The sequence below is a fragment of the Fulvivirga sp. M361 genome, assembly GCF_007097395.1.
Classification (GTDB): Bacteria; Bacteroidota; Bacteroidia; order Cytophagales; family Cyclobacteriaceae; genus Fulvivirga.
The window spans coordinates 57,672-105,332 of sequence record NZ_VKDC01000026.1 but is presented as its reverse complement, the minus strand read 5'-3'; the positions used below and the strand labels follow the sequence as shown (position 1 = coordinate 105,332).

Here is a 47,661-nt window from a genome sequence, read left to right as displayed (position 1 = left end):
TCAGTGTTGGAAATGGCAGTGCCTCGAATTTTGTGGCGGTCGATGGCAATACCTACACGGCAGACATTACCCCGGACGGTACGGGTGACATCACGATTGACGTAGCCACGGCGGCAGCGCAGGACGGTGCAGGCAATGACAACACGGCCGCTACCCAGGCGGTAACGCTGTTTGATAACACTGCTCCGACAGTGGATATTCAGGGTGAACCTGCATTAGTCAACAGCACGGCGAGCTATAATGTGACCATTGAGTTCAGTGAAGATGTAACAGGCTTTTCGTTGGCCGATATCAGTGTTGGAAATGGCAGTGCCTCGAATTTTGTGGCGGTCGATGGCAATACCTACACGGCAGACATTACCCCGGACGGTACGGGTGACATCACGATTGACGTAGCCACAGCGGCAGCGCAGGACGGCGCTGGCAATGACAACATGGCCGCCACTCAGGCGGTAACGCTGTTTGATAACACCGCTCCGACAGTGGATATCCAGGGGGAGCCTGCATTAGTCAACAGCACAGCGAGCTATAATGTGACCATTGAGTTCAGCGAAGATGTAACAGGTTTTTCGTTGGCCGATATCAGTGTTGGCAACGGTTCCGCCTCCAACCTGGTGGCTATTGACGGCAATACTTACACGGCAGACATTACCCCGGACGGTACGGGTGACATCACGATTGACGTAGCCACGGCGGCAGCGCAGGACGGTGCAGGCAATGACAACACGGCCGCTACCCAGACGGTAACGCTGTTTGATAACACCGCTCCGACAGTGGATATCCAGGGGGAGCCTGCATTAGTCAACAGCACAGCGAGCTATAATGTGACCATTGAGTTCAGCGAAGATGTAACAGGTTTTTCGTTGGCCGATATCAGTGTTGGAAATGGCAGTGCCTCGAATTTTGTGACGGTCGATGGCAATACCTACACGGCAGATATCACACCCGATGGCAATGGTGATATTACCATTGACGTGGCAGATGGGGTAGCTCAAGATGACGCGGGTAATGATAATACAGCCGCAACCCAGGCAATCACTCTGTTCAACACAACAATCACTGAGCCCACTGTCAACGCCTTCGCAAGTAATGACGGGCTACCTTTCATTACAGGAACCTGGGATGAGCTCAACGCCACAGAACTCGAAGTTACAGTCAATGGAGTGATCTATGTATTGGGTACAGACCCGGAGCTGATTATCGATGGCAGCGGGAACTGGTCGCTTGACCTGACCGGTTTGACCACACCCCTGTCTGATGGTACATATGATATCGCAGTGGTGAACAGCAATGGTTCTGATAGCAGGGCCGATGTCACTACAGATGAATTGATTGTTGCTATTGACAGTGATGATGATGGAATCGCGGACGTATCAGATAACTGTCCCGATGTGCCTAATGATCAGCAAACGGACACTGATGCTGATGGGCTCGGAGATCCCTGTGATGAAGATGCCGATGGAGATGGAATACCGAACACGGGCGAAGACCGAAATAATAATGGAGATCTGACAGATGACGATACTAATGAGGATGGCACCCCCGACTATCTGGACAATGACGACGACGGAGACGGAATCCCCACTATGCAGGAGGATGCCAATGATGATGGGGACCTGACCAATGATGATTGTGACCTGGACGGAATGCCGGATTACCTGGATGCTGATGATTGTACAGAAGGCCAGGCCGTGATACCAAAGAAGGGATTCTCACCGAATGGTGATGGTGAAAACCCTTCATGGCAGATTCCTAACATTGAGAACTACCCTGGCAATGTAGTGCACGTCTTTAACAGATGGGGAAATGAAATTATAAAAATAGAAAGCTACAATAATGTGGATCGGGCATGGATTGGTCAGTCCGATGGTATCCTGACGATTGGCAGTGAAGTGCCTGATGGTACCTATTTCTATCTCATCGATCTGGGAGATGGCAGCGCCCCTCTTAATGGATTTGTAATTCTCAAAAGATAATAATAATGACAATGAAAAGATCAACAATATACATAGCGCTGTTATGGTTATGCCAGGTGGGTTATGCTCAGCAGCAGGCCATGTTCACTCAATACATGTTCAATGGCCTGGTGCTTAACCCTGCATACGCAGGTTCCCATGAAACCGTAAGCGCTACGGCGCTGGCGAGAGAACAGTGGACCGGAATTGATGGGGCGCCCAGCACGCAGACCTTCAGTCTGCATTCTCCGGTGGTCAATCAGCGGTTCGCACTTGGGCTGGTTTTGCTGCACGATGAGATTGGTGTTACCGATCAAACGGGAGCCTATTTGTCCTATGCTTATCGTATTCCAGTCAGCGAAAACATAAAATTGTCCTTTGGGTTGCAGGGAGGAGTAACTTTCTTTGATGCCAGGTTAAGTGAAGCTTTTGAAAATGATCAGGTTGGAATAGATGTTTCCGAATCACAGGGTAATTTTGGTTTTGGTACCTACATATATTCAGATCGTTTTTATGCGGGTATATCCGTTCCTCAACTCCTTGAGAATGAATTTGACCGAGACAACCCGGACTCAGATTCAAGAATTGTAAGGCACTACTTCGGCACAGTGGGTTACGTCTTTGACCTGAGCCGTTCACTAAAGTTAAAACCCAATATTCTGGTAAAAGCTGTGGATGGAGCACCTTTGGAATTTGATGTGAATGCGAATTTTCTCATTCACGATATAGTATGGTTGGGTGTATCGTGGAGATCCTTTGATTCCTTTGATGCACTGGTTCAGTTTCAAGTTACCCCAAAATTACAATTCGGCTACGCCTATGATTTTGCCACCACTTCTGAGCTAAGAAGAGTTAACGGAGGTTCACACGAATTTATGGTGAATTATCGCTTTGGCTCCAATAAATCAAGGATCATTACCCCAAGATATTTTTAATTATGAAAGCCAAAAGTAAAATCAAACTTCTCTTGTTTGCCATTCTGATATCCGGGCACGCTGATGGTCAAATAGGCAATCTGTTCAAAACAAGTGAGCAGCGAGGAGACGAACTTTTCAATGAATTTGCCTACACACAAGCCATCGATCAATACAAGATCGCCCTGGACAAAACGGATAAGCCGGGAATTGTATTAAAAATAGCGGATAGCTATAGAAAACTGAACGACCCGGCGAGCTCATCAGAGTGGTATGCCAAAGCACTAGAAAGTCAAGTGTCAGAACCTTTGGCTTATTTACACTATGCTGAAGCTCTGAGCAGCATGGAAAATTATGAGGATGCCAAAAAATGGTATAAAAAATACGACACTTTTACCAGTGAGGATAATCGACCTGACATGAAAATTGAGGCAATCGACAATCTCACCAACCAGGAAGATCGGTCGAAACAGGTTACCATTACCTTGACCGGCTTTAACTCCGGTGCATCTGACTTCAGTCCCACATTTTATGAAGGTGACCAGGTGTTATTTGTATCCGCACGTGAGCAAAATAAAGCATTGCCCAACCTATTCAATTGGGATAAATCGGAATACCTTAACATTTACCTGGCAGACCCCTCCGGAACAATAGAGGCATTCCATAAGCAGATCAATTCGAAATACCATGAAGGCCCTATGGCAATATATAGCAACGCTACTCGGATGATCTTTACCCGGAATGACTACTTTGGCTCCCTGGGCAGAAGTAGTGAAGGCATTACGAAACTGAAATTGTATACCTCTTCTAAAAATGCAGACGGCACATGGAATAAACCTTTAAAGTTTAAATACAATAGCTCTGAATATTCAGTGGGCCATCCTACAGTAACGGAAGATGGAACACTCTTGATCTTTGTCTCTGATATGCCCGGAGGGTATGGGGGTACGGATCTGTATTGGTCAAAGTGGGTAGAAGGAGAATGGTCAGAACCTGAAAATATGGGAAAAACAGTGAACACGAAAGGAAACGAGATGTTCCCCTTCGTTTCTGATGAAAATCAGCTTTTTTTCGCCAGCAATGGTCACGGCGGCTTTGGGGGCCTGGATCAGTTCGGCATTGACCTGGAGAAGCTGGATAAGTCGATACCCGTAAATTTAGGGAAACCACTCAATAGCAGTTTTGATGATTTTGGGTTGATCATCCGTGCGGGTAAAGGCTACTTTTCCAGTAACAGGGAGGGGAGTAAAAATAACGATGATATTTATTCCTTTACTTCGACCGGACCACTTCTCCGAAGCTACACGCTTAAGGGGGTGATCGCTGATAGTGATAAGAAACAGCCACTATCCAACGCAGCAGTAAGCCTTAAAGGGCCCGATGGTAAAGTTTTGGAGCAAGCCATTACCAATGCGAAAGGAGAATACTTTTTTTTGGTAGACCCGGAAACACAATACACGCTTGAAGTAACCAAAGAAGAATATCTATCGAACAATGCACAAGTGGATATCAACGATAACACTAAACTGGATTGGATCAAAAACCTCAATCTCAAACCAGATTATGGCTTTAACCTTTTGGGTACTATAAAAGAGAAAGGATCGGGACAGGCTATTGAAGGTGTAAAGGTGACCATGATTGATAACATGACTGGAAAACAAGCTCTGAACGTCACTACTGATAATAAGGGGGAATTCTTCAAAAGCATAGAAGATAAAGAGCTCAACGACCGGATAAGTTACCAGATAAAGCTGGAACGGGAAGGTTACCTCTCTAAAATGATGACCTACAATACCGAACTGAAAGAGCCTGGAACAATCAATCTTAACGAGTTTCTCAACATCCGCATGGATAAAATTGATGTAGGTACAGACATAGGTAAGCTTATTGATATTAATCCCATATACTTTGACCTGGGCAAGTACAACATTAGAACGGATGCTGCCATGGAACTCGATAAGATCGTAAAAATAATGAAGGAAAATCCTACCATCGAGATAGAACTGGGATCGCATACCGATAGTCGTGGGAGCGCCTCTTCTAATGAAAGACTCTCAGACAATAGGGCCAAAGCTTCCGCTGAATATGTCGTTTCTAAAGGCATAAGTAAAAATCGGATAACCGGTAAAGGGTATGGAGAAAGCCAATTGATCAACCGGTGTTCAGACGGGGTAAAATGCTCCAAAGATGAACATCAGAAAAACAGGCGAACGGAGTTTAAAATAATAAAGTACTAAATAAGGGAATAGCCAATTTGGTACAAATAAACTCAAGCTCCTTCTCAGCTATAACATCAGGCAACTAAGAACAGGTAACGTTGGGCTCAATTTTGAGATATGTAATGCGGAAGCCAATGAGGAATTTATCTGTTCTTAGTCAATTATAAAATGAGTGGATGTAATAATTCAGTCATAAGCAGATCAAATTCCTTCGTTTGCCAGTATTCCGAAGGGCAATTGATGGATTTAATGAGAATGAAAGGTGTGAACAAACCAGGCTTAAAACACGTGTTGAGATGTTGACCTTAAAACAGTATGTATCTGCCTATGTCTATTTCTAAAAATGGGAAGGATAAGCATTAGGTAATGAATAGGTATGGCATTTCTGCCATTTAACAGATGTTCTGCATAATTGAGTTGCAATGAGTGAAAAGAACAGCTTTTAATGGCTAAATTATATGCCTTGTTATTTTTTCCTTAAATCTGGGTATCTGTTTAAGCAACTAAATTCCAGGAAGAAGGTTTTGAGCAAGTTCGGCTTTGGTAATGGCTAGTCGATTTAGATTTCATGGATCAACAGACCTTACAAGTTGTAAAGTAGTATTGATTAAAGCTAGACCTTAGCTCCATGAACAGTACAGGTTAAGGATTGACCTGATAACCTGAAAGCTCACCTGCGTAATGGAAAATCCATCACCCATCGTCTTTAAGAGTATGAATGAAAGTATGCGGTGAACCTTGTATCTCGGTTTTCCGGTTAATGATTTTAGGTGTACAATAGGCTGTTGCTTTCAAAGGAACCAATAGTTTCACGTATCGTGCAGATATAATTTTAAAATACTATGATTAAAGCACTACTTTGTTTGTCGCTCTTGTTACTGTGTATAGTTTGTACTACACCTCAAAAAGAACAACAGAAAGCCTTTACGTTAGAAATTGCCCGGGCTTATGAGGCAAAAGCATGGAATAGCATAGACAGCCTGATGGCCAGAATAAATCCACCTCAATTCAGATCTAACCTATATGATGTGAAGCTGTCAGGAGCAAAGGGAGATTCGATTACCAATGATCTCCCGGTGTTTATGCAGGCTATAAATAAGTGTTCTGAAGAAGGCGGAGGTACTGTGCGTGTACCGGCCGGTCAATTCTTTTTAAAAGGACCCATTCACTTAAGGAGTAACGTGAATTTGCATTTGGACAAAGGGGCCAGGATATTTTTTAGCCAGGAGGCCGGAGACTATTTACCTGTAGTAAAAGTAAGATGGGAAGGAACAGTGTGTTATAACTATTCTCCCCTTATTTACGCCTATCGGCAAACTAATATAGCCATTACAGGAGAAGGGGTCATTGATGGTGCGGCAGCACATTGGTCCGAGGAGTGGAGAAAGCTCCAAAAACCAGATAAAAAAAGACTACGTCAAATGGGAAACGATACCATCCCGGACTATCATCGTGTATTTGGGAATGGCTTTATGGATGCGGATGGTGATGGCAATGATGATGGTTATGGTGATGCCAAATCGCATTACCTGCGTCCTGGGTTGATAGAGTTTTATGAATGTAACAACGTATTACTCGAAGGCTTTACGGCGAAAAACTCCCCTTTCTGGACCGTACACCCTATTTTTAGCAAAAATATAACCATAAGAAACCTGAAAGTTTTTGGGCATACGTTGAATGATGATGGCATTGATCCTGATAGCTGTGAAGATGTACTTATAGAAGGATGTACCGTACAAACACATGACGATGCCATCGCTGTGAAAGCAGGAAGAGATCAGGATGCCTGGATAAGACCTGCCAGTCGTAATATTATTATCAGGAATAATCAATTAATGAGTGGCGTAAATGCATTGTGTATAGGCTCGGAAATGAGTGGTGGTGTGTTCTATATGTTTGCTGAGAATAACACCATTTCCGATGGTAAACATGCCTTAAACTTTAAGTGTAACCTGGACCGTGGCGGGCAGGTGGAAAACATTTTTATCCGAAACACAACCATTTCCTCTTGTAGAGAGGCGATGTTCATCTTCAGAATGGACTATCACGGATATAGGGGCAATCATTTTCCTACCGCGTTTAATGACTTTTATGTTTCTGATATTACCTGTGGAAATGTGGAAATGAAACCCTTCAAAATAGTCGGTGTACCCGATCAGTTTATCAAACGAATTTATTTAAACAATATCAAGATCAGAACGGCGGGTGAAAACAGCGAATTTCAACATACAGAGGATCTCTTGTTTTCTAATGTAACCATAGCCGGACGACCTTTTACATCAGAAAATGATTAATTCTGACAATAATGCAGGTAGCCGCTACGGTAGTATTAATAAGATGAAATAATGCTCTGTTGATTTGGACACATACCGTGAGCAGACAGCGCAGTACATAAAGAGGTGTTTAATATAACATCTCAAGCCGTCTTATTAAATTGTCTTTAAGAGTTGTCATGATAGGATAGTAAATGAAACCATGAGAAGTGGTAACAATCGTTCAAAAATGGGGCTGCATAGTTCCTGTATTGCATGTATTACTAAAATCTTCTATTAATCTGAGTACTATTGTAAGGGTGTCTGTTGGTTCAAAAGTCACACAATAGGAATACATTCAAATGATACAGACTTTATTTAATCTCAATGGCAAAGTAGCCGCCATTTCTGGTGGTTCGGGTATTTTAGGAACGGCGATGGCCAGAGCGCTGGCCCGGGAAGGTGTGGCAATAGCGCTGCTGGATCGTGATCCGGAAAAATCAGATGAACTACTGGTGGAAGCGGAGCAAAACGGGTGGAAGATCAAAGCCTATCGATCAGATGTACTTGATGAGGAAGTAATGAGATCCGTACGTGCTGAGCTGCTGAATGATTATGGCAAAATAGATGTATTGATCAACGCAGCGGGTGGCAATATGCCTGGTTCTACTGTTGGGCCGGATCAAAGCATTTTAGATCTTTCGGTAGCAGATACCAAAAAGGTGTTGGAACTCAATTACCTGGGGAGTGTAATTCCCACCCAGGTGTTTTTGGAACCTATGATATCCGCCAAAGCCGGATGTATCATAAACATCTCATCTATGTCTGCTCAGCAACCTCTTACACGGGTTATGGGATATTCCTCAGCTAAGGCATCTATTGATAACTATACCAAATGGCTGGCGGTGGAGCTTGCCGGCAAATTTGGTGAAGGTTTCAGGGTCAATGCCCTTGCCCCGGGTTTCTTTCTTACCGATCAAAACAGGAGCCTGCTAACGAACGAGGACGGTTCACTTACAGCACGTGGTAAGACTATTGTGGAGCATACGCCTTTCGGACGTTTCGGAGCACCGGAAGAACTGGCAGGCACGTTGATATGGCTGTGTTCAGATGCTTCTAAATTTGTAACCGGCACTATTATCCCTATTGACGGTGGATTCAGTGCTTTTAGCGGAGTATAATTATGAGCTTTATTCAAACCATGCGCTGGTATGGACCCAATGATCCTGTTAAACTTGCCCATATTAGTCAGGCAGGGGCCACAGGTGTTGTTACGGCCTTACATCATATTTCCAATGGTGTGGCCTGGACCAGTGAAGAAATAAAAAAACGTATTAAGGAGATCGCATCAAAAAGACTTGTATGGAGTGTGGTGGAAAGTATCCCTGTTCATGAAGATATTAAAACCAGAAAAGGGAATTACCTGGAATATATAGATAATTATAAGACATCTATCCGCAACCTCGGAAAAGAAGGTATAAAAACGGTTTGCTACAATTTTATGCCGGTGTTGGATTGGACGCGTACTGATCTGGGGTATGAGCTGGCCAATGGCGCCCGTGCCCTTCGCTATGACCGGGCAGCCATGACAGCCTTTGACCTTTTTATCCTGAAAAGAGAAAACACATCATATAGTAACGATGAAGTGATAGTGGCAGAAAAGCTACTCAAAAGTATGGACCAGAATGCCCGTGACCTGTTGGTGAAAAATATTTTGGCCGGCTTGCCGGGAGCAGAAGAATCCTATACAGTCACTGATTTTAAGCATAAACTTAGCGACTACGAGGGTATTGACGCCAATGGACTTAGGTCCAACATCATAGAATTTTTGAAAGAAATCATCCCGGTGGCTGAAGAAGCAGGCGTAAATATGGCCATTCATCCCGATGACCCGCCTTTTCCACTGTTCGGACTGCCCAGAGTGGTAAGTACGGCTGAAGATGTGCAGTATTTGTTTGATGCTGTTGATACTACAGCCAATGGCTTGACCTTCTGTACGGGCTCTTTTGGAGTGCGCCCGGATAATGACCTGGCTTTTATGGCTACACAATTTGGTAGTCGAATACACTTTGTTCATTTAAGAAGTACTTTAAGAGATGCGTACGGTAACTTCTACGAAGCAGACCATCTGGCAGGAGATGTTGACATGTATGAAGTGATCAGATCACTATTGCAGGAAATGGTTCGCAGAAAAGAATCCGGTAGAGGGGACATACATATGCCGATGAGGCCGGATCATGGTCATCAAATGATCGACGATCTTGAAAAAAAAACCAACCCCGGATATTCAGGTATAGGCAGGTTAAAAGGACTGGCAGAAATACGAGGAGTGGAATGGGGTATAAAAAAAGCCCTCCAATTGACCATTTAAATTTATTTATAGTGAATATCAACGACATAAGCTTCAAACAATTTATTGGCGCTGACTTTCTTCTGGAAAATGAAATAGCAGAAGAGCTCTACCATGAGCATGCCAGCCAGATGCCCATCATAGACTATCATTGCCACTTATCACCTGAAGACCTTGCCAATGACCGGCAATTTAAAACCCTTACAGAGATATGGCTTGAAGGAGACCACTACAAATGGAGAGCTATGCGTGCTAACGGTATTGAAGAAAAATTCATTACCGGAAACGCTTCAGATGAGGATAAATTTTATAAATGGGCGGATACAGTACCTTTTACACTAAGAAATCCATTGTATCACTGGACCCACTTAGAGCTAAGGAGGTATTTTGGCATCAATGATATCTTAAATGCGGATACCGCCAGGGCCATTTATACAGAGGCCACATCGAAACTTAATACCAAGGAGTTTAGCAGCCGCAATATTCTTCGCAAGATGAATGTAGAGGTAGTATGTACTACAGATGATCCTATCGATAGCCTGGAGCATCATATTAAGCTGAAGAAAGAGTTTGAAATTAAAGTATTACCTACTTTTCGTCCTGATAAAGCATATGCTGCAGAAAATGTACCCGGTTACCTGAAATATATAGAGCGCCTGTCAGAGCTAACCGGTGTTCATATTGATTCATTTAGCGCTTTGATCGAAGCCTTGGAGAAAAGGATACTGTTCTTTCATGAAAACGGCTGCAGATTGTCGGACCATGGGTTGGAGCAATTCTATTACGAAAAGGTCACACCTTCAGAGGTAAACAAGATATTTTTGAAAGTTATGGGTGGTTCTGCCCTTGCAGCAGGTGAGTTACACAAATTCAAGTATGCCGTTTTGATAGCGTTGAGTAAGCTCTACCACCGGCAGGGATGGACACAGCAATATCATATCGGGGCTATTCGCAATAACAATGAGCGAATGCTACGCGTATTGGGTCCTGATACAGGGTTTGACTCCATTGGCGATTTCAGTCAGGCTCGTACGCTCTCACAGTTTTTAAGTCATCTGGATAATTCAGATCAACTTGCCAAAACCATTCTTTATAACCTGAACCCTTCAGACAATGAAACGATAGCTACCATGATCGGTAACTTTAATCATGGTTCAGTAGCCGGGAAAGTGCAGTTTGGATCGGGATGGTGGTTCCTTGATCAAAAAGATGGTATGGAACGACAGATGAATACCCTATCAAACATGGGGCTGATAAGTCATTTTGTAGGAATGTTGACCGATTCAAGAAGTTTTATGTCTTACCCCAGGCATGAATATTTCAGAAGGATACTGTGTAATTTAATCGGAAAAGATGTAGTCAATGGTGAAATACCTTATGACATAGAGCTACTTAGTGGTATGATCAAAAACATATGTTATTACAATGCCAAAAACTATTTTAACTTCTGATAATATCGTTAAAGTAAAAAAAGTTAATTTCGCCCGCGTAGCTTACGTATGCATTACATACCGGTTGCCAGGTACATAATTATGATGAGATCCATACAGTTGCTTTTCGGTTTAATGTTCTTGGTGCTTGTCTTAGGTTGTGGTGATGAGAAAAAAGTGAAAGTATTACGCCTGGCCCACGGGTTGGATATCACACATCCGGTACACAAAGGTATGGAGTTCATGGCTACCAAACTGGAAGAAAAATCAGGCGGAAAAATGCAGTTAGCTATTTACCCTAGTGGTCAGTTAGGTGCGGAAAGAGAGTGTCTGGAGTTACTCCAGATCGGAAGCCTGGACCTTACAAAAGTATCAGCAGCAGTATTAGAGAATTTTGCGCCGGGCTACGAGGTTCTGAGCCTTCCGTATATTTTTAGAAATCGTGAGCATCGCTATGCGGCGCTTGATGGAGTAGTAGGGCAGCAGCTGCTGGATGAAGGTGAAAAATATCGGTTGAAAGGGTTATGTTTTTATGATGCAGGAAGTCGTAGCTTCTATACAAAGGGAAAACCAGTACAAACACCGGGTGATCTTCGTGGGTTAAAGATTCGTGTTCAGAAAAGTAAAACTGCGGTGAACATGATAGAACAATTAGGGGGTTCACCTACTCCGATAGCATGGGGAGAACTTTATACAGCACTTCAGCAGGGGGTAGTAGATGGTGCGGAAAACAATCCACCCAGTTTCTTTTTCTCCAGGCATTATGAAGTTTGTAAGTTTTACACTATTAATGAGCATACTTCTGTACCAGACGTTCTCATTGTGGGTACCAGTACCTGGAAAAGCCTTACTCCGGAACAGCAAGGCTGGTTGAAAGCTGCTGCAATGGAATCAGCCATTCATCAACGGGTACTGTGGCAAGCCTCTGAACAAGAGTGTCTTGCTGCGGTAAAAGAAGCAGGTGTAGAGATCGTATATCCTCCCAAAGAACCATTTGCGGAAAAGGTTCGCAGTATGTATGACGATTACCGGGAACAGCCTGAGATGATGGAATTGATCGAACAAATAAAAGCTGTAAAAAGTACTACCCGACCTTAAAAGATCTGGAATGAGAAAAAAGATTGACCAGTTTCTAGAGAAGATATTAATTGTATTAATGGCGCTCATGGTCGTGGATGTGGTTTGGCAGGTATTTTCCCGTTATGTGATAAGAGTGCCAAGCACCTTTACCGATGAATTGGCTGGATTCCTATTGATTTGGCTAGGGTTGTTAGGAGCTGCCTATGCTTCTGGTAAGGGGCAACACCTTGCTATAGAAATATTGCCGAATAAGCTTGGGCCGGCAAGCCGTGCTAAGCTGGACATTTTTATTAATCTGATGGTAGTCCTGTTTGTGATCCCGGTAATGTTGATCGGCGGAGGACACCTCGTATACCTTACTTTTTTATTAGAACAGCGATCTGCTACACTGGGAATACCGTTAGGGTATATTTACCTTTGTGTCCCATTAAGTGGCTTGTTCATAACGATTTATAGCTTTTATAACGTTAAAGATAAAATGACCACACCTGCCTGATATGGAGTTTTTAGACGTTGGTATATTAGTATTTTCATTTTTGTTACTACTGGCCATTGGAGTTCCGATAGCCTATAGCATTGGTATCTCTTCATTGTTTACCATGTTGGTAAGTATTCCGATGATGCCGTCTATCACCACGCTGGCACAACGTATGGCTACGGCCCTGGATAGTTTTGCTTTATTGGCTATACCCTTTTTTATATTGGCAGGGCAGCTCATGAACAGGGGAGGTATTGCAGAACGCCTTATTGATTTTGCAAAAGTACTGGTGGGTCGATTGCCGGGAGGACTGGCTTTTGTGAATATTCTGGCCTGCATGCTTTTCGGGGCCATTTCCGGATCAGCCGTAGCGGCTGCTTCTGCAATAGGTGGGTTTATGATCAACCGGATGGAAAAAGAAGGGTATTCACGTCCTTTCAGCGCTGCTGTCAATATTACCAGTGCCACTACAGGTCTTATTATACCTCCCAGTAACATCCTTATTATTTATTCACTTGCCAGTGGAGGTGTAAGTATTGCGGCGTTATTTGTGGCTGGTTATCTCCCTGGGTTGCTGGTAGGTGTATTTCTGATGTCAATAGCGGGAGTGTGGGCGTATGTCAAAAAATATCCGGTAGGAGAAGCCGCCGGATTGAAAACCGCCTTCTTTAAATTGTTAGACGCTTTACCCAGTCTTTTAATGCTGTTTATTGTAATAGGTGGTATAGTAGGGGGCATCTTTACGGCTACGGAAGCCTCAGCCATTGCCGTTGTATATACACTGGTATTATCTATGGGTATTTACCGCCAGGTGAAAGTACGGGACCTGCCCGATGTACTGCTGGAAACGGTGAAAACTACTTCTATTGTTATGCTGCTGATCGGTACTTCCATGGGCATGTCATGGGTAATGTCATTTGAAAATATTCCCCAGGATGTAAGTAATTTCCTGCTGGGCGTTAGTGACAATGAGTTTGTCGTGTTATTGATCATCAACCTGATCTTACTATTTGTAGGGGTGTTTATGGACATGACCCCTGCAGTACTCATCTTTACGCCTATATTTTTACCTGTGGTGACTAACATGGGGATGGATCCGGTACACTTTGGAGTGGTTATGGTGCTTAACTTATGTATTGGTCTTTGCACACCCCCTGTAGGATCTGTATTATTTGTAGGTTGTGGTGTAGCTAAAACCTCGATAGAAAAGGTCATAAAACCGCTTATGCCACTGTTTATAGTCATGATCTTAGCGCTATTGCTGGTGACATATTTTCCTCAGATCAGCCTTTGGCTTCCAGGTAAGTTTGGTTTATAGTACGTAAGGGTTCGTTTGAGACTATTCGTCCTATAAACATGAACTATAGGATGTCTTTTTTGTGCGGCTGTATCTTAATTTTACTTTTTGGCTTTGGTTTTAATTCCAAAGAAAACCAGAGACCTTACACCATTATTAATTTTGGCGCTACTGCCAATGATACCACATTAGATACGGAGGCTATCCAGAAGGCGATCCAATCTTGCTATGATAATGGTGGCGGAACGGTTTATATTCCGGCGGGCAAGTTCATCAGTGGTACGCTCACCTTAAAAAGTCAGGTGTCAATACATCTGGCGGCCGGAGCAATATTACAGGCCAGTACTTCGCTGTCAGATTATACCGGTGAAAAACCTTCCTTCATAAGAGGGGAAGACCTTCAAAACCTGTCTATTAGCGGTGATGGCATAATTGATGGTGCAGGTGATACATTTTGGGATGAAGATTACAAGGCGCTGGAACGTCCGGAGCCATGGATAAGGCTAACAAACTGTCAGAATATGACCATAGAAGGTGTCTTATTCCGTAACTCACCAAGTCATACTATACGATTAGAAAAAAGTGAGAATGTTAAATTTAGAGGCATCTCTATTATCAATCCTTTTTTTGGTCCGAATACAGACGGTATTGACCTGGTAGATAGCAAAAACATCATGATCTCCGATAGTTTTATCAGTACGGGAGATGACGCCATCTGCCTGAAATCACGACGTGATACCGTAGAAAGTATAGTCGTTAATAATTGCGTTCTGGAAAGTGATGACGCAGCCATTAAATTTGGTACCGGTTCCTATGTGGCTACGAGATTTTGTTCTTTCTCTAATATTGTGATCAGAAAAACGCGTTATGGCATTTCACTGTTTATGTTGGACGGTGGGGTATTCGAACATAATAACTTTACCAACCTGATCATTGAAAACGATTCACGGCACCGGTATGAATATCCTATTTTTATAGATGTGGACAAACGTGTTCCGGACCGGGCATACGGCATGATAAGAAATAATTCCTTTTCCAATATCAAGATCATTAGCGATGGAAAAATACTGGTTTCCGGGCATCCGGAAAGTCACATAAAAAACCTGACCTTCAGTAACATTACTTTCCATGCATCCACTGAAACGGATTTTTCCGGAGCCAAAAAACCCCGGGGAAACAAGAATTACCCTAAGCTTGAAACCAGCATTGACCTGGCAGCACGGCAGGCCTATTTTACTCTAGGCTATATTGACGATGTATTGATGAAAGATATCACGCTGTATACATCAGGTCATAGTCTCAGGAAGGAGTTTTATACCGAGGAAGTAACCGTATTTGAAAAAGACAATTTTAAAACCATTGATGGATCATGGGAATAAGCAGAAGAGATTTTGTACAGAAAGCAGCAGTAGGGTCAGCTGCCTTGGGTATTGCACCTCAAGTAGCGTCATGTGCTTCTCCGGGGGGGCGAAATTCTGAAAAGACCTTGAATGCCTACTATTTTAGAGCACACATGTATACGCTAGTACCAAGGCAGGTGAAAGAAGATCTGAAATGGATGGCTGATATTGGTACGAATGTAGTTTCCGTAGCAATCTTGGAACAGGACCTCAGGGCCGCTGTTGAAAATGTTGAGATCATAGTTAATGAGGCTAATAAACTGGGGATGGAGGTTTTTGCCGTTCCTTCAAGGTGGGCCGGATTACTGGCAGGAGCGCCCAAAGTACCAAGCGTTTTTACAGTACAAAACCCTGATACATGGATGATTAATGAAAAAGGCACATTTTATAAGGATAGGAACGTGGGCACGCATAGTAGCATACATTATGAACAAACCTTTGATTTTTTCACAAAAGCAGTAAATAAGATATTTAAACTCTGGAACATAAAGGGTATCATTTGGGATGAACCCAAAATCTATGATAAAAAGGACTTTTCAGAAGGTGCCAGGGAGAACATCGCTAATCTCGAGGATGTTTCCGCTCATAATGAGGCTTTCTCAGGTTTTTTTACCAGGATCAATGCCCATATCAAACGAAACTACCCCGATAAGGTGACCAATTTGTTTGCCTATGCCAACTGGAGGAAAGAGGTCATTGATTCAATGGCCGGTATTAAAGATTTGGATTACCTGGGGTGTGATGGGCGGCCCTGGCCGGTTGATGCCGGAGGACAGGTAGAACAAAATGGTAAAAACCTTTTGGGCGGCCCAGGAAAAATGTTTCTGGAAGCGGCTCATAACAAAGGCAAAAAAGGACTTTTGTTAATTGAGAATCACAACATGCCCGCTGAAAATAATGCACTTATGGATAAATATTTGCCGGAAGTGGTGGCATTACAACCTGAGCAGCTCATTTATTATTATTATCCGCGTAACGTAGATAAACCGGATGATAACATGGCGATTATAGCAAAACACTTAAAAGATTTCAGATAGATTATGTCTAACATTGTTTTAAAAGTACATCCTGATGATAACCTTATAGCAGCGCTGCAAGATCTGAGTGCCGGGCAGGAAGTAGAATTGGAAGGTGAGAATTACCGGATGAAGACGGACGTACCGGCTAAACACAAGTTCTTAGCACATGATGTGCAAATGGGTGACCCGATAATAATGTACGGTGTACTTGTCGGTAAGGCGAAAGATACTATTCAAAAAGGAGAGGTGGCTACCACACAAAATGTGGTGCATGCTGCACAGGAATACACCATTGAAGAAAAAGAGGTTTCCTGGCTGGCGCCGGATGTATCCCGTTTCGCAGATAAAACATTTGACGGGTATCACCGGGCAGATGGTAAAGTAGGTACTGCGAATTATTGGTTAGTAATCCCACTGGTATTTTGTGAAAACCGAAACATTGAGATGATCAGAAAGGCCATGGTGGAGGAACTGGGATATGCCACCGGACAGGATTATCTGCTCAATGTCCGGCAGCTTGTTTCCGCTTACCAGGATGGTTCACCAGCCGATGTATTGCTGCAAGAGGAGATTGTGATACCTGCTGATGAACAAAAGCACCGGAGGACATTCCCTAATGTGGATGGTATCAAGTTCCTGACCCATGATGGGGGCTGTGGCGGCACCCGGCAGGATAGCGACACATTATGCGCTTTGCTGGCCGGATACCTTGATAATCCTAATGTAGCCGGAGCTACCGTGTTAAGTCTTGGGTGTCAGAATGCTCAGGTACATATTCTGCAGGATGCCATTAAAAAGATCAACCCGGGTTTCAATAAGCCTCTTTATATATTAGGGCAACAGGAAAGTAATTCAGAACCTGAATTTATTGCTGAAGCAGTTAAGAAAACTTTTGTGGGCTTAATAGAAGCTAACAAACTAACCAGAAAGCCTGCTCCGTTAAGCAAGCTGACCGTAGGGCTGGAATGTGGTGGATCAGATGGGTTTTCAGGCATTTCTGCCAACCCGGCGGTTGGTCACTTTTCAGACCTTCTTGTGGCTTTAAAGGGGGCGGTAATACTCTCTGAATTTCCTGAGTTAAATGGAGTAGAACAAAACCTTACGGATCGCTGCCCGGATAAAGCAATGGCAGAAAAATTTGCCAAATTAATGCGTACTTATCATGATCGTGCCATTGAATCTGGCTCAGGTTTTGACGCGAACCCATCGCCAGGGAACATCAAAGACGGTTTGATCACAGATGCGATGAAGTCGGCCGGGGCGGCCAAGAAAGGAGGCACTTCGCCTGTAATAGAAGTATTGGACTACACAGAACAAGTTACCAGGCCTGGGCTCAACTTGTTATGTACTCCAGGCAATGATGTAGAATCTACGACAGGGCTGGCAGGTTCCGGCGCTACTCTTACATTGTTTACCACAGGGCTGGGCACTCCCACAGGCAATCCCATATGTCCTGTTATCAAGGTTTCCAGTAATAATAAGCTTTCAGAAAGGATGAAAGACATTATTGATATCAATACGGGTACTATCATAACCGGAGAGGATACCATAGAAACCAAAGGAGCTGAAATATTGGAATATGTGATAGAAGTGGCTAGTGGTAGGAAAATTCCGCATTCCGTACGCTTGGTTCAGGATGATTTTATTCCCTGGAAGCGGGGGATATCGCTATAGTAAACAGAGCCTGGTCAAATAGCTCCTTGGCTCGAGGCGTAAATCGACCTGGTTTGCGCCGGGCGATTGTGAAATAGCTTCTTGCTCCTGCATCGTCTTCACCATGCTGTCTGAAAAGTAAAAAAAGTGTTTTCATTGCAAAGGAGGGTACGGCTGTGGTAGTTTCCCCATCGTGAGATGTACATAGGATCATAGGATTACCTGATCTTTATGCGGTAGCTCTGTATTGGAGTTCTTGTGATGCGCTCTGTTATTGGCAGGCAGAAAGCATTGTCCTCAAGTGGCGAAACGGACTCTTCTTGCATTTAGTATCTAAAGTCATCATCATAAAGAACCTCCTGCTTTGTGAAGGTCAATAAATTATAAAAACTGCAATTACGAATAAAATGTTTTTGTATATTTACTGCAATTGCGAATTATATGGTGAATGTGGAAAGACAAACTTAGTGAACTGGAAGAGTTCATATTACTTACTGTGATCATACTTAAATATGATGCTTACAGTATTCCCATCAAATGTAGGTTGGAAAAAACGTTAGGCAAGAAATTAAGTATAAGTACGGTTCAAACTTGTTTAAAGCGTTTAGAAAAAAAAGGATTTTTAAATTCAGTTCTTGGGATAACTGATGAACGAAGGTTCGGTAAGCGCAAAAGAATGTACATAGCTACACCTTATGCACATGCTGCTCTATCTGAAATGAAAACAATTAGGTTTAAGCGTTGCTCATAGCATTTATATACTGCATATGGAACTTGCAAACTCGAAATAAAGGTGCTTACGTGATGCACTGTTTTTTTTTAATCCTATGGTAGTTACAAACAATAGAATAGATGAAAAAGACCAAACTTGGTGAATTTGAAGAGCTGGTGTTATTAACAGTGGTCGTACTTCAGGAGGATGCATACGGTGTGAGGATAAAAGGTGAGCTTGAAGAAAGGATCAACGAGAAATTAAGTGTAGGATCTATTCAATCTGCTTTGAAACGAATGGAAGAAAAGGGGTTTCTCACTTCTAAATTTGGAGAGGCAACAAAAAAAAGAGGGGGCAAACGTAAGAGAATTTACACCGCTACTCCTTATGCCTTCAGGGTGCTTTCCGAGTTGAAGGATGTGAGAACAAGACTTTGGGAATCACTCCCCAAATTTGCACATGATCTTAAGATATCATGATCAGCCAGGATCAAATCACTCCTCCTAAATGGTCATTGAAGTTACTAAGATACTTTGTAAAGGAGCGTTACCTTGAAGAAATAGAAGGGGATATGGAAGAAGAATTCCATAAAAACCTGGATCGGTGTTCCATCAAAAAAGCGAAACTGATCTATTGTCTGGAAGTGCTTAAACTAATGCGTCCAACGATCATAAAAAATTTAGGGGGAGACCGTTACGGGAATAGATATGACCTGGTTAAAAATAATTTCATTGTAGCTTTCAGGTCATTAAAAAAGAAAAAACTCTTTACTGTCATTAATGTATTAGGGCTGGCACTTGCCTTAACCTTGAATGCGTTTTTGTTTTTATGGGTAGGATCCGAGTTTAGCTATGATAGCTTTCATAAGCATGCAGATCGCACATATCGTGTTTGTTCTAATATATCATTAGCCGGGCAGGATTTTAGTTCCTGTATGGCGCCCCCACCGTTGGCTGATAAATTGATCAGAGAATTTCCGGAAGTGGAAGATGCTACCAGGATATGGAATTGGCAAAACATCTCAGTAACTCACTTTGAGGAATCGGGAGACCCAAAGATCTATAATGAAGATTTTGTATTTGAAGCAGACTCTAACTTTTTTCAATTCTTTGATTTCAAGCTTTTGCAAGGAAACCCGGATCATATATTAAATGATAAGTGGACAGTCGTGCTCAGTGAAAGTATTGCAAAAAAGTACTATGGTAATGATGTTTTAGAGAGAGATGACATCATCGGGAAAGTGATACAAATAACCCTATGGGGAAACGATATTATGTCCACTGTTGTGGGAATTGCTGAAGATGCTCCGCAAAACTCCCATTTTCATTATAACATTCTGTTGTCTACCTACTCAGACCCATGGAGTACCTCTCAAGCCTGGACCGATAATACATATTATACCTATGTAAAGCTCAGAGAAGAAGTGCATCCGGGTGTAACCGAAGCTAAATTTCCGGACTTTATAAAGGTCAATGTGGCCCCCAAATAGCGGCGAATTATCAAATGGAATATACTAAACTGAAAGAAAACGGAGATGAGTGGCGCTATTTTCTTCAGCCGCTTACCAGTATTCATTTAAAATCGAATTTTACCAGGGAAATAGAATCCAATGGGAACAATCAAAATACTATTATTCTGATTGTCACAGGGGTGCTGGTACTTGCCATTGCACTAATGAATTTTATAAATCTTACGATAGCCGCCGGATTTAGCAGGTCCAGGGAAGTTGGAGTAAAAAAGACACTTGGATTAGGTAAGTATAGCCTGGGAATGCAGTTTCTCCAGGAATCTGCTATTACAGTCTTTATGGCTGTAATACTATCTCTGGGTTGTGTTATACTGCTTTCCGGTTCTTTTAGCAGTTACATATCAAGACACGTTTTTATCAGGGATTATTGGTCAATAGGCTTGTTTTTGACAGGTTTGTTTTTTGTTATCACGTTAATAGGCGGTGGTTATCCAGCTTTATTTTTAGCTCGTCTTTCAGTGTTGCGAGCCCTTGGAGGTGTCATCAAAATATCTAAAAGCGACATCAACTTTAAGAATATCCTGGTCGTTATTCAATTCACCATATCCACCAGCTTGATCATTGGGGTAATAATTGTGTATAAGCAACTTAGTTATATGCAAAAAATGACACTAGGTTTTGAAAAAGAGGAAGCGATCATAATAGAGGACCCCTCGAGGAGATTGATCAGGAAGAAAGACGTCTTGGCAAGCTATTGATCATTCTTACTATGGCGGTGATATTCATTGCCTGTATCGGCTTGCTGGGTCTGTCATCATTTGTTACACAAAGACGTTTAAAAGAGATTGGGGTAAGAAAGGTGTTAGGAGGTAGTGTAGGGAGTATACTATTCCTATTTTTGAAAGACTTTGGAAAATGGATTCTCATAGCCCTTGTTTTAGGATGCCCTTTGGCCATTTTAGTTGTACGAACCTGGCTACAAAATCTTTCTTACCGTACAGATATCAGTGCATGGATTTTATTCTAACCAGTATCCTGGCGGTGGTTATTGGGCTTGGTACTATAAGCTATACAAGCATAAAAGCTGCGATGGTTGATCCTGTCAAGTGTTTAAAAGATGAATAAGTTTTTATTTAAATGAGCCGGTGAACTTTAGCGAAATACCAGTAACGGGAGTTTTATCTCATTTTATCAAAGGCTTTTGGAAATTTGAAAATGTGGAAGGAGCGCTTACCTATGATATTCTTCCGGATGGCTTTTTTGACCTGGTGCTTGAAATAAGGCAGGGAGTCCTATGGGAAGTATCGCTGACTGGCGTTTGGACCCGGCAAATAGCGGTTCATATCCCGGAAGATTCGGTATTGATCGGGATTCAGTGTAAACTTATCGCCTCTGAGTACATTTTCCAAAAGCCAGTTACCTCATTCCTCAATAGAAAAATAGTATTACCAATAGATTTTTTAGGAGTGGACAAACTTCCGGTAGACGACTTTTCGGCATTTGCTGACGCCTTTTCACAGCAGACGTTACATGGCTTAAAAAACCTGGAAGAAATTGATCATAGAAAATTTGACCTTTTTAAAACTTTGTACGAATGCAAAGGCGAAATATCCGTTGCACAGCTTTCTGACAAAATTCATTGGAGCAGTCGTCAGATGAACAGGTACTTCACCAGACAATTTGGGCTTTCTATTAAAAATTTCTCAAGTATTCTGAAATGCCATGCGTCATACCCCCAGATAGCCAAAGGAAACCTATATCCCGGAAGGGAATACTTCGATCAGTCTCATTTTATTAAACAGATCAAACGCTACACGGGAGTAACTCCCAAAGTGCTTTGCAAGAATCAAAACGACCGATATTTACAATTTTCAACACTTAAGGAAAACTAAGTTTGTGATAATGGATCAAACGAATTAAAGTGATGAAAATACTTAAACTTACCCCAAATTTTGAAGTAAAAAGTGTTGAAGAAACGGTAGCGTTCTACCAATCCGTTTTAGGTTTTTCGCTGGTAATGGCAGTACCTGATACGCAAGATGGTATTGAACAGGTCATCTCAAAAGACAAAAACTATGTATATGCCCTGGTAAAAAAAGATGAGGTGGAGATGATGTTTCAGCATACTGAAAGTTTTAGGCAGGACCTGCACTTTGCAAAAAGTAACGTCATGGGCGCTTCTGTGTCATTTTATATGGAAGTGGATCACATTGAAGAGCTACATGCCTTTGTTCAAGAGAAAGTTAAGAAGGTGACCCGGTTAAAAACAACGTGGTACGGAATGAAGGAATTCTATTTTAAGGACATCAATGATTATATTCTGGGGTTCGCCCAAAAAGCAAAATAGAACAGGCAAAAGTTACTTTTTTATGGTGAAAGAGGAGTGATCTATTGATAGGATATAAGTGAAGTTAACCCAGTCAGTGAGTATATTTTCAACGTATTTTGAGCTGTTGTGTATTATGCCATTTATTAAATATATTCCATTCCATAGTCCGGGTTCTTCAACTTGTTTTGTGGGTCATATAAGTGAAATCATTGAATTTGGTAAGAAGCAGACCCAAATGTTTTTACTTTTTAAGATCGGTGTTGCTACCATACAACCTTACTGAAACATTGTTAAATTCGAGCAGTAACTTCAGATTATGGATAATAAGAGAACTGCAGCAGTTATCAAAGTAAACGAGTCGTCTTATCAGTGTACTGTAACGGTAGACTGTGCCATATATGGCTTTCAAAATGACGAACTTAAACTACTGTTGACTAAAAGGTCTATTCCGCCCTACAAAGATATGTGGCTATTACCCGGTGGTATTATGAATGAAGGGCAGTCGTTGGAAGAGGCCGCAAATTTTGTCCTTTTCAATCTCACTGGAATTAATAACATACATCATGAACAGGTCCGTTGCTATAGTCGTGTAGACAGGCACCCTGTTAAGCGCGTAGTTACCGTCAGCTTTTATGCCTTGATCAAACCTGAAAACCACCCTGTCATTCCTAAAAATTATATCTCGGACATAAAATGGGTTCCGGTAAGAGACATACCACCGCTGGCTTTTGATCACAATATGTTGGCGGAAGATGCACTTCATGTACTTAAAAAAAATCTACAGGAAAACTTACTCTTTGGCGAACTCCTTCCCGAAAAATTCACCTTAAAAGAACTTCAGGACCTCTATGAAACCATTTTAGAGGAATCACTGGACCGTAGAAATTTCAGAAAGAAGATCTTGCAAACGGGTTTGTTAAGAAATACCAAAGAAAAGAAAGTTGGTGTCAAGGGCGGGCCTGAACTTTATGAGTTAAATAAAGGCAATAAAAGCTAGATCACATACGGAGTGGAGTGCACAAGGTGGTTTAATAAAAATGTGAAAAACTTACCTTGGCTCTGATATTTGCAAATACAGAGATTGAAATATGTGTCAGCATGAGGTGATAATGGGTATAATTGTTTAAGTTTATAACTGTGTAATAAATACACAGTAAATACCTTCCTCATGAAAAATTTTATCGTTCTTTTTGTAATAAGCACTGGTTTGATTTGCTGTGAGAAGCCAAATCAGATCTCTTTCAGAAATACAAGTGAAGCGACTATTGAAGAAAAAGGTTTGACCGTCAGACGGAGTGATTTTCCAGACCTTACCAATGATCAAAAGGTACTTCTGGTCGCAAAAGAAGATACGTTAGCCACACAATATAATGATCTCGATCAGGATGGGATATGGGATGAAATGTTACTGCAGCTTTCTTTTAAACCGGGAGAGCAAATAGATGTAAATTATACGTACATGCCTGCTGCTGAGTATCCAACTTTCCCCTCCAGAGCAAATGCCTATCTGGGACACAGTCCCGAACGTAATGGCCAATTTACCTCTGTAACTGAAAATAAACGTCCTTCAGATCATGTTGCTCAAAGTTATCCCTTTTTATACCAGTGTGAGGGCCCCATATGGGAAAGCGATGTGGTAGCATTCCGCAGTTACTTTGACAGTAGAAACGGTAAAGACATCTTTGGTAAAGTAAAACGGCAGTTGATAGCAGATCAAATAGGTCTGAAAGGAAATTATCACGAACTCCAGCCCTGGGGAATGGACGTATTAAAGGTGGGCACATCGTTGGGCGCCGGTGCCCTTGCCATGTTAAAGAATGGTAAAGTCTACCGGTTGGGACCAACAGAGTCGGCCACATTCCAGATCGTTGAAGATGGTCCTTTAAGAGCTAAAATACGTCTGTCATACACGGGGTGGGAGGTAGAAGGAGAAACTTATGATTTGACGGAAACCTTGTCGATCTGGGCTGGTCAGCGCTGGTACAGAAGTGAGATAGCTTTAAAAGGAGGTGCACAAGCTAAAGCAGATACACTGGCAACTGGTATTGTAAATCTTGCAAAAGTGCCACAGGTTACATTTGCTCAGGATGGATGGAATACCCTTTACACTTTCGGCAAACAAAGTGAAAATAAAGATAACCTCGGTATGGCAGTGCTGGTGTCTGAACAACACTTTTCCGGGTACGATCAACAATCCCCGGAAGCCGAAGGAGTAACCGATACTTATACTGCTTATTTAAGTAAATCTATAGAGGGTACTTACCAATTTATATTTTGTGTAGGCTGGGAGGGAGAAAACTCTGAATTTTCCGATAAGGGAAAGTTTAGAGACCAACTCAAAAAATTACCAGGTCAATTGAATGAAAATGTAGAAACTATAATTCCAAAATTGTGAGTGAAATAAGATACGCTGCACATCCAGGAGATGTGAAAAACTATACCACTGATCAGTTAAGAGCAAATTATCTGATTGATTCGGTGATGAAACCCGGAGAAATATCATGTGTATACTCTATGCATGATCGAATGATTACCTTGGGCATTGTCCCTGTGGATGCACCCATCACCCTACCTTCGTTTGAAGAATATACCAAATCAGAATATTTTTTGGAACGTAGAGAGTTGGGTATCTTCAATGTAGGCGGTGCAGGCAGCGTGATCGTTGATGGTGTAAAATATGATCTCCAGAAAAAAGAATGCCTTTATATAGGAAAGGGAAGTAAAGATGTGGTCTTTGCGAGTGAGTCGGCCAATGAAGCCGCTGAGTTTTTTGTCAACAGCTGTCCAGCCCACAAAGAGTACCCTACCACTAAGGCCGCCCAATCTGATGCTAATGAAGTTAATCTGGGTGTGCAGGAAAACAGTAACGAGCGTACCATCTATCAATTCATACACGAAGATGGTATTCAAAGTTGTCAGTTGGTGATGGGATTTACCACTATGAAACCGGGAAGTATCTGGAATACTTTCCCCCCTCATACGCATAACAGACGCATGGAAGTTTATTTTTACTTTGACGTGCCTGAAAACCAGGTAGTAATACACTTTATGGGTGACCCAGAAGAAACCCGGCATTTGGTAATGCATAACAAACAGGCTGTGATATCTCCTGAGTGGTCTATTCATTCGGGCGCTGGTACTTCTGCATATTCTTTTGTCTGGGGGATGGCAGGTGAAAATAAGGCCTTTACCGATATGGATGCAGTAGATATCAATGCATTGCGGTAGGTCAGGAAAAAAGTACAAACGGACCAATTGTTTTAGATAAGATAAGATCTCTATTCATATGATATTAGATAAATTTAGTTTGAAAGGAAAAACGGCCTTGGTAACGGGTTGTAAAAGGGGTATTGGTAAAGCAATAGCCGAAGGGCTTGCTGAAGCGGGCGCTGATATTTTAGGAGTTTCAGCTTCATTAGAATTGTCCGGAAGCGATGTGGAAAAGTCAGTGAAAGGGCTGGGAAGGTCTTTTTCAGCTTACCAATGTGATTTTACTGATCGGAAGGCACTTCATGCCTTTTTAAAAGAAATAAAGCAACAGGCGTCACCTGTAGACATTTTAGTGAACAATGCCGGTACCATTCTCAGAAAGCCTGCCGCTGAGCATCCTGATGAGTACTGGGATGAGGTGATTGAAGTTAATCTTAATGCCCAGTTTATCATATCCAGGGAAATAGGTAAGACCATGCTGGAACGAGGACAAGGTAAAATTATTTTCATTGCTTCATTACTTACTTTCCAGGGCGGTATTACAGTGCCGGGGTATGCTGCGAGTAAGGGAGCCATAGGTCAGCTTATCATGGCTTTGTCCAATGAATGGGCTTCTAAAGGTATAAATGTTAATGGAATTGCTCCGGGATACATTGCTACTGATAATACAAAAGCCCTAAGGGAAGATGAAGATAGAAGTACCTCAATACTTGGGAGGATACCTCAAGGCAGATGGGGTGAACCTGAAGACTTCAAAGGGCCAGCCGTATTCCTGTCCGGTACTGCTTCAAACTATATGAACGGTTCCATTATGACAGTTGATGGTGGATGGATGGGGCGGTAAGGTAAGTCGGCGCCCAGCCATGAGTTTTATCAGGTTTATGGATAATCGAGTTCGTTATTAAATATAATAGTCAGCCAGCTAAAAAGTGTAAACCACTGGACTGTTAATGTTTTATTGAATACTTTCGCAGATACCAAAGCTGAAACTACGTAGCTGATTAAATGGGCTACTTTATTTTCACTAATTCGATGAGAATTCTGACAAACGATCAGGGTTTGCATTTGAATGCGCACGTGGCGGAATTGGTAGACGCGCTGTCTTCAGGTGGCAGTGCCTTCGGGCGTGAAGGTTCGACTCCTTTCGTGCGCACTGTATGAAATAGCTCGATTTTTCGGGCTATTTTCGTTTTAACTCTCAGTGCTTTTTTCATTAAAACCCATTGATGAACTTTTGCTTCTTCTTAAGGACCTGACATTTCTTCCCTTCTAAAACTCATCGATACCACTCCAGGAAGAAGAATTCAATAGCTTTGTCAGCAGCATATCAGGGACGAAGCTGTATGGGGGCTGATGAAAAATATGATTCACATATTACTATTAGCGCCTGCTGTCGCCAGTTTTACTAAAAATTGCCATAGGAGTGATTTTCATGGTTGAGAACTTACGGGTTTATAGAAGTAGCCTTTTCAAATTCTTCCCGGGTAGCCGATGAATTAGCGTCGGTGAAAAATTTCCATTCTCCGGATTCTTTTTGCAAAACAATGGAAAATTTCCCGTACCGGTCGTAGGTTTCATGGTGGGCGGAAGAAACGCATAAATGATAGAAACCATTATCCAGAATACTTACTCCATTTTCCTGCCTGTCCGTGATTTTAAAGACTATTTTTAATGACTTACTTTCTTCATCAGCCAAATTGAAAAGACTTTCAAAGAAATTTAAAATGGCCTTTCTACCCTTAAAAGATTTGGGTGCTGCATTTTTATAGAGGTTTATCAATTCGGCATCCCTGGCATAAAGGTTACTGATAAGTGCTGCATCTAAAATGTCATAACCTTTAGAAAATTTTTGGTAAAGAATATCCGGGCTTTGTGCCTTTCCTAAAAGATGAAGCATTAAAAAGATACTAACGAAAAAGGTGTTTTTACTCATAGGTTTAGATTTAAAAAGTTGGGTTTACTTTTTTCTTGTCCAATATATCAGTCTTAAACTGGTAGTCAAATTCATTGATCTAAAATTAGATGTACTGAAATTCACCATCCTTTAACTGGCTGTTACTTCCTCACCACGAGTATTTAGGGGGAGTGCACTTTGAAAGTACAAGCCACTTTTTCTAGCCTGCTACTAGAAAAAATTGCCAGGAACGGCACGAATATCAATGTAACTTTATTCATTTTTTCTGGTTATTGCTTATAAATCATGTGGACTCCCTGAACGGCGAGTATAGATCATGACATTGAGTGTTCCAAAGGCCTTGCCAAAGGTGAGGTTATGCTTGAGCTTATGTGGTAAGCATTGCGCTGGTGGTATAATAAGGTATCATGAGTTTATGACTTAGATCTTTTGCTCTGCCAGCTTTTTTGCTTTTTGCAGGTATCTGTACCTAACCAGTGTAGAACCCTTTGAGCGTCCTCGTTTGATCCAACAGGTCAAACGACTCTTAAGCTTTTAACTTAAGAATGGCAGGTCAGGTGATATCAAGATGCTAAAGCGTCTTTTTTAAATAAACAATATTTCTGTAACTTAATAAAGTGTCGAAGTTGAGCTATGAGTTTAGATTTCCCTAATAAGGAAATGATAGTTGCCGTAAATATTCTCGTTAATTATATCCGGAAAACAATATACTACATCAAAAATGGAAGACAACAAACATTCAAGCACACCCTATAATGTTAACGGTGAAGGTAAATGTCCGTTTTTAGGCGGGGGGCTAAAAAACAGCGCCGGAGGTGGCACGTCAAATCGTGACTGGTGGCCAAATCAGTTGAACCTGAATATCCTTCGTCAACATTCCTCTTTGTCCAACCCGATGGGTGAAGACTTCAATTATGCGGCAGAGTTCAAGAAACTCGACCTGGATGCTATAAAGAAGGACCTTTACGATGTCATGACAAACTCACAAGATTGGTGGCCGGCGGACTACGGCCATTATGGACCTTTCTTCATTCGGATGGCATGGCACAGTGCAGGTACATACCGAATTTCTGATGGCCGTGGTGGAGCGGGCTCAGGCACCCAGCGTTTTGCACCGCTCAACAGCTGGCCCGATAATGGTAATTTGGATAAGGCCCGGTTACTGCTTTGGCCGGTCAAGCAGAAATATGGAAAGAAAATTTCCTGGGCAGACCTTATGGTTTTGGCGGGTAACTGCGCCCTGGAGTCCATGGGTTTTGATACATTCGGTTTCGCTGGTGGACGTGAAGACGTTTGGCAGCCTGAAGAAGATATTTATTGGGGTTCTGAAACCGAATGGTTAGGGGATAAGCGATATACCGGCGATCGTGAATTGGAGAACCCGCTTGGCGCCGTTCAGATGGGACTGATCTACGTGAACCCGGAAGGCCCTAACGGTAATCCGGACCCTCTTAAATCAGCCATAGACATTCGCGAAACGTTTGGTCGTATGGCAATGAATGATGAAGAGACGGTGGCGCTTGTTGCGGGGGGACACACCTTTGGAAAGGCCCATGGTGCAGCTGACCCAGGACAATATGTGGGTAGGGAACCCGCAGGTGCCGGAATCGAAGAACAAGGTTTAGGCTGGAAAAATACGTTTGGCAGTGGTCATGGAGACCATACCATCACCAGTGGTATTGAGGGTGCATGGACACCTAATCCAACAAAGTGGGATAACGACTATTTTGAAGTTCTGTTTGGCTACGACTGGGAATTAACAAAGAGTCCGGCCGGAGCGCATCAATGGACACCTACGGCAGCCTCTAATGCGCGAACTGCACCTAGGGCTGGTGATGCATCCAAGACCCAGCCGCTTATGATGACTACTGCAGATATGGCCTTAAAAATGGATCCTATCTATGAGCCCATTTCCAGGCATTTCCATCAGAATCCGGAAGAGTTTGCTGACGCCTTTGCCAGGGCCTGGTTCAAATTAACGCATCGTGATATGGGACCGATCGCACTTTATCTCGGTAAAGAAGTTCCTGGTGAGGAGCTTATCTGGCAAGATCCTGTTCCTGCTGTTAAACATGAAGTGATCAATGCTCAGGATATTGCAGAACTAAAAGGCAAAATACTGGACTCAGGCCTGTCAGTGTCTCAATTAGTATCTACTGCCTGGGCTTCAGCATCTACCTTCCGTGGCTCTGATAAACGTGGTGGTGCAAACGGCGCTCGTATTCGTTTGACGCCACAAAAGGATTGGGAAGTAAACAATCCTGCTCAACTGGCCACAGTATTGGAAGCCCTTGAGAATATCCAAAATAGCTTTAATAGTGCCCAGTCGGGTGATAAGATGGTTTCACTGGCAGACATGATCGTACTGGGTGGATGCGCAGGCATTGAAAAAGCGCTTAAAAATGCGGGGTACGATATGACAGTGCCTTTTACTCCTGGGCGTGCAGATGCTTCTCCGGAACAAACGGATGCAGAATCATTTGAAGCCCTGGAGCCTACAGCGGATGGTTTTCGTAACTATTTAAGTGCTCGGTATACAGCGTCAGCAGAAGAAATGCTGGTGGACCGGGCGCAGTTATTGACATTGACCGCGCCTGAGATGACCGTTCTTGTGGGGGGTATGCGTGTCATTAATACCAACTTTGATCAATCGCAACATGGTGTCTTTACCAAACGTTCGGAGGCGCTCACCAACGACTTCTTCGTCAACTTACTTGATCTAGGTATTACCTGGAAGGCAATTTCGGAGTCGGAAGACGTATTTGAAGGTCGTGATCGTGCAACAGGAGAAGTGAAGTGGACAGGAACCCGTGCCGACCTGATTTTCGGTTCAAACACAGAGCTACGTGCCCTGGCCGAGGTTTACGGATGCGAGGATTCCCAAGAGAAGTTCATGCGGGACTTTGTGGCTGCCTGGACCAAAGTGATGGACCTTGACCGCTTTGATCTGGCTTGATTTCAAGATATTATTATTGAATAGTAGGAGGTGGTCCGTTGATGGACTACCTTTTTTACTTACATGGAATAATTCACTTTCCCGTTTAAGAGCCCCTCTGGTATGACATTCCTAAAGATACCTTTTGGGCGGGGAAAATGTAACAATAATATTTTTTATAGACTTCTTTGCTTCCGAAGCTTTATATCCGCTCTTAAGTATAAAAAATAGCCCTACCTAAGGGTAGAGCTATTTAACCTGTTGTAAGACTATTGTTTCACCACAAACCTTAAGTAGTTGTATTGTCCATATGCTTAAAGTCAGACAACACCTGTTTAATTAAGGCCAGCAGATCTTCATTTTATGAAAATTTAAATGCCTCGTAATCCTCTACACTACCTCCGTCCATGCAGCATTCAATGATTTTTCTACCCATTGGATTCAAATAATCCGCCAAAAATTTGGTCAATTCTTCATGGAAGAAATTAGACAGTATTTGTGCTCCCTGATCATACGCTTCTTTTCCTACTTCAGGTTGAGATTCTACTTTTAGCAGTCCTCTGGATATATAGTCACCTTCTACACGCATACCGTTTAGTGCATATCCCAGGAGACTACATCTGGAGGGAGATACCTGTTCACTGGTGAAGTTGGCGTTTCCTCTTCTTGCCAGGTATTCTCTGCTTACCCATTGTGGCATGAATCCGGTCTTATAGGCACCTATGTGCTGATTTGGTAACAAAACGTACTTCGTTTTAGGCGTATTCTGCATCTGTTCCAGGATTAAATTAGCCTGTGTCACTCGCCTGCCAGCTGCAAATGGCCAAAAACTGCCTACTCCTTCACTGGTCAACCCTTTGGTGTCAGTAATGCTCGGGTTTGCATGTCCCCTGGGGGCTACAAGCCTCCAAAGCCATGCTAGTGCAGGGGGTAAAACATGCATCATACCTATGATACCGTAAGTAGGTTTTTCGCTGGTACATTGTGGCGTACGTATACCCATGCTTCTTATATCTACGGTCACGGCATCATTATAAATGTCCTTCATAGCTGCTCTGGGCATAATCACTCTTGGGTTAGGGCAAGGAACACCCGGTTTGTCCTCTACATGGTCCCAGATCAATGCCCGTCCTCCTGGTACAGCCTCAATGTTTAAGAAAAGAAGCGGTTGCGGAGGTTTTGCGGTGATACGTTCCAGTAATGGATCGGTTCCATACTCTTTGATATGGTCTACGCGCAAGAACCACCCTTCTTCTGCATCCATCAACGTGAGTTTTTTGTCATTTTTATGCAGACTCTTATGGCATAAGGCCATATCATCAGTTACCGGTTGCAAATCACATGTTCTGCGGAGTTCTAAGGTTAACCGTTCTTTGGTAATTACATTTTCACCCAGTAGAAGACTGCCATCTACTTGCCGGTGCGGTTGTTGCAGCATTTCACTTTTTCCTCCTCCGCTGGCGCCCTCATGCATGATGGTGACTACGTTATCATATGGAGTAACTACCCGTACAGTAGCGCAGTGTGCTGTGATCCAATGCTCAATGTTGCCTAAATGGATGAGCATGCCATATACCCCTTTTTTAGCGCTTGGACCAGGGTAAAGGTTGTAGGAAAACATTTCGTACTGGTCCGGTTGACGTTCATGTACCACTACTTGTTTACCGTCAAAATGTGTATGACGAAAAGGAGGAGCCACATAAATGGCCGCCTTAGGATCGAAGTCCTCAGGCAGATTTTGAGGATCCAGTATCCCTTGCAGTAAAGCCAGTCCTAGTCCAAAAAAACCGGCATTGGCAGGTATGATGGCCACTCCATCGTATCCCAACCCAGGCTTACCTGCATGGAAGTAAAACATGGCAAGGTCCTGTTGGCTCAGCCAGTCAAAAGTTTCATCTTTAAGAGATTCAAAACTATACCCGAAGCGGTCTGAAAACCGTTCTTTATCTGTGGGATAATCATCGGCTATTGCCATACTATCGGGATCCCTTCTTCGGAGGTAAGCGTCCGGATAATTAGCAGCAATCCCATTTTTTACACGCACAACATTTGCTTCCAACGTAGACTTTCCATCGGGGAGCTCATAGGCCACCTCAAATGAGCTTTGATCTTTTCCTCCTGTAGCAAGTTCTATCAGATCTTCTACCGAAGAAGCTACCTGAAAACTAGGCGCCGATTTTTTTAAAATTTCAATGCGTTCACGTATGGGGATGGATGCTATTGCAGGTTTTTCAATAGTTGAAGTCATAATTTCGCGATTTTTTTACAAAAATATGTTCGGGTTTATGCAAAAATGGTTTGTTTTATCAGTCAACGGGTTGATCTATGTCATCAATTAAAGCTTGTATCTAAAAGATTTTGTATTGTATGCAACATTTTAGTGAAAATGTCATATTACACTCAAATTGTGCTTCGGGTTTTGAAAATTAGGAATTCAACCTCTGTCTGGCTTTAGTGTCTTAGTCTATGACTCATGGTTGTCAGGAGTATCCGCTAGTGCTTTACAAATAGTCCTGCCCTTTTCCATTTTTTCTAATACCTGTTCCCCCCGTGTCACAACAAAAAAATACCGCTCTATAAATTATCATAAAATAACCGATCCTATTTCTGCCGTTTATCGTTTGTACCTTGTACATATAGTAAAACCGAGTATTTAAACATAAACACAACAAACTATGGCAACATTAAGATTGGGCGACGAAGCTCCTAATTTTATAGCGCAAACCACGGAAGGTGAGATAGACTTTCACCAATGGCTGGGAGAAGGTTGGGGAGTATTTTTTTCTCACCCGGCAGATTATACCCCCGTTTGTACTACTGAACTGGGCGCTACCGCTAAACTGAAAGAAGCATTCAGTACAAGGAATGTAAAAGTGGCAGCATTGAGTGTGGATAGCCTGGAATCACACAAAGGCTGGGTGAGCGACATCAACGATACGCAGAACACACAGGTTGATTTTCCAATTATAGCAGATGAAGATAAAAAAGTGTCTGCTCTGTATGATATGATACACCCAAATGCGGATGACAAACTAACCGTTCGATCGGTATTTATCATAGGGCCTGACAAGAAGATCAAACTTATGATCACCTATCCTGCTTCCACCGGACGTAATTTTAATGAAATATTACGGGTTATTGACTCGCTGCAGTTAACGGCCTATCAAAAAGTAGCTACCCCGGTAAACTGGAACCAGGGAGAAGATTGTGTGATCCTGCCTTCTATTTCCAATGAAGAGGCAGACAAACTTTTCCCAAAAGGGTACAAAGAAGTAAGACCTTATCTCAGGCTAACGCCGCAGCCAAATTAAGCGTATCCTATCTATTGCCAGACCACTATGGGAAGTGGCCATTATTTGGTCCGTGGTGGTCTGGACATTTTCCGGTTCTTCCTGATGTAAAATAACCAGTTAAATATCAATAGGTTAAATGACTATGAGGAAAATCATCTATACATTACCTAACGGTCGTTTAAAAACAGTTTTAGCCCTCTGTTTTGTGTGTAATTAGTTATTTACAATATATCATTTGAATAGTATCATTCTGTTTATTTTTGTATTAAATGCCTTTCGTCTTTACAACTATAATTTTATCTTGACGTCCTTATTAAAATCCATGCTGTTATAAATTTTTTTCAGTAGAGATTACCATGTGGCGGTACAGGCGTTTAGTGATCTTTGTTTTTTTCTTTTCATCCCCATTATCCGGATGGGCACAGCAATGTAATGTGGATTTCTCCGGGGTGACCCAAATCAATTTTAGTGAGGCTTGCACAACAGGAGCGGCTGGTTTAAGTCTGGGCGATAATATTGCTATGGGAAATGGTGACGTCTTCACGTTTGACTCCCCCGCAGTCATTAACATTAACGGTGACTTAGATATCTCACTGGAGGGCGGTGGCACTGTGATCATACCCAATGGTGTCACGGTCAACCTTTTGGCTGGTGGTCTGCATGCAGAGGCAAGTGGTTCGAATTGTGCTCCGGGAGATATATGTGCCTTTAACTTTGTAATCAACGGGAACTTAAATATTGCAGAAGACCTTACCAATGAGTTGAGTGAGTTCACCTGGTCAGGAGTGGGTTCGGTAAGTATTCAGGGAAACCTGTCCAATACATCAGCCGGCTGTATGCTTTGTAGTAATTCCTGTCCTTCCTTTCCTGCGGGTAGTGCCTGTACGGATGCCACCAGCTCATGTTCGAACTTTTGTAGTGATGGTAACTACGGAAATATTACCCCGCTTACCGTTGTAGATGCAGGGGTAGATCAGGCATTATGTGGTGCTGCGAGTACTAGCCTGAATGCATTATCAGGGTCAGGAACCTGGTCCACAGGCAGTGTGGGTGTTGTTATTTCTAATCCTAACCTCGCCACGAGTCAGGTGTCAGGACTTTCACCGGGAGTGCATACCTTCAGATGGACGGTAGGCGTTACGGAGTTTGATGAAATGACCGTGACTGTAAATACTGTGCCTGAGGTTCCTGCCATTTCAAGCACAGGTAGTTCAAAATGTCTGGGAACGGCCGTTACGCTTTCCCCTGCTGTTAATAATCCTCTCAATGTCTATGAATGGTATAAAAATGGTGTAGCGACCGGGAGTTTTGGGAACCTGATCCTGATCGCAGTCGACGAGAGCGGAGATTACCAGCTTAGAGCAATTAGTTCAGCCACCGGTTGTGAAAGTGAGTTAAGCATAGTAGAAACAGTATCGATAGAATTACCCCCTTCTCAACCTTCCGTAAATGTGAATAAAAGCCTGAGCTGTGCAGGTGACCCTATCACACTGAGTTCAAGCGTGACGGTTACAGGTGGAGTATATCTTTGGCAGAAGCCAGGGAGTGCTTCGTTTGTTCCGGATGATCAAACCATATTCATAGATGATCCCTCTCAAAGTGGTGAATATAAAGTAAGAGTAGTCAGTCAAAATGATTGTATAAGCCCGGAGAGTGATGTGGTTTCAGTTACCATAGAACCTTTACCTGATACACCCTCCATAGCCACTACCGGTAATAGCATATGTGCAGATGGGACCCAGGTAATACTCACGTCTGATCTCGCTCCCGATGCCGGTACTTACCTGTGGTTTAAAGATGATGCAGCACTGCCGGGTGAAACAGGCGTACAACTTACACTTTCCGCTGCCGGTGAAAGCGGCGATTATACGGTTAAAGTAATAGATGGGAATGGAGCGCAGTGTGTAAGTGCCTCCAGCCCTGCTCAGCAAGTGCGTATTTCTGAACTACCTTCACCGGCCGTGGTCGGAGCCGACCAACAATTATGCAATGTAGCGGCTACCACACTCCAGGCCACCTCCCCCGTTGTGGGGATAGGTACCTGGACCACTTCTGACGGTGCGACCATTTCAAATGCCAATACTCCGAACACATCTGTGACTGACCTTATCCCCGGCCGCTATACTTTTTCGTGGCAGGTGGATAACGGAACATGTACAGGAACACCTCAGGACCTGGTAGTGGAAGTATTTGCGCCACCATCTCCGGCCGTAGCAGAAGTAGATAAACTCATTTGTGATGCCTTAAGTACTTCCATAAGCGCCACACCTCCTGTAGTAGGAGTGGGGGAGTGGGCCATTGTAACGGGCGCCGGAGGAATAGCAGATCGTTCTGTTGGAGCGACTACGATCAACAACCTGGTAGCTGGAATAGAGACGGTACTTTCCTGGACCGTTAGCAATGGGGCTTGTCCGGCAAATACTGATGAATTACTATTAGAAGTAAGTACCACACCGGTGATACCTGAAATAACCCTGGGCCAACAACTCTGCAATGCTACTTTTACGCTCCTTACAGCGCCAACTGCGACAGTAGGTACGGGCGAGTGGACAGTGATGGACGGGATTGGTGATCTTACAGACCCATTAAGTGCGCGTACTGAGATCAGCGGCCTTCAGCCGGGAGGCGATCTTACTTTGAGATGGACCGTGCAAAATGACTGTGGAAGTGACTTTAGAGAAGCCGTGGTCTTAAATGAAATACTTCCTGATGTAGCTACTGCAGGTGTTGACCAGGAAATATGTGGTGTGACCAGTACTACCCTGACAGGAAGTGGTGCCGGCGGAATATGGACGGTGCTGGAGGGAACCGCCATCTTTTCTGACCCTGCCAATCCTACTGCCCAGGTAAGTGGCCTGTCCGTGGGTATCAATACGTTGACCTACCGTATAGCGGGTAATATCTGCCCGGATACGGAAGATGAAGTAACCTTGATGGTGTATGAAGAGCCCAGCGTCGCTCTGGCAGGAGAAGACCAGTTTTTTTGCCAGGGAGAAAGTGAAGCCACAGTGTCGGCTGTTCCACCGGTAGTGGGTAAGGGCACCTGGCAAGTGGTGAATGGCAGTGCTACCATTCGTGATCCTGACGCTCCTGTAACGCAGATAGATGGGCTCCTGCCGGGTGAAGTAGTGCTGCAATGGTCAGTAACCAATGGTAACTGTTCTGTCAATACGGACGACCTGCGTATTACCGTTAATGCGGCGCCTGATGTAGCGGCAGAAAACATTGATCTATGCCTGGGCCAATCCGTACAGCTGGAAGCTTTTGGAGGGGATAGCTACCAGTGGCAGCCGGAAAACGGATTGAGTGATCCTACTATTGCCGATCCGGTGGCTACTCCTGTTGAATCAATTGAATATACTGTACAGATCATCCGTAATAATTGCACGTCTGACAGCCGGACGGTCCATGTGGAGGTAAAGCCTTCCCCATTCCTGGAGGTAAGTTCTGATACCAGCCTGTTTGCCGATGAAGAAGTACAGCTTTTTGCCAGTGGTGCATCTGCCTATCAATGGCAGCCTGCATCTGATTTGGATGATCCTTCCAGCGCTTCACCTGTCGCTTCACCTCAACAGACCACGCGTTATACTGTGGTAGGAACGAATGAGTTTGGCTGTAGCGCTACCGATGAGGTGAATGTGGTCGTTCGTGAAGGTTTTGAACTATTTGTGCCTGATTTATTTACTCCAAACGGTGACCAGGTGAACGATCTGCTTTTCGTGAATACATTGGGAATAGAGCGTTTCGAATTCAAAATATTTGATCGTACCGGTAGAGAAGTATTTTCCACCACAGCGAAAGATCAGGGGTGGGACGGAATGTTTAACGGGCAGGAGCAGAGTATGGATAGCTATCTTTATGTAGTGGTTGCCGAAACATTTGGTGGGGAAAAGGTTTCCAGGAAAGGTTCAATAAAACTGGTGAGATGAAAAGACTTATACCCTTGTTTAGTGTGTTTTTAATAGCTTGTAATGCATATGCGCAAGAGCCTTTCTTTTCACAGTTTTACAACGCGCCGCTTTCTGTAAACCCTGCATTTACCGGTACTGCCTATGGATATATCCGCACTACATTGAATTACAAAGACTATTTTAACGATTTTGAGAAGATCCGTACGGTCGCGTTGGCTGCTGATCTCTCCCTTTTGGAAAATGACCGGAACCCTGATTATGCAGGAGTAGGGATTTATTTTCAAAATGATCAGGCCGGTCAGGCGCTTACTAATACTAAGGTAATGGCTTCGTTTTCCTACCATAATGCCTATGGCAGAGATCGTAACGAATTTCTTGCCTTTGGTATGCAAGCAGGTATTGATAATACTAACCTGGATTTTGCCGGGCTTACTACCCAGAGCCAATGGGTAATAGGGCAGGGGTTTGATATGGATCTACCCAATGGAGAGATCATCCAGGGGGAAAGAGCTACTGTCATTAACTTCAATGCGGGCTTAATGTGGTATAAATTCCTTAGGAACGGCACTTCTTTCATTGTAGGGGTATCTTCTTTTCACCTTGCCCAGCCTAAAAGGGATTTTGTGGGTGAGGAAAATAAACTATTTAGAAAGTATGTGGCTCATGGCTCGTCCCGTATACCAGTTAACCAGCGTATGAATTTTGCACCTTCATTACTTTATTTTTATCAAAATGGAAATCATACGATCAGCCCCGGGGCAGCGATAGAATTTGTACTTCAAAAGGATAGCTATTTTTCTTTTGGTGGCTGGGTGCGTAATTTCAATGCTATCATTGGAACAGTTCAATTGGAGTACAACAATTTTACGGTAGGCGCCAGTTATGATCTGCTACTTTCTTCTATTTCAGATGCCAGCAGAAATGGCGGGTTGGAAATTAGCCTTAACTACCTGGTGAAACGTACCTATAAAAAACGGGCTAGAATACGATCTAATACACGGCCGAGACTATGATCAGAATAAGCATAACAGGCATATTGGTATTGGTGAGCTGTTCGGTATGGGCACAGCATATTCGACCTTTGAAAGATGTGATAGAGGACCCCGAACCGGAAGAACACCGGCAGTTAGCGGTAAAACTTAAAGAACAACAACGCTACCTTGCTGCTTTGGAGCATTTTGAAAGTATCAGGAATGAAGGGCTTCTAACATCGGACGATAAAATGGAGATGGGGGCTTTGCATTATAAGCTCAGGCAATACAGGGAGGCTGAACTGATCTATAGTTCCATTATCACCGAACATCCCGGCAAACACCCGATGGCCCACTATTGGTTGGGCTTTATGCATAAGGCCCAGGGAAAATATGATCAGGCCCGGAGTGAGTTTAACTATTTCTTGGACAACAACGGAGCACAATACAAAAAAGAAGCCCGTGAAGCCTATAAGGAAATAGAAGGTTTAAAAGATGCCTTGAATATAAAACGCAAAGAGGGCGATGCCACAGTGACAAGATGGAGTATCAACGGCTTTGACAAGAAAAATATGACGTCAGCGCTTCAATGGGAAGGTAATAGCACCTGGTTTACGGGTGTTATACCTATTAAATACAATAAGAAAATAGAAGTAGCTAAAGACCTGATAGCGATGATCGATGAAATACAGGTGAGTCGTATTTACATCACTTCTTCAGGAGGCCCGAAACAGGTGGACCTGGACCTTTCCGATGCTTCCAAAAATATAGGCAGCCCTTCTTTGGGAGCGGATAAAGCTACCTTGTACTTTTCGGCATGTGACCAATTTGGAGAAAACAGGCGTTGTGAAATTTATGTTACACTTAAAAAATCCAATAAATGGATGCCGCCGGTAAGGCTGAATGATCATATTAATTTTCCTGAATATTCCTCGAAAACGCCAAACTGGGTAACTACCATTGATGGGAAAGTACTATTCTTTTTCTCTTCTAATCGTCCCGGAGGTTATGGTGGTTACGATATTTGGGTGTCAGAAATAGTCAATGGCCAATTTAAAAGACCGGTTAATCTGGGAGCAGGTGTGAATACCGTGAAAGATGAGGTAAGCCCCTTTTTTGACGTCAGTACGGGTTATTTATTTCTGAGCTCAAATGGACACCATGGGCTCGGGGAAATGGATGTTTTCCTGGCACAGGTAGATTGGGGACAGGGAGAAGGCAAGGTATATAACCTGGGTACACCTATCAATTCGGGTGGAGATGACTACCATTTCAGTCTAAAGAAAGATCGGAGTGGCGGGTTCTTTTCTTCTAACAGGGACGATAATTGTTGTGATCATCCATATCGCTTCGACATGAAGATCCCTTATTCCTTTGACGAATTTCCAGTATATCTTACCGAAGTCTCGTCGTTTGAGCAATTTGATTCTGAACTGGACATACTCAGGCAGCCATTTAATTATCAAGCGTTAAGTTTTAATCAAAGCAATACCGAATTCATCCTTACGGAAGATGCTAATATCGAAGGATTGCTATCAGATAACGGTCTGTCAACAGAAAACAAGAAAATACTCTTGGTAGATCAAAAAGGAGAAGTGGTCAGTTCAGCACTTGCCGGAGCCCGGGGAAAGTTTGAGTTTCGTCAGCTGCCTGCCGGAGGACAGTATTCATTTGTATTGTCTGAGGCTGATACTGATCTTCAGGTCAATGTCTCTTTATTGAATGATCAGGGTGTGATCTTTGGCAGGATTACCAGTGTCGATCAGCCCAACCTGTTCCGTTTTAAACCATTAGAAGATTATAGTTCAGGCGTGTGGTCTCTGGAGGTGGAGGATGCCACTATTTCGGGGCACCTGTTAAAGGATGGCATGGCCCTGGTCAATGAGAAAGTACTCCTGGTCAATGAGCAAGGTTTGATAGTAGCAGCTACTGAAACGGACGCTGCAGGAACCTTTGATTTTAAAAAGCTACCGGCAGGAGAGAGGTATTCGTTTGTATTAGAAGAGCGTGACAACCCGCTGTCCATAGAAGTTAATATTAAAGATCGTTTGGGCAATGTAGTAAGACGGTTTAATAGTACATCGTCCAGGGAAATATTTAAATATCGCATTCTTGAAGAATATGAGGCCGGAGTATGGACCTTGCCTTCTGAAGAAGCGTTGATCTCCGGGTCGGTATTGGCTGGTAAATTCGCACTGAGTAATAAAAGAGTATTGCTGGTAGATGAGAATGGTAAAGTGATAGGGGCATCGGTAACAGATAAAACAGGTAGGTTCACTTTCAGAACGCTACCGGCCCATCAACAATTTGCTTTCGTGTTGGAAGAAAATGAGGCTGAATTTAACATTGATATTGCCGTATTGGACAATGAGGGGAATATAATCTCCCGATTCAGCAATAATAACCGGCAAGAGGTTTTTAAATATCGTTCCTTAGTGGATTACGAGCGTGGAGTATACACATTAAAGGTATCCGATGCTTCTATCTTGGGTAGTTTGAAGGATAAAAATAAGCCTGTATCGGGCCATTCAATACTTTTAGTTCATGAGGGTAATGTAGTGGATAAGGCGACCACGTCTAATGATGGTAGCTTCAAGTTCTCACAATTGACCCCGGACTACCAATATACTTTTTTGCTTGAACGTGAAGATCAAGGACTGGTCATTAATCTTGTAGTCATGAATAAATTTGGAACTATAGTAGATAGAATGGACAATAAGAACCGCGCTGAAATATTCTATTTTGAAGAACTAGCTGCTTACAGGGAACAGTATGACAGATATTATAATAAGATCTGCGGTGAATTGAGCAATGTTGTGGATCCCCTGGCTCATCCTGTGGTGTTGGTAGATAGACAAGGAAATGAATTGGCATGCGTGGAAACAGATTATACAGGCTATTTTCAGTTTGATGATGTAACATTTGAAGAGGGATACCGGTTCTTATTGGACGGCTGTGATACTGAACTGGTAGTACATATAGAGGTGGATAATAGTGAAGGAGCCACCAGGTATCGGTTTAATAGCGTTGAACATGGTGAATATTTTGACTATGTAGATTTTGCTTTTGTCAATCAAAGTGCATTAGATCAGCAGCTTGCTATTAAAAAAATGCCATATTTGTACGAGTTGACTCATAACTTTGATAGGGGTTCCGTAATAGTCGGAACTTATAAGCAACAAAGAAATAGGTGTTACAAGAATATAAGTTGCCGAAATGCCCGGCTTGACATAGAGGATTGTTTAGGATAGATAAATATCAAATAGTAAGGAGATTAGCGCTTATTGGCTTAGTCTTTACGGCATGTTCATTCCGTCCTCCCGGGGGTTCTGATATCAATGCTAAGGTAAAGGCCATTTTTCTGTATAATTTTTCAAAATATGTGGATTGGCCAGAGCATATGGCCAGTGGCAGATTTAAGATAGCCATTTATGGCCATTATCCGGCCTTGAAAGAAGAGTTGATCAGAATGTCAAAAGTAAAGCGTAGGGGCGATCGTAGTTTTGAGATTTTGATGTTTGATACCCCTGAAAAAATTGTACCCACACATATATTATTTGTTGTAAAAGCTAAAAGTGTGGATATGGCCTACATTAACAGGAAACTAAAAAAGACAAGTACACTGTTAGTAACAGAAGAAGATGAATTGATCAACAGAGGAGCTAATATTAACTTATATTATGAAAATAATAAACAAAGAATGGAGATCAATCCATCAAACTTTGATGCTAAAGGTTTAAAGATCAGCGAAGAACTTATGTCTATATCAAAAGTGGTAAACGGATGAAGTATTTATTTGTCATACTCTCCTTTCTGGCATTTACCAATGGTTTCGGTCAAAATATGCTGGATCGCTCATTGAAACATTATCAGAATGGTGAGTTCAATGAAGCCAGGATATTGATAGATTCTGCCCTCACCAGCGAGCTTTATGCTGCGGAAAATATTACCTGGTATTTGAAAGGATTCATTTATAAGGATCTGTACAAAAATAGCATTGAAAATACCGAGAAAGAAAACTTTAGAAGTGAGTCTATTGTTGCTTTCAATACCTTGCTGAATATGGATAGCACCGAGCAGTACGAGCAAGAGGCCAGGCAGAACATAAAATTCCTGGCTACCACCTATTTTAATGAGGCCATAGCCATAATAGATCAGCAATTGTTCCAGCTGGCCAAAGCTTACTATACTAAATTTGAAGAAACACTGGCCTTAGTCAATGATGGCTCTATCTCTCTGGCGGAAAGTAAATCCCGCTTTTATTTGACGCTTGGCTCTGCTTATGTTCAGCTGAATGCCAAAGATTCTATCAAAGACCACAATACAGATGCAGTGAACGCTTTTGAAGAGGTATTGGCTATAGATTCTACCAACAAAGAAGCGAATTATAATATAGGAGTGATCTACTATAATTCAGCGGTATCTAATATATTGGACCTCGATTACGACGATGCAGATATTCTGGCTTTTGGAAAATTTGAAGACCGGACCATAGGCTTGTTTAAAAAATCTCTTCCATATATGAAACGAGCCTACCAGGCTGCCTCCGAAGATGAAAATATCCTGGAAGGATTGGCCGGGATACATTTCGGTCTGCGTGAATTTGAAATATCGAATAAGTATAAAGAGGAGTTATTGGCCCTAAAGGAAAAGAAATAGACAGAATTTGGCCGTTAGGTATTCTTGGTCTGGTCATCTATTGAATGTATCCGGCAGTAGCATCCAACCCTGCTGTGCCCTGAGTCCTTTGCACTCTGCTCTTTAATGTTTACCCATCTGTGCTATATGCTATCCATCGTGGTAATGAGAGACTGGTCGATGTTGATTTCTCTAAGTGTCGCAGGTGCTCTACATTTACAAACATAAAGCCAACTATAGACAACGAATTATCCCTTGGAGCCAGGTCTTCGAGGGATTTTTTGCTTTTAGATAGTTTGCGTGTCTGAATCTACTCTGAAAATTAAAATTTTGGAAAAGACATCAAAAGAAGGTGGAAATGATCCGGTTACGCTCTGTCCGTTAGTGGCATTCTATATCAAATTGATCTATACATTGTTTATCCGGTACCTATCACCCGCTATGCTTTAAGTTATTTTCATTCTGTGCCCGGATTGATAAAGAGTTCATGGCAGCGTTGATAAATATCTTTTTCGGCAACTGTTATTTTGACAAACTCACATTGATTAATACTCATATAGAATTCGGTCATCGAAGTTTTCAAGATTTAGCAATACACTGTTTCCTCCTGCCTGTAGCTGGCAGATATTAAAAGAGATCTCTTTTGATATTACTGCATCACAGAGCTCATCGTTTTTTAATGACAGCCTTACGTTTCTTTGTGGAGGGTTCGATTCGAGAATTCCTTCAGAGGCAATTAATTTTAATTCCCATGTTTCGCCGGAGCATCCACTAGAGCTATAGCTAATTTTCAAACTGTCCCCTTCAACAGTTGCATTGCTAATAGTTAGTCCATCTTTTGGAGCTTCTTTATATTCTTTAGTGCTTATTACAACGTTTGGATCACAATTCCGCGTATTTATATCGTCATCTTCCTCGCAAGATATAGCGACAACTGAAACAATTATCAGGCTAAAAATAAGTTTATTCATTTGTTTTGATTTATGTGGGACTTACTAATTAATCAGACACTTACCTTTGAGAAATAGTTGTAATAAACTCAAATGCATAAGGTACCCGAGGTAGAATTGAAAAACGCGTAAAGACGAACAGATGACGGTCAAGGGTAGGACATTTAAGCCCTCAAGCCGGATTGATGGGATTTTTTAATAGAGAATCGATAGGGTCCCTTTATGACTAGAGCCGCAAACGTCTTTTATAAGATAAAAGTATATCCCTGAGGGCAAGTTGCCACCATTCCAATCATTCTGATAATTTTGGGATCTGTAAACGGCCTTTCCCGATCGTTGGAATATGCTTATCGATGAACCTAAAAGTGCACTGTCAATTTCAAATGATTCGTTGATCTTATCATTATTTGGTGTAAAAACATTTGGGATCATCAAGTTGGTGAAATTGGGAATTACTATAGCTACGGTATCCTTAGCAGAACCACAATCATTTTTCACCAATACCGAATAAACGCCTGTTTCAATTACTTTTAATGTAGGACTATCAGAGCCGTCCTGCCAGGTATATACAGCATCTGAATGGGTTGCATCCAGGATAATGTCGTTATCGTCACAGACTGTTCTGTCCTCCCCAAAATCCACAGTCGGTGTTGTTTGAAATGATACCTGCACAGTATCACTATCCACACCACATGTATTTTGGACGGTAACCCAATAGCTTCCGGACTGGTCAATTGTGAGGGTTGGATTTTTAGAGCCATTTTGCCATGTATATGTCGCTTCCGGCGAAGTAGCATCTAACAGGACTTTAACATCATTACAAACGATTCGGTCCTGACCCAGGTTGACAGAGGGTGGCGCTTGATAAGAGATACGAACTGTATCGCTGACAAACCCACACGTATTTTCTACTCTTACCCAATAGGTTCCCGGCTTATTGACCAGGTAGTCCGGGGCTGTAGAGCCATCCTGCCATAAATAGCTGACCCCTGATAGTTTATGTGGATCAGGGTCTAGCATAAGGACTTGATTTTTACATATACTTATATCGCTCCCCAATTCAATTCTTGGAGTAATACAAGGTTCAAATTGACTTATACCCCTGATAAGCTGTCCAGCGAATTCCGAACTTAAATGAGTACTTCCGATGAAACTGACTGAATTATTTGCTATGGAATACTTACGAAGATTTCTGTTTTCAGTAAAATAGATTTGATTGTTGTCAACAGTGAAGTCCTGAACGGATAGGTAAGTGCTTTTATAAAGTAACCTTGGACTTGATGAAGCGCCGACACTATTAATATCTAATACATAAAACTCTAGAAAATTGGCGCCTGGCGGAGCACCATCGGAAATATAGAGCATATTTTCTGAAAATGCCATTGCGTCAATGTCCGGGTCCCTATTACTTGTTAATATTTCAGTTAGAAACTGACATTCTCCGGTAGAAGGCTCTACTTCTACTATGGATTCCGAATAAAAATCATTGCTGGCAGTACCTCCGTTAAGACTCACTCCGGCATATAATTTATTGGTTGTCGCATTATACGCTAAGGCTTCTACCAATGGAATTTGCCTTCCGCCAAGGGTTAATGGACCGATATTTTGAACATCACCATCTTTTGAAATGCTTATGAGAGACGGAGCGTTTCCACTGGATTTTATACAGTAATGCAAACCATTGGCGGTATTATAAGTCAGGTCTGAAATGATCTCACCTTTTGTGAAATTCTGCAATTCTTTATGAATGACAGCTTCACCTGTTAAGTTATTGATCCGGACTAGATTATTATCTACTACCCCTATTAGTTCAATATCTTGAGCTATTGCTATTTTCAGGTGGAACAATCCAAGGACCAGAACAATCCAGATGTAAGCGTTGAGGGCTGTCATAATCTCCGATACTTATGATTAAGTGGTGAGAATAGTGATTATTATACTTTCTTAAAGTTAATTCATAGGCATTTATGTTACAATCTAATAGTAAACCTTTAAGCTGTGGAAATACTTTCGTTTGTTGGGGTCAGATATCAAAAAGGGCGGAGTGACAAAAAAGTTCTATGCTTTGTTCAACTTCTCTTTGCGGTTTGGGTAATCATAGTAATTGCTATAGCGTTCATCTATCTCAACTCCATATGCAATATAGGGTATGGCTTTCCCAGAGAATCCAACTCAGAGCGAGCAATAACCTTAAAACCTAAATGTTGATAAAACCCAACGGCCTGGTCATTATCTTCATTGACATCTACTTTAGTGATGTCAAGTTGTTCTACGGCATATTCTAAAAGTATTTTTCCAATACCTCTTCCAAATGATTTAGGATGAACAAATAACATTTCTATTTTATCTCCGGCCACCCCTAAAAAACCGGTGATCTTTCCTTGACCATCTCTAACACATCTTAAGTCAACCGCCTTAAGGTACTCATTTAGAATTAGTGGTTTAAAGTATTCGATATCGGCTTCCTTTAAAAAAAGATGAGTTGCTCTTACAGAAGCTTCCCAGACTTCTACAACTTCCGGGTACTCTGGTTCTTCTATTTTGTCAATGATGTATTTCATTATTCGTTTTCAATTGATTATCAAAGGAGCATAGGAGGGCAATGGCTGTAATTAACAATTTACAGTGTGACTATTTTGTTTTAAACGGAAGGGTCCCTTTTCATTCATCCTTCTTCTTTTTCTTAAAAATAGACCCAATTTTATCAAAAAAACCTTTTTTCTTTTCACCAAACTCCTTCTTCTTTACCTTCTCTTTTTTTTCAATACCAAGGAGGTTTTGCAAGAAATTTTTATCCTCTTTGGAGTTTACACAATCCAATTTGCGCGCCAGTGAAGCTGGCAGTGGAGTAAAGCGGGCTTTACTTATGTTAGATAGTCCACGGTCTGAATTGATCTTTTGAAACATCCTGGCGAAGATGGGTAAGGCCATATTAGCACCAGAGCCAAGACCGGTACTCCGGAAACGCACGCGAGGGTCATCTGCACCTACCCAAACACCTACTACCAGGGCTGGGTTATAGCCTATAAACCAGCCATCGGCGTTTGACTGAGTGGTACCTGTTTTACCTGCCAGTGCATTCTTTAAATGATATGTCCGGCGTGCCCGAGAAGCTGTACCTGAGTTAACGACCTCTTGCAACATGGCATTGATCATCATAGCAGTACCTTCACTTAGTACTCGTTTTGGTGTATCGTTCTTGAATTCGGCTAATACGTTGCCACTCTGGTCTGTAATAGAGGTGATAATCCTGGAATCAGAATACGCACCGTTATTGGCAAA

36 protein-coding genes and 1 tRNA gene (1 of these 37 cut by a window edge) are annotated in these 47,661 nt (G+C 42.5%); 31 read left to right on the top strand and 6 right to left on the bottom strand.

Going from position 1 to position 47,661, the window contains the following annotated elements; genetic code table 11:
* The 24 genes from FNH22_RS23155 to FNH22_RS23035 all read left to right on the top strand — a co-directional run.
* Positions 1–1,976: Ig-like domain-containing protein (locus FNH22_RS23155; RefSeq protein WP_143400832.1), on the top strand; the 1,976-nt coding region annotated here is incomplete at its 5' end.
* Between the two features lie 11 nt (positions 1,977–1,987).
* Positions 1,988–2,890, top strand: a complete 903-nt coding sequence (locus FNH22_RS23150) for a type IX secretion system membrane protein PorP/SprF (protein WP_185154369.1) — start codon at positions 1,988–1,990, stop codon at positions 2,888–2,890.
* Positions 2,891–2,892: 2 nt separating this feature from the next.
* The gene (locus tag FNH22_RS23145) at positions 2,893–5,106 is read left to right on the top strand and encodes an OmpA family protein (protein ID WP_143400830.1); all 2,214 of its coding nucleotides are present in this window, start codon (positions 2,893–2,895) and stop codon (positions 5,104–5,106) included.
* 824 nt (positions 5,107–5,930) lie between these two features.
* A complete protein-coding gene (locus FNH22_RS23140; protein WP_143400829.1) occupies positions 5,931–7,382 on the top strand; it encodes a glycoside hydrolase family 28 protein in 1,452 nt (483 codons plus the stop codon).
* A 320-nt stretch (positions 7,383–7,702) separates the two neighbouring features.
* On the top strand, positions 7,703–8,521 hold the full coding sequence (locus FNH22_RS23135) for an SDR family oxidoreductase (RefSeq protein WP_221420332.1): 819 nt from the start codon (positions 7,703–7,705) through the stop codon (positions 8,519–8,521).
* Positions 8,522–8,523: 2 nt separating this feature from the next.
* Positions 8,524–9,711: a mannonate dehydratase gene (gene uxuA, locus FNH22_RS23130; RefSeq protein ID WP_143400828.1), complete on the top strand. Its 1,188-nt coding sequence runs from the start codon at positions 8,524–8,526 to the stop codon at positions 9,709–9,711.
* Between the two features lie 11 nt (positions 9,712–9,722).
* A complete protein-coding gene (gene uxaC / locus FNH22_RS23125) occupies positions 9,723–11,141 on the top strand; it encodes a glucuronate isomerase (protein WP_255518142.1) in 1,419 nt (472 codons plus the stop codon).
* A gap of 81 nt (positions 11,142–11,222) precedes the next feature.
* Entirely contained in the window at positions 11,223–12,218 is a 996-nt protein-coding gene (locus tag FNH22_RS23120) for a TRAP transporter substrate-binding protein (RefSeq protein WP_255518141.1), read from the top strand.
* Positions 12,219–12,228: 10 nt separating this feature from the next.
* Complete coding sequence (locus tag FNH22_RS23115; protein WP_143400826.1) at positions 12,229–12,696, top strand: TRAP transporter small permease; 468 nt, start codon at positions 12,229–12,231, stop codon at positions 12,694–12,696.
* Position 12,697: 1 nt separating this feature from the next.
* On the top strand, positions 12,698–13,996 hold the full coding sequence (locus tag FNH22_RS23110; protein WP_143400825.1) for a TRAP transporter large permease: 1,299 nt from the start codon (positions 12,698–12,700) through the stop codon (positions 13,994–13,996).
* A 38-nt stretch (positions 13,997–14,034) separates the two neighbouring features.
* Positions 14,035–15,354, top strand: coding sequence for a glycoside hydrolase family 28 protein (locus tag FNH22_RS23105; protein WP_143400824.1), 1,320 nt, complete (start codon positions 14,035–14,037; stop codon positions 15,352–15,354).
* Complete coding sequence (locus FNH22_RS23100; RefSeq protein ID WP_143400823.1) at positions 15,345–16,412, top strand: twin-arginine translocation signal domain-containing protein; 1,068 nt, start codon at positions 15,345–15,347, stop codon at positions 16,410–16,412. The genes FNH22_RS23105 and FNH22_RS23100 overlap by 10 nt, the downstream gene beginning before the upstream one ends.
* Positions 16,413–16,415: 3 nt before the next feature.
* On the top strand, positions 16,416–18,068 hold the full coding sequence (locus FNH22_RS23095; protein ID WP_143400822.1) for a UxaA family hydrolase: 1,653 nt from the start codon (positions 16,416–16,418) through the stop codon (positions 18,066–18,068).
* 831 nt (positions 18,069–18,899) lie between these two features.
* Positions 18,900–19,238: a PadR family transcriptional regulator gene (locus FNH22_RS23085; RefSeq protein WP_143400820.1), complete on the top strand. Its 339-nt coding sequence runs from the start codon at positions 18,900–18,902 to the stop codon at positions 19,236–19,238.
* Positions 19,235–20,248, top strand: coding sequence for an ABC transporter permease (locus FNH22_RS23080; protein ID WP_143400819.1), 1,014 nt, complete (start codon positions 19,235–19,237; stop codon positions 20,246–20,248). Before FNH22_RS23085 ends, FNH22_RS23080 begins: the two co-directional genes overlap by 4 nt.
* 14 nt (positions 20,249–20,262) lie before the next feature.
* On the top strand, positions 20,263–20,985 hold the full coding sequence (locus FNH22_RS23075) for an ABC transporter permease (protein WP_143400818.1): 723 nt from the start codon (positions 20,263–20,265) through the stop codon (positions 20,983–20,985).
* Between the two features lie 11 nt (positions 20,986–20,996).
* A complete protein-coding gene (locus FNH22_RS23070) occupies positions 20,997–21,254 on the top strand; it encodes an ABC transporter permease (protein ID WP_143400817.1) in 258 nt (85 codons plus the stop codon).
* 118 nt (positions 21,255–21,372) lie between these two features.
* Complete coding sequence (locus tag FNH22_RS23065) at positions 21,373–22,119, top strand: AraC family transcriptional regulator (RefSeq protein ID WP_143400816.1); 747 nt, start codon at positions 21,373–21,375, stop codon at positions 22,117–22,119.
* A gap of 32 nt (positions 22,120–22,151) precedes the next feature.
* On the top strand, positions 22,152–22,574 hold the full coding sequence (locus tag FNH22_RS23060; protein ID WP_143400815.1) for a VOC family protein: 423 nt from the start codon (positions 22,152–22,154) through the stop codon (positions 22,572–22,574).
* Positions 22,575–22,872: 298 nt separating this feature from the next.
* Complete coding sequence (locus tag FNH22_RS23055; protein ID WP_143400814.1) at positions 22,873–23,553, top strand: NUDIX domain-containing protein; 681 nt, start codon at positions 22,873–22,875, stop codon at positions 23,551–23,553.
* Positions 23,554–23,724: 171 nt separating this feature from the next.
* The gene (locus FNH22_RS23050) at positions 23,725–24,951 is read left to right on the top strand and encodes a DUF4861 family protein (RefSeq protein WP_143400813.1); all 1,227 of its coding nucleotides are present in this window, start codon (positions 23,725–23,727) and stop codon (positions 24,949–24,951) included.
* Positions 24,948–25,784, top strand: a complete 837-nt coding sequence (kduI, locus tag FNH22_RS23045) for a 5-dehydro-4-deoxy-D-glucuronate isomerase (protein ID WP_221420330.1) — start codon at positions 24,948–24,950, stop codon at positions 25,782–25,784. The genes FNH22_RS23050 and kduI overlap by 4 nt, the downstream gene beginning before the upstream one ends.
* Before the next feature lie 61 nt (positions 25,785–25,845).
* The gene (locus FNH22_RS23040; RefSeq protein ID WP_143400836.1) at positions 25,846–26,610 is read left to right on the top strand and encodes an SDR family NAD(P)-dependent oxidoreductase; all 765 of its coding nucleotides are present in this window, start codon (positions 25,846–25,848) and stop codon (positions 26,608–26,610) included.
* Positions 26,611–26,837: 227 nt separating this feature from the next.
* Positions 26,838–26,919 (top strand) — tRNA-Leu (locus FNH22_RS23035).
* Positions 26,920–27,210: 291 nt separating this feature from the next.
* Here the strand turns inward: FNH22_RS23035 and FNH22_RS23030 are convergent.
* A complete protein-coding gene (locus FNH22_RS23030) occupies positions 27,211–27,699 on the bottom strand; it encodes a hypothetical protein (protein ID WP_143400811.1) in 489 nt (162 codons plus the stop codon).
* 703 nt (positions 27,700–28,402) lie between these two features.
* Here FNH22_RS23030 and katG point away from each other — a divergent pair.
* Complete coding sequence (gene katG, locus FNH22_RS23025; RefSeq protein WP_143400810.1) at positions 28,403–30,637, top strand: catalase/peroxidase HPI; 2,235 nt, start codon at positions 28,403–28,405, stop codon at positions 30,635–30,637.
* A 340-nt stretch (positions 30,638–30,977) separates the two neighbouring features.
* Here the strand turns inward: katG and FNH22_RS23020 are convergent, their stop codons facing one another.
* Complete coding sequence (locus FNH22_RS23020; RefSeq protein WP_143400809.1) at positions 30,978–32,864, bottom strand: DUF4914 family protein; 1,887 nt, start codon at positions 32,862–32,864, stop codon at positions 30,978–30,980.
* 427 nt (positions 32,865–33,291) lie between these two features.
* Here FNH22_RS23020 and FNH22_RS23015 point away from each other — a divergent pair, with 427 nt between their 5' ends.
* The 6 genes from FNH22_RS23015 (at position 33,292) to FNH22_RS22990 (ending at position 43,450) form a co-directional block, all read left to right on the top strand.
* Positions 33,292–33,927, top strand: coding sequence for a peroxiredoxin (locus tag FNH22_RS23015; protein ID WP_143400808.1), 636 nt, complete (start codon positions 33,292–33,294; stop codon positions 33,925–33,927).
* A 338-nt stretch (positions 33,928–34,265) separates the two neighbouring features.
* A complete protein-coding gene (locus FNH22_RS23010) occupies positions 34,266–37,838 on the top strand; it encodes a gliding motility-associated C-terminal domain-containing protein (protein WP_143400807.1) in 3,573 nt (1,190 codons plus the stop codon).
* Complete coding sequence (locus FNH22_RS23005) at positions 37,835–38,833, top strand: PorP/SprF family type IX secretion system membrane protein (RefSeq protein ID WP_143400806.1); 999 nt, start codon at positions 37,835–37,837, stop codon at positions 38,831–38,833. Before FNH22_RS23010 ends, FNH22_RS23005 begins: the two co-directional genes overlap by 4 nt.
* A complete protein-coding gene (locus FNH22_RS23000) occupies positions 38,830–42,042 on the top strand; it encodes a hypothetical protein (protein WP_143400805.1) in 3,213 nt (1,070 codons plus the stop codon). The genes FNH22_RS23005 and FNH22_RS23000 overlap by 4 nt, the downstream gene beginning before the upstream one ends.
* A complete protein-coding gene (locus FNH22_RS22995; RefSeq protein WP_143400804.1) occupies positions 42,030–42,578 on the top strand; it encodes a YfiR family protein in 549 nt (182 codons plus the stop codon). Before FNH22_RS23000 ends, FNH22_RS22995 begins: the two co-directional genes overlap by 13 nt.
* Entirely contained in the window at positions 42,575–43,450 is an 876-nt protein-coding gene (locus FNH22_RS22990; protein WP_143400803.1) for a hypothetical protein, read from the top strand. The genes FNH22_RS22995 and FNH22_RS22990 overlap by 4 nt, the downstream gene beginning before the upstream one ends.
* A 524-nt stretch (positions 43,451–43,974) precedes the next feature.
* On the opposite strand, the gene FNH22_RS22985 is transcribed toward FNH22_RS22990, so the two are convergent.
* The 4 genes from FNH22_RS22985 to FNH22_RS22970 all read right to left on the bottom strand — a co-directional run.
* Positions 43,975–44,400, bottom strand: coding sequence for a hypothetical protein (locus FNH22_RS22985; protein ID WP_143400802.1), 426 nt, complete (start codon positions 44,398–44,400; stop codon positions 43,975–43,977).
* Between the two features lie 174 nt (positions 44,401–44,574).
* On the bottom strand, positions 44,575–46,272 hold the full coding sequence (locus FNH22_RS22980; RefSeq protein ID WP_143400801.1) for a gliding motility-associated C-terminal domain-containing protein: 1,698 nt from the start codon (positions 46,270–46,272) through the stop codon (positions 44,575–44,577).
* A gap of 227 nt (positions 46,273–46,499) precedes the next feature.
* Positions 46,500–46,940 carry a GNAT family N-acetyltransferase gene (locus FNH22_RS22975; RefSeq protein WP_143400800.1) on the bottom strand — a complete coding sequence of 147 codons (441 nt, stop codon included), beginning with the start codon at positions 46,938–46,940 and terminating at the stop codon, positions 46,500–46,502.
* Between the two features lie 100 nt (positions 46,941–47,040).
* Positions 47,041–47,661 carry the 3' portion of a penicillin-binding protein 1A gene (locus tag FNH22_RS22970; RefSeq protein WP_143400799.1) on the bottom strand. Its footprint extends 1,686 nt past the window's final position, so only the last 621 of its 2,307 coding nucleotides appear in the window; the start codon falls outside the window, past its right edge; its stop codon occupies positions 47,041–47,043.

Bases quoted from the DNA above. Each gene is read 5' to 3' on its own strand.
- katG (WP_143400810.1), top strand. From the start codon at position 28,403: ATGGAAGACAACAAACATTCAAGCACACCCTATAATGTTAACGGTGAA.
- FNH22_RS23095 (WP_143400822.1), top strand. From the start codon at position 16,416: ATGTCTAACATTGTTTTAAAAGTACATCCTGATGATAACCTTATAGCA.
- FNH22_RS23105 (WP_143400824.1), top strand. From the start codon at position 14,035: ATGAACTATAGGATGTCTTTTTTGTGCGGCTGTATCTTAATTTTACTT.
- uxuA (WP_143400828.1), top strand. From the start codon at position 8,524: ATGAGCTTTATTCAAACCATGCGCTGGTATGGACCCAATGATCCTGTT.
- FNH22_RS22975 (WP_143400800.1), bottom strand. From the start codon at position 46,940: ATGAAATACATCATTGACAAAATAGAAGAACCAGAGTACCCGGAAGTT.
- FNH22_RS23005 (WP_143400806.1), top strand. From the start codon at position 37,835: ATGAAAAGACTTATACCCTTGTTTAGTGTGTTTTTAATAGCTTGTAAT.
- FNH22_RS23140 (WP_143400829.1), top strand. From the start codon at position 5,931: ATGATTAAAGCACTACTTTGTTTGTCGCTCTTGTTACTGTGTATAGTT.
- FNH22_RS23120 (WP_255518141.1), top strand. From the start codon at position 11,223: ATGATGAGATCCATACAGTTGCTTTTCGGTTTAATGTTCTTGGTGCTT.
- FNH22_RS23110 (WP_143400825.1), top strand. From the start codon at position 12,698: ATGGAGTTTTTAGACGTTGGTATATTAGTATTTTCATTTTTGTTACTA.
- FNH22_RS23115 (WP_143400826.1), top strand. From the start codon at position 12,229: ATGAGAAAAAAGATTGACCAGTTTCTAGAGAAGATATTAATTGTATTA.
- FNH22_RS23060 (WP_143400815.1), top strand. From the start codon at position 22,152: ATGAAAATACTTAAACTTACCCCAAATTTTGAAGTAAAAAGTGTTGAA.
- FNH22_RS22980 (WP_143400801.1), bottom strand. From the start codon at position 46,272: ATGACAGCCCTCAACGCTTACATCTGGATTGTTCTGGTCCTTGGATTG.
- FNH22_RS23015 (WP_143400808.1), top strand. From the start codon at position 33,292: ATGGCAACATTAAGATTGGGCGACGAAGCTCCTAATTTTATAGCGCAA.
- FNH22_RS22985 (WP_143400802.1), bottom strand. From the start codon at position 44,400: ATGAATAAACTTATTTTTAGCCTGATAATTGTTTCAGTTGTCGCTATA.
- FNH22_RS23075 (WP_143400818.1), top strand. From the start codon at position 20,263: ATGGAATATACTAAACTGAAAGAAAACGGAGATGAGTGGCGCTATTTT.
- FNH22_RS23010 (WP_143400807.1), top strand. From the start codon at position 34,266: ATGTGGCGGTACAGGCGTTTAGTGATCTTTGTTTTTTTCTTTTCATCC.
- FNH22_RS22990 (WP_143400803.1), top strand. From the start codon at position 42,575: ATGAAGTATTTATTTGTCATACTCTCCTTTCTGGCATTTACCAATGGT.
- FNH22_RS23055 (WP_143400814.1), top strand. From the start codon at position 22,873: ATGGATAATAAGAGAACTGCAGCAGTTATCAAAGTAAACGAGTCGTCT.
- FNH22_RS23020 (WP_143400809.1), bottom strand. From the start codon at position 32,864: ATGACTTCAACTATTGAAAAACCTGCAATAGCATCCATCCCCATACGT.
- FNH22_RS23000 (WP_143400805.1), top strand. From the start codon at position 38,830: ATGATCAGAATAAGCATAACAGGCATATTGGTATTGGTGAGCTGTTCG.
- FNH22_RS23150 (WP_185154369.1), top strand. From the start codon at position 1,988: ATGAAAAGATCAACAATATACATAGCGCTGTTATGGTTATGCCAGGTG.
- FNH22_RS23030 (WP_143400811.1), bottom strand. From the start codon at position 27,699: ATGAGTAAAAACACCTTTTTCGTTAGTATCTTTTTAATGCTTCATCTT.
- FNH22_RS23085 (WP_143400820.1), top strand. From the start codon at position 18,900: ATGAAAAAGACCAAACTTGGTGAATTTGAAGAGCTGGTGTTATTAACA.
- FNH22_RS23080 (WP_143400819.1), top strand. From the start codon at position 19,235: ATGATCAGCCAGGATCAAATCACTCCTCCTAAATGGTCATTGAAGTTA.
- FNH22_RS23100 (WP_143400823.1), top strand. From the start codon at position 15,345: ATGGGAATAAGCAGAAGAGATTTTGTACAGAAAGCAGCAGTAGGGTCA.
- FNH22_RS23145 (WP_143400830.1), top strand. From the start codon at position 2,893: ATGAAAGCCAAAAGTAAAATCAAACTTCTCTTGTTTGCCATTCTGATA.
- FNH22_RS23135 (WP_221420332.1), top strand. From the start codon at position 7,703: ATGATACAGACTTTATTTAATCTCAATGGCAAAGTAGCCGCCATTTCT.
- FNH22_RS23070 (WP_143400817.1), top strand. From the start codon at position 20,997: ATGGCGGTGATATTCATTGCCTGTATCGGCTTGCTGGGTCTGTCATCA.
- FNH22_RS23050 (WP_143400813.1), top strand. From the start codon at position 23,725: ATGAAAAATTTTATCGTTCTTTTTGTAATAAGCACTGGTTTGATTTGC.